Source organism: Secundilactobacillus collinoides DSM 20515 = JCM 1123 (assembly GCF_001435975.1).
Classification (GTDB): domain Bacteria; phylum Bacillota; class Bacilli; order Lactobacillales; family Lactobacillaceae; genus Secundilactobacillus; species Secundilactobacillus collinoides.
The window spans coordinates 1-51,640 of the sequence record NZ_AYYR01000009.1; the positions used below are offsets into that span (position 1 = coordinate 1).

General features: G+C 48.2%; 49 protein-coding genes. 35 read left to right on the forward strand and 14 right to left on the reverse strand.

What is annotated here, in order from left to right; translation table 11 throughout:
* Positions 1-265 precede the first annotated feature (265 nt).
* Positions 266-1,738, reverse strand: coding sequence for a glucose-6-phosphate dehydrogenase (gene zwf, locus FC82_RS00915; protein WP_054759284.1), 1,473 nt, complete (start codon positions 1,736-1,738; stop codon positions 266-268).
* A 487-nt stretch (positions 1,739-2,225) separates the two neighbouring features.
* Between zwf and FC82_RS00920 the strand changes: the two genes are divergently transcribed.
* Positions 2,226-2,447 carry a helix-turn-helix domain-containing protein gene (locus FC82_RS00920; protein ID WP_054759282.1) on the forward strand — a complete coding sequence of 74 codons (222 nt, stop codon included), beginning with the start codon at positions 2,226-2,228 and terminating at the stop codon, positions 2,445-2,447.
* A gap of 633 nt (positions 2,448-3,080) precedes the next feature.
* On the opposite strand, the gene FC82_RS00925 is transcribed toward FC82_RS00920, so the two are convergent.
* The gene (locus tag FC82_RS00925) at positions 3,081-3,584 is read right to left on the reverse strand and encodes a phosphatidylglycerophosphatase A family protein (protein WP_054759293.1); all 504 of its coding nucleotides are present in this window, start codon (positions 3,582-3,584) and stop codon (positions 3,081-3,083) included.
* Between the two features lie 154 nt (positions 3,585-3,738).
* Between FC82_RS00925 and FC82_RS00930 the strand changes: the two genes are divergently transcribed.
* From FC82_RS00930 to FC82_RS00995, 14 genes are all read left to right on the forward strand, one after another.
* Positions 3,739-4,281: a putative periplasmic lipoprotein gene (locus FC82_RS00930; RefSeq protein ID WP_054759280.1), complete on the forward strand. Its 543-nt coding sequence runs from the start codon at positions 3,739-3,741 to the stop codon at positions 4,279-4,281.
* A 78-nt stretch (positions 4,282-4,359) separates the two neighbouring features.
* A complete protein-coding gene (gene folB, locus FC82_RS00935; protein WP_082620115.1) occupies positions 4,360-4,767 on the forward strand; it encodes a dihydroneopterin aldolase in 408 nt (135 codons plus the stop codon).
* Complete coding sequence (folK, locus tag FC82_RS00940; protein ID WP_056995965.1) at positions 4,764-5,267, forward strand: 2-amino-4-hydroxy-6-hydroxymethyldihydropteridine diphosphokinase; 504 nt, start codon at positions 4,764-4,766, stop codon at positions 5,265-5,267. The genes folB and folK overlap by 4 nt, the downstream gene beginning before the upstream one ends.
* A complete protein-coding gene (gene folE, locus FC82_RS00945) occupies positions 5,260-5,829 on the forward strand; it encodes a GTP cyclohydrolase I FolE (protein ID WP_056995966.1) in 570 nt (189 codons plus the stop codon). The genes folK and folE overlap by 8 nt, the downstream gene beginning before the upstream one ends.
* 6 nt (positions 5,830-5,835) lie before the next feature.
* Positions 5,836-7,161 (forward strand): bifunctional folylpolyglutamate synthase/dihydrofolate synthase, encoded by a 1,326-nt coding sequence (locus FC82_RS00950; RefSeq protein ID WP_054759274.1) that lies wholly within the window; start codon positions 5,836-5,838, stop codon positions 7,159-7,161.
* On the forward strand, positions 7,154-7,753 hold the full coding sequence (locus FC82_RS00955) for a non-canonical purine NTP pyrophosphatase (protein WP_054759272.1): 600 nt from the start codon (positions 7,154-7,156) through the stop codon (positions 7,751-7,753). The genes FC82_RS00950 and FC82_RS00955 overlap by 8 nt, the downstream gene beginning before the upstream one ends.
* 149 nt (positions 7,754-7,902) lie before the next feature.
* Positions 7,903-9,042 (forward strand): dihydropteroate synthase, encoded by a 1,140-nt coding sequence (folP, locus tag FC82_RS00960; protein WP_056995967.1) that lies wholly within the window; start codon positions 7,903-7,905, stop codon positions 9,040-9,042.
* A 536-nt stretch (positions 9,043-9,578) separates the two neighbouring features.
* On the forward strand, positions 9,579-11,087 hold the full coding sequence (locus FC82_RS00965) for an MFS transporter (protein WP_065101424.1): 1,509 nt from the start codon (positions 9,579-9,581) through the stop codon (positions 11,085-11,087).
* A gap of 20 nt (positions 11,088-11,107) precedes the next feature.
* Positions 11,108-12,274 (forward strand): chorismate synthase, encoded by a 1,167-nt coding sequence (gene aroC, locus FC82_RS00970; protein WP_056995968.1) that lies wholly within the window; start codon positions 11,108-11,110, stop codon positions 12,272-12,274.
* A 69-nt stretch (positions 12,275-12,343) separates the two neighbouring features.
* Positions 12,344-13,639, forward strand: a complete 1,296-nt coding sequence (gene aroA, locus FC82_RS00975; protein WP_056995969.1) for a 3-phosphoshikimate 1-carboxyvinyltransferase — start codon at positions 12,344-12,346, stop codon at positions 13,637-13,639.
* Positions 13,640-13,643: 4 nt separating this feature from the next.
* Complete coding sequence (locus FC82_RS00980; RefSeq protein ID WP_054759268.1) at positions 13,644-14,510, forward strand: prephenate dehydrogenase; 867 nt, start codon at positions 13,644-13,646, stop codon at positions 14,508-14,510.
* 3 nt (positions 14,511-14,513) lie between these two features.
* A complete protein-coding gene (locus FC82_RS00985) occupies positions 14,514-15,044 on the forward strand; it encodes a shikimate kinase (RefSeq protein WP_054759266.1) in 531 nt (176 codons plus the stop codon).
* A gap of 1 nt (position 15,045) precedes the next feature.
* Positions 15,046-15,300 (forward strand): hypothetical protein, encoded by a 255-nt coding sequence (locus FC82_RS00990; RefSeq protein WP_054759264.1) that lies wholly within the window; start codon positions 15,046-15,048, stop codon positions 15,298-15,300.
* Positions 15,301-15,797: 497 nt separating this feature from the next.
* Positions 15,798-16,592, forward strand: a complete 795-nt coding sequence (locus FC82_RS00995; protein WP_054759262.1) for an Ig-like domain-containing protein — start codon at positions 15,798-15,800, stop codon at positions 16,590-16,592.
* Positions 16,593-16,919: 327 nt separating this feature from the next.
* Here the strand turns inward: FC82_RS00995 and FC82_RS01000 are convergent, their stop codons facing one another.
* Together FC82_RS01000 and FC82_RS01005 are read right to left on the reverse strand one after the other, a co-directional pair.
* Positions 16,920-17,741: an SPFH domain-containing protein gene (locus FC82_RS01000; protein WP_056995970.1), complete on the reverse strand. Its 822-nt coding sequence runs from the start codon at positions 17,739-17,741 to the stop codon at positions 16,920-16,922.
* Positions 17,742-17,753: 12 nt separating this feature from the next.
* Positions 17,754-18,092 (reverse strand): hypothetical protein, encoded by a 339-nt coding sequence (locus tag FC82_RS01005; protein WP_054759260.1) that lies wholly within the window; start codon positions 18,090-18,092, stop codon positions 17,754-17,756.
* Positions 18,093-18,295: 203 nt separating this feature from the next.
* On the opposite strand from FC82_RS01005, the gene FC82_RS01010 reads away from it, so the two are divergent.
* From FC82_RS01010 to FC82_RS01020, 3 genes are all read left to right on the forward strand, one after another.
* Entirely contained in the window at positions 18,296-19,321 is a 1,026-nt protein-coding gene (locus FC82_RS01010) for a zinc-binding alcohol dehydrogenase family protein (RefSeq protein WP_054759291.1), read from the forward strand.
* A gap of 99 nt (positions 19,322-19,420) precedes the next feature.
* Entirely contained in the window at positions 19,421-20,587 is a 1,167-nt protein-coding gene (locus tag FC82_RS01015; RefSeq protein ID WP_056995971.1) for an MDR family MFS transporter, read from the forward strand.
* 4 nt (positions 20,588-20,591) lie between these two features.
* Positions 20,592-20,921 carry a hypothetical protein gene (locus FC82_RS01020; RefSeq protein ID WP_056995972.1) on the forward strand — a complete coding sequence of 110 codons (330 nt, stop codon included), beginning with the start codon at positions 20,592-20,594 and terminating at the stop codon, positions 20,919-20,921.
* Positions 20,922-21,083: 162 nt separating this feature from the next.
* On the opposite strand, the gene FC82_RS01025 is transcribed toward FC82_RS01020, so the two are convergent.
* The 4 genes from FC82_RS01025 to nrdI all read right to left on the reverse strand — a co-directional run bounded on the left by FC82_RS01025 (position 21,084) and on the right by nrdI (position 24,222).
* On the reverse strand, positions 21,084-21,830 hold the full coding sequence (locus tag FC82_RS01025) for an IclR family transcriptional regulator (protein ID WP_054759256.1): 747 nt from the start codon (positions 21,828-21,830) through the stop codon (positions 21,084-21,086).
* 15 nt (positions 21,831-21,845) lie between these two features.
* On the reverse strand, positions 21,846-22,586 hold the full coding sequence (locus tag FC82_RS01030; RefSeq protein WP_054759254.1) for an IclR family transcriptional regulator: 741 nt from the start codon (positions 22,584-22,586) through the stop codon (positions 21,846-21,848).
* Positions 22,587-22,993: 407 nt separating this feature from the next.
* The gene (locus FC82_RS01035) at positions 22,994-23,743 is read right to left on the reverse strand and encodes an NADPH-dependent oxidoreductase (RefSeq protein ID WP_054759252.1); all 750 of its coding nucleotides are present in this window, start codon (positions 23,741-23,743) and stop codon (positions 22,994-22,996) included.
* An 11-nt stretch (positions 23,744-23,754) separates the two neighbouring features.
* Complete coding sequence (gene nrdI / locus FC82_RS01040) at positions 23,755-24,222, reverse strand: class Ib ribonucleoside-diphosphate reductase assembly flavoprotein NrdI (protein ID WP_054759247.1); 468 nt, start codon at positions 24,220-24,222, stop codon at positions 23,755-23,757.
* A 155-nt stretch (positions 24,223-24,377) separates the two neighbouring features.
* Here nrdI and FC82_RS01045 point away from each other — a divergent pair, with 155 nt between their 5' ends.
* Positions 24,378-24,941 (forward strand): TetR/AcrR family transcriptional regulator, encoded by a 564-nt coding sequence (locus FC82_RS01045; RefSeq protein WP_054759245.1) that lies wholly within the window; start codon positions 24,378-24,380, stop codon positions 24,939-24,941.
* A 271-nt stretch (positions 24,942-25,212) separates the two neighbouring features.
* Here FC82_RS01045 and FC82_RS01050 read toward each other — a convergent pair whose 3' ends face one another.
* The gene (locus FC82_RS01050) at positions 25,213-25,833 is read right to left on the reverse strand and encodes a LysE/ArgO family amino acid transporter (protein ID WP_056995973.1); all 621 of its coding nucleotides are present in this window, start codon (positions 25,831-25,833) and stop codon (positions 25,213-25,215) included.
* A 34-nt stretch (positions 25,834-25,867) separates the two neighbouring features.
* Here FC82_RS01050 and FC82_RS01055 point away from each other — a divergent pair, with 34 nt between their 5' ends.
* From FC82_RS01055 to FC82_RS01075, 5 genes are all read left to right on the forward strand, one after another.
* Complete coding sequence (locus FC82_RS01055) at positions 25,868-27,319, forward strand: aminotransferase-like domain-containing protein (protein ID WP_065101425.1); 1,452 nt, start codon at positions 25,868-25,870, stop codon at positions 27,317-27,319.
* 631 nt (positions 27,320-27,950) lie between these two features.
* On the forward strand, positions 27,951-29,363 hold the full coding sequence (locus tag FC82_RS01060) for an MFS transporter (protein ID WP_056995974.1): 1,413 nt from the start codon (positions 27,951-27,953) through the stop codon (positions 29,361-29,363).
* Positions 29,338-29,763: a MarR family winged helix-turn-helix transcriptional regulator gene (locus tag FC82_RS01065; RefSeq protein WP_054759235.1), complete on the forward strand. Its 426-nt coding sequence runs from the start codon at positions 29,338-29,340 to the stop codon at positions 29,761-29,763. The genes FC82_RS01060 and FC82_RS01065 overlap by 26 nt, the downstream gene beginning before the upstream one ends.
* Before the next feature lie 20 nt (positions 29,764-29,783).
* Complete coding sequence (locus FC82_RS01070; RefSeq protein ID WP_054759233.1) at positions 29,784-30,356, forward strand: hypothetical protein; 573 nt, start codon at positions 29,784-29,786, stop codon at positions 30,354-30,356.
* Between the two features lie 17 nt (positions 30,357-30,373).
* Positions 30,374-30,580: a hypothetical protein gene (locus tag FC82_RS01075; RefSeq protein ID WP_054759230.1), complete on the forward strand. Its 207-nt coding sequence runs from the start codon at positions 30,374-30,376 to the stop codon at positions 30,578-30,580.
* Positions 30,581-30,775: 195 nt separating this feature from the next.
* Here the strand turns inward: FC82_RS01075 and FC82_RS01080 are convergent, their stop codons facing one another.
* Positions 30,776-32,164: a hemolysin family protein gene (locus tag FC82_RS01080; RefSeq protein ID WP_056995975.1), complete on the reverse strand. Its 1,389-nt coding sequence runs from the start codon at positions 32,162-32,164 to the stop codon at positions 30,776-30,778.
* 357 nt (positions 32,165-32,521) lie between these two features.
* Here FC82_RS01080 and FC82_RS01085 point away from each other — a divergent pair, with 357 nt between their 5' ends.
* The 4 genes from FC82_RS01085 to FC82_RS01100 all read left to right on the forward strand — a co-directional run bounded on the left by FC82_RS01085 (position 32,522) and on the right by FC82_RS01100 (position 36,523).
* Positions 32,522-32,896 carry a hypothetical protein gene (locus tag FC82_RS01085; RefSeq protein WP_056995976.1) on the forward strand — a complete coding sequence of 125 codons (375 nt, stop codon included), beginning with the start codon at positions 32,522-32,524 and terminating at the stop codon, positions 32,894-32,896.
* Positions 32,897-33,691: 795 nt separating this feature from the next.
* Positions 33,692-34,861: an iron-containing alcohol dehydrogenase gene (locus FC82_RS01090; RefSeq protein WP_056995977.1), complete on the forward strand. Its 1,170-nt coding sequence runs from the start codon at positions 33,692-33,694 to the stop codon at positions 34,859-34,861.
* A 679-nt stretch (positions 34,862-35,540) separates the two neighbouring features.
* Positions 35,541-35,957 (forward strand): Hsp20/alpha crystallin family protein, encoded by a 417-nt coding sequence (locus FC82_RS01095; protein WP_056995978.1) that lies wholly within the window; start codon positions 35,541-35,543, stop codon positions 35,955-35,957.
* Between the two features lie 140 nt (positions 35,958-36,097).
* Positions 36,098-36,523, forward strand: a complete 426-nt coding sequence (locus tag FC82_RS01100; RefSeq protein WP_054759225.1) for an Hsp20/alpha crystallin family protein — start codon at positions 36,098-36,100, stop codon at positions 36,521-36,523.
* Between the two features lie 111 nt (positions 36,524-36,634).
* On the opposite strand, the gene FC82_RS01105 is transcribed toward FC82_RS01100, so the two are convergent.
* On the reverse strand, positions 36,635-37,489 hold the full coding sequence (locus FC82_RS01105; protein ID WP_056995979.1) for an aldo/keto reductase: 855 nt from the start codon (positions 37,487-37,489) through the stop codon (positions 36,635-36,637).
* 149 nt (positions 37,490-37,638) lie between these two features.
* On the opposite strand from FC82_RS01105, the gene FC82_RS01110 reads away from it, so the two are divergent.
* From FC82_RS01110 to FC82_RS01130, 5 genes are all read left to right on the forward strand, one after another.
* Positions 37,639-39,972 (forward strand): cation-translocating P-type ATPase, encoded by a 2,334-nt coding sequence (locus FC82_RS01110; protein WP_054759223.1) that lies wholly within the window; start codon positions 37,639-37,641, stop codon positions 39,970-39,972.
* A 227-nt stretch (positions 39,973-40,199) separates the two neighbouring features.
* Positions 40,200-40,724 carry a DUF1836 domain-containing protein gene (locus tag FC82_RS01115; RefSeq protein ID WP_054759221.1) on the forward strand — a complete coding sequence of 175 codons (525 nt, stop codon included), beginning with the start codon at positions 40,200-40,202 and terminating at the stop codon, positions 40,722-40,724.
* A gap of 315 nt (positions 40,725-41,039) precedes the next feature.
* Complete coding sequence (gene adhE, locus FC82_RS01120; protein ID WP_082620119.1) at positions 41,040-43,670, forward strand: bifunctional acetaldehyde-CoA/alcohol dehydrogenase; 2,631 nt, start codon at positions 41,040-41,042, stop codon at positions 43,668-43,670.
* 592 nt (positions 43,671-44,262) lie between these two features.
* Positions 44,263-44,580, forward strand: a complete 318-nt coding sequence (locus tag FC82_RS01125; RefSeq protein WP_153020948.1) for a hypothetical protein — start codon at positions 44,263-44,265, stop codon at positions 44,578-44,580.
* Between the two features lie 250 nt (positions 44,581-44,830).
* Complete coding sequence (locus FC82_RS01130) at positions 44,831-46,672, forward strand: VIT1/CCC1 transporter family protein (RefSeq protein WP_054759216.1); 1,842 nt, start codon at positions 44,831-44,833, stop codon at positions 46,670-46,672.
* Between the two features lie 194 nt (positions 46,673-46,866).
* On the opposite strand, the gene rbsK is transcribed toward FC82_RS01130, so the two are convergent.
* Entirely contained in the window at positions 46,867-47,799 is a 933-nt protein-coding gene (gene rbsK / locus FC82_RS01135) for a ribokinase (RefSeq protein WP_056995980.1), read from the reverse strand.
* A 313-nt stretch (positions 47,800-48,112) separates the two neighbouring features.
* Positions 48,113-48,898, reverse strand: a complete 786-nt coding sequence (gene aroD / locus FC82_RS01140) for a type I 3-dehydroquinate dehydratase (protein WP_054759214.1) — start codon at positions 48,896-48,898, stop codon at positions 48,113-48,115.
* A gap of 206 nt (positions 48,899-49,104) precedes the next feature.
* On the opposite strand from aroD, the gene FC82_RS01145 reads away from it, so the two are divergent.
* Entirely contained in the window at positions 49,105-49,764 is a 660-nt protein-coding gene (locus FC82_RS01145) for an HD domain-containing protein (RefSeq protein WP_056995981.1), read from the forward strand.
* Positions 49,765-50,161: 397 nt separating this feature from the next.
* Here the strand turns inward: FC82_RS01145 and FC82_RS01150 are convergent, their stop codons facing one another.
* A complete protein-coding gene (locus tag FC82_RS01150) occupies positions 50,162-50,668 on the reverse strand; it encodes an aminoacyl-tRNA deacylase (RefSeq protein ID WP_056995982.1) in 507 nt (168 codons plus the stop codon).
* A 158-nt stretch (positions 50,669-50,826) separates the two neighbouring features.
* Here FC82_RS01150 and FC82_RS01155 point away from each other — a divergent pair, with 158 nt between their 5' ends.
* The gene (locus tag FC82_RS01155; RefSeq protein ID WP_054759212.1) at positions 50,827-51,555 is read left to right on the forward strand and encodes a GntR family transcriptional regulator; all 729 of its coding nucleotides are present in this window, start codon (positions 50,827-50,829) and stop codon (positions 51,553-51,555) included.
* The last annotated feature ends 85 nt before the right edge of the window (positions 51,556-51,640 follow it).

Consider the following 51,640-nt stretch of genomic DNA (forward strand, 5'->3'; position numbering starts at 1 on the left):
AAGCTAGTCTAATTGGTCTAGTTATCAAGTGTTGCACTTCAATTTTAAATCGGGGGTTATTTTTATTTTGTTAACCGAACAGAGAAAACGGTAAGAGAAGAAAAATAATTAAATTGCTCACGCTCTTCACCTCAGATTGATTAATGCACAAGTGTGGTCAAAAGTGGTTCAATAGCCGAGATTTCACAAGTGTTAACAAGGCTTGAAAAATAAAAAACCAGACTTGCGCGATGGCAAATCTGGCTTTAGTTTATAAATCAGTAATTTACTTGTTTAAACGGTAAAACCATTGACGGTGATCGCGTTGGATCAGTTCGTCAGCTGCGGCTGGACCCATTGAACCTGGTGTGTAGTTAGGGAACTCTGGTTGTTGCAAGTCCCAAACTTTTCTGATTTGGTCCACGAAACGCCATGCGTAGGAAACTTCTGACCAACTAGCAAAGTTGGTACCGTCACCCTTCAAGGTGTCATGCAGCAAACGTTCGTATGGTTCTGGCGTATCCTTTGAATCCTTGTCATCAACAAAGTAATCCAAGTTGATTGGCATGGTCTGGAAGCCTTGACCGTTTGTCTTGGCATTCAACCGCAGTGAGAAACCAGCCTTTGGTTCGATGAACATCGTCAAAACGTTGGCTTCCAGTGGGGCGTTGTGGTTTTGTGGGAATGAGAAGATGTCGATCAGCGGCTTCTTGAAGACAACGTCCACACGGGTGAACTTGTCAGCTAACATCTTACCAGTCCGGATGTAGAATGGGGTACCTGACCAACGGTAGTTATCAAACAATAACTTACCAGCAACAAACGTTTCGTTGGTTGAATCGTGAGGGACGTTGTCCTCATCACGGTAAGCCCGTTGTGAATCACCGGCACCATATTGGCCACGGACGAAGTTAGTTGAAGCATCAGCAACATTGTAAACGCGCAGTGAACGCAAAGCCTTCACTTTTTCAGCCCGGATATCAACGTCGGTAAATGACACTGGTTGTTCCATGGCTAACAGGCTGACAATTTGCATGATATGGTTTTGCACCATGTCACGAAGAGCACCTGAGTTGTCGTAGTATGATGCACGTTCTTCGACACCCAGTTTTTCTGAAAGGGTGACTTGGATGTTGTCGATGTAACGGTTGTTCCAAAGGGATTCGACCAAGGTGTTACCAAAGCGGACAGCTTCGATGTTTTGAATCATTTCCTTACCTAAGTAGTGGTCGATCCGGAAGATTTGATTTTCTTCAAAGGACTTGCTTAAGGCGTCGTTTAATTGTTTTGCTGAGTCAAAGTCACGGCCAAATGGCTTTTCAATGATCAGACAATCAGTGCCCTTACTATCAGTCAAACCGGTTTCCTTCAGGTAGCCGGCAACAGTGCCGAAGAATGAAGGGGCAAGTGACAGATAGAAGATCCGGTTGCCTTGTAACTTGAATTGCTTGTCAAGTTCATCAGCACGGTCACGCAGAACAGAATAGTGTTCCTTGTCAGTAACATCGTGGGCTTCATAGAAGAAGTGAGAGATAAACTTCTCTGCTTCCTTATCGCTCTTAGCGGTGCCAAGTGATTTACGGACCTCGTCTTGGAAGCCTTGGTCAGTTAATTTGTTACGAGAAGTCCCAATAACAGCGAAATGTTCGCGAAGGGTTCCCTTCTTGTATAAGTTGAACATTGATGGGTACAGTTTACGGTAAGCTAGGTCGCCAGTACCCCCAAAGAAGATAAATAGTGAAGTGCGTTCAGTAGCCAATAAAATTCACTCCTTAAATGAAATAGATAAAGTAGTAGGTATCAGTGCGCCTAAACGAAAATCGGGCAACCCATTTCGTCTAGACCACTTGTTGTCGAAGTTATTATATAACAAATTTGAAGTAAAAAAAGGGGTTCGACTCAACTTTCTTAACCGTGGGTGACTTCATATCGAAAATGTACGTTAGGAGCCCTTTTGAAAACTGCTTTCACGCAAAACTATCTTTTTGAAAGAAAATGAATTGAAAGTGTTTTCCAAATCTTTTTTAGTAAAATTCAACCGGTTGCAGTAAATATTATTCGTCTTAATGGTATAAACCAATTATACATGATTTCTCTTAATTAGGCTACCCTTAATTCAATGCTGGCGTTGCTGAAAAGATAAAGGTTGAATTTTCTGGAATTTCGAGTAAACTAGCCCTTGTTTAAAAAAACGAAACGCATCATTTTTTTGAAAAAATGCGCTAAACGAAGGGATTGGTTGACTCATGACATTGGCAGAATTAGCAGCTAAATCGGGCGTGACGACCGAAACGATAGCCGGCTATACAAAAGCGGGATTACTGCCCTGTAAGGATGAGAGAACAACGTACACAGATAGGAATCTCTATTGGCTCGATATGATTACCTGTTTCGTGGATAACGGATCGAGTTTGACTGAGATGCGGGCGTTGATGCCTATTTGCGAGAGAGCAGAGGAAGGTGTTTAGCGGGCAGTGACTTGCCTTCTAAAAATCGAGTAATTTCAGGGACAGGAGAACACGCAACGGATTGGTCGCCCTGACTTATTAGACTTCAACGCTCGATTGCAGATACGTTTCATCAATGTTTCGACAGAAATAACAAGCATTAACTGACTTGAAATCGAAGTTTTTAGTAGCAACCGAGGTATCATACGAATGAACCATCACTTTAAACGATAAAGAGGAACTGGGACAGCACGTCCAGTTCCTCTTTTTTTATTTTTGTTATAGGTACTCCCTATTATATAAGTTAAGAAATAAGACTTATCTATCTCTGCACAGGGTTGGTACACTTGGGGGAGTTTAGCCTCTGTCAGCAGTCAGTGTGACGAGGCGCGGCTGGTTTTTGTCGGTATGGCTTTTATGCTGGGGTGGGTATTATTAAACTCGCAGAAGCTTGTTCGCTGTCCTCACATAGCCGAAACGTGCTCTCGCTGCCCTCGCATAGCCGAAACGTGCTCTCACCGCTCTCACATAGCCGAAACGTGCTCCGGGAAGCAAGGGGTTGCTGCGTAAGGGACTTTGACCCAAAAAGTCAGGACCGGACTTTTTGGGTCAAAGTCCCTTACGCTCCGCCCCTTAACCGCTTCCTTCCGCACTCTAGGCATACTTATGCGCTATCTTAGCTCCCGCTGCTGCCGCTACTGCGGCGATAATGTCGTCTAGGAACGTATTGACGCCCTCATCTTTAACGGTGTCTAATTCCTTCAAGATGCCTCGTTTTTCCCGGTCTAGATAACCGAAATTGGTTGAGGCGATTTTGCCGTATATCCCTGAAATGCCACCTTCTGCTAACAGCTCGTCGACGCCGAAGACGCCTGAGTCGTTTTCGACAATGCTTTGGAGGGGTTCTGGCAACTGGTGCGTTGTTGCTAGTTGGTCCAGCGCGATGCCGACCATGGCGTTATTCATGACTTCACGTTTGTGGAGAACGTCGATGACAGCGTCAACGGCTTCTGGCCGAGTCAGTTCCGGTTCGTATTTCAGTTGCATGGCGTAAGTGATGTCGGCGATATCCTCAACATGAATGCTTTTGGATTCAAAATAGGACATCATAAATTTGTATGCAGCGGTGTCTGGGTACTTAAAGTTTTTGTTATTCAAACTCATCATCCCTTCTTTTAACACAGTGTACCAATAAATGAAGAAGAATGGCATGGACTTTTCATAATTTGGTCATGAAAAACCAACGATACCGCCCTAAATCTGGTATCATTAAGGCTAAAGTTGACCATTAAAAAACGTGGGAGCAATGCCGATGAAGAAGGGAAAATGGTTGGTTGCCGTTCTGCTGACAGTGGGGTTGGCCGGGTGCCAGTCGCCGCATACGCCGGGCGCGGCTAATCAGCAAAACGAGGACAGTACAGATGATACAACGGCAGTGACGGCTAACGTGACGCAGACTGAACACCAGACGCGCCACCACGGTGATATTGACGGGGTGAAATTACGAGAATGGGTGCTGCCGAATTTTGAAAATACGATGCAGGCAACGGATCAGATGGTGGCGGATGCCAGTAAACACACGAAAGTACCAGCGAGCCTCATCGATGACCTGGATGACTACCGTCAAAATCGGGAGGCTGTGATTGACTATTTCAGCAATTATCACGGCCACAATATTACCGTTGGGACCTCTGCTATTTATGACTGTGACGAACTGGTGACGGTGGCCCGTAATGTGGTTCAGGCGAGTCGGCAGCACCAGTCCATGAAGACTACCATGCAGCAGTATGATACGGCGCGGCAGTCACTGCTGACGGATGAAGCTACAATTAACCGCCTGTCGAACTATTCGTAGGGCAGTTACTAAACTTAGGTAAGCGGCCATGTTAAAATGGCAATACGACTATGATTAATGAGAGAAGAGAATCAACAATTGGGTGTTATTCGAATTCATAACTTACGCTTTCATACTTTTAACGGGGTCTTGCCGGAAGAGCGGCGCAACGGCCAGCAGCTGGCAATTGATGTTGCGCTGACCTACCCGATCGAGGCCCGCGTTCAGCATGATGCTCTGAACGAGACGATTAGTTACGCGGATGTGCGCGATACGATCGATAAATTTGTGAACACGCACTCGTATAAGCTGATCGAGTCGCTGGCAAACGAGCTGTTAAAGAAGATTTTGGGTGATTACGCCATGACGACACACGTGAATCTGAAGATCCGCAAGTACAGTGTGCCGATGCCGGGCATTTTTGACGATGTCGAGATCGAAGTCGCCGGGGATCAAGTTGTGGAAAATCAGGTGTTAGGCAGTCCGGCCTCCGGTGATGAGAAATGACGGAACAGGTTTACTTGAGTATTGGGTCAAATATGGGCGATCAACTGGCCAATTTAAACGCCGCGGTGCAGCGCTTAACTGACCAAGAGGACGTCATGGTGACCGCAGTGTCGTCTGTCTACGAGACCGAACCATGGGGCAAACGCGATCAGGCCAATTTCTACAACATCGCAGTGGCGCTGACAACTCGTTTGGACCCGGAATCGCTTTTAACGGTACTGCACGACATTGAACAGTCGCTGCATCGACAACGGCTCGTTCACTGGGGCCCGCGGACTGTCGACTTAGACATCATTTATTGGGGCAATCGCGACATACATACCGCCGACCTCACAGTCCCGCATCCTCACGCGGCTGAACGTAATTTTGTGCTGCTGCCGATCCAAGAGATTGCCGGCGACGATAGTGAAACGAAACAACGGGTTGAACAAGCCTTAGCACAACAAGCAGATCAGAGTTGGATACGAAAATTAGAAGGTGTGACGATAGCTTATGATTGATAAGACAAATCAGGAAAAAATTGAAAAGGCGGTACGGATGATCTTAGAAGCCGTTGGTGAAGACCCGGACCGCCCAGGATTAGTAGAAACGCCAGCGCGGGTCGCCCGCAGTTACGGTGAGATCTTCTCATCGTTAAACGCCCCGGCCTTTGATAACTACAAACTATTCCCCGTTGAGGAGACCACGGAAATGGTCCTGATCAAGGACATTCCCTTCTACTCAATGTGTGAACACCACCTGCTGCCATTTTTCGGAACGGTACAGGTGGCATACGTGCCAGATCATAAACGGGTCATGGGTCTCAGCAAGATCCCACGCCTGATCGACTACTGTGCCAAACGGCCAAACGTTCAAGAACGGCTGACCGTGAATATTGCCAAGGAGCTGAATCGCATTCTGGATCCCAATGGGGTTGCCGTTTCGATCTCGGCTCGTCACATGTGCATGGAAATGCGCGGAGTAGAAAAGACCGGCAGTCAAACGGAATCCAGTTACTACACCGGCAACTTTAAAACCGATACAGTCCTTAAACAAGAGTTTCTGCAACGTATTAACGGGTGATCAGCAATGGCGACAGAAGCGGAAATACATGCGTTATACACGAAATTGATCGACCAGTTTAATCAATCACGGCTCGTTGGCGACACTAATCGGGTGCCGCTGCTGAAAAAAATTGTGGCAGCCCTCGGCCATCCCGACCAGACCTACCATGTGATCCACATTGCCGGAACCAACGGCAAGGGGTCCACGGGAGCCATGCTGGGGGCGGTCCTGGAACAGCAGGGGTACCGCGTGGGCCGGTTCAGCAGTCCCGCCATCCTAAACGACCGCGAGCAGATTCAGCTCAACCACAAGTGGATCAGCGAAGCCGCGTTTATTGACAGCTATGAAGAAATTAAACCGGTTGTGACACGACTGGGACTGCCACTGGACGGTGTGTCCATTTTTGAATGGCAGTTTTTAGTGACCCTGATCTGGTTTAAAAATCAGCGGGTAGACTACGCCATTTTAGAAGCTGGTCTGGGCGGACTAACGGACGCGACGAACGCCATCAGCGCACCGCAACTGACGATTTTTACAAAGATCGCCATGGACCATATGGCGATCTTAGGTGATACGATCACAAAGATTGCGACCCAGAAATCGAAAATCATCAAACCCGTAACGACTGCGGTCACACTGGCTGCGCAACCAGCAGATGCCATGCGTGTTTTGCAGGCCGAAGCGGACAGGCAAGGGGTATCGCTTAGCGCCCCGGAAACACGAGTGACGGATGTGACGATTGCCCCGACTTGGATTGAAGCCACACTGCAGAACACGTTATTTTCGTGGGTAGGATTGCGCGTTAACGTTACCGGTACATTTCAACTTCAGAATCTGACCTTGATTCTGACCGCAATCGCTGAACTGCGCCGACAGCACGTCGTTATTACGGATGAGGCTGTTCGCAACGGATTACAGCACGTTCATCTGCCCGGTCGGTTTACGCAACTGAGCGCCTCACCGCTGACCTTTGCGGACGTTGCGCACAATCCGGATGGCATGGCCGCGCTAGTTCAGAGTATCCAAGCAATCGATCCTGAACCGAATGTGACGTGGATCCTCGGTGTATTGGCAGATAAGGCGGTGACGCCCATGCTGACCAGCCTTTTACCCACAGCAAAGGCCGTTTACACGGTGACACCGGATAACCCGGCGCGCGCTTTGCCGGCCCAGCAGCTGGCTGCCGACATTGCGACTCTGAATCCGAACGTGTCAGTGCAAGCGATGCCTGACATGCCAACTGCTTGGCAGACGGTACATCAAACGGCTACTGACGGGCCGATCGTGGTTAGCGGTTCCTTTTACGTGGTCCGCGAACTCGCTGAAATGGGGGTCAAACTAGATGGCTGAATGGCTGATCGCTTCAAATAATCAATACAAAACGGCCGACTTAATTGCCTGCCTCAACCGCGCGGGTATCAGCGCCAAACCGTACACGGATGATTGGCCGCCAATGACCTTTCCCGTTGAAACAACTGACAGCTACGCGGACAATGCCCGGTTAAAGGCGCAGTTCCTGGCTCAAGTCACTGGAGAGCCGGTAATTGCGGATGATAGCGGCCTTGAAGTGCCGTTTATCGGCGATACCCTTGGCGTCACCACTAAACGGTACTTGCATCAGGACCATCAGCACAGTGATAACGAAACGTTGTTACTGGCGTTGAAGGAGGCGCCTGATGATCAGCGTACAGCCACGATGACCTGCACGCTCTGTGCCGTTTCCCAAAACGCGGATCCGGTATTGGCCACAGGTACAGTGACCGGCACCATTGCACAGGCTGAACAGGGCCATTATTCGACCGGCTTTGACAAACTCTTTGTGCTTTCGGCCACTCACCAGACTTTGGCGGAGCTGCCCGACGATACACGTATCCCGCTGACCCACCGCGGCCAGGCTGCTGTTCGGCTCGCCCAATTGTTGAAGTCAGCGAGAAACCAATAATTAATCCGCAGAAAATAGTTTATTTAGCAGAAAATAGCGGCCGTGTTTGACAGACTTGATGAAGCCGATTGTCATGCGGTCCGTTGAAACATGTTCCCACACGAGGCAAAAATCGACTAGCTAGTCACATAAGAGAGAAGAGACCTGATATGCAAATTCATGACACCACCAAGGCATTGGCCGGTCAAAACGATTTCGCCAGCCAAGCGCTGTTTAAACTCACTCAGGATCAAACACTGATCCAGCTGCAATTTACCGATGCGACCTCAGCTCAAGCTGACGCGTTAAGGACCCGCCTGCGCCAATTTGACGGCACCGTGACCCGCAAGGGGACAACGGTCAGCGGACTGTTGGCGTATGAGGCCACCAAACAACTGAGCGACAACTGGCTGACCTGGTTCCCCGGCGAACAGGAAGCGGACAAACAACTGACCAACGTTTTGGCCAGCTATGAACTTGGCTGGCAGGCCAACGATTTCCGGTTTGAACTGCGCGAGAAACCAATGATCTACGCCATTATGAACATCACACCGGATTCCTTTTACGATGGTGGTCGTTACCAGACTAAGGAAGCGGTCAGCGCCCACATTGCCGAGATGGTGGAAGCTGGCGCCGACCTCATCGAAGTCAATGGCCAAACGACCCGTCCCGGTTACACCGAAGTCACACCGGAAGTAGAAATTGAACGCACGATTCCGTACATTAAACAGATCAAACTGCTGTACCCCGACATGGCCGTGGGAATCGATACCTACAAATTGCCCGTCATGAAAGCGGCTATCGATGCCGGGGTTGACGTCATTAACGACGTCAACAGCTTTATGGATGACCCTGAAAAATTACCTTACTTGGCAAAACAACGTGTCGGACTGCTGACCATGCTCAACGGTCGCGGCAACGACTTTACAAATTTATCAGAAGAGATGCACACGTTCTTTGAAGATAATATCAAGGCAATCACGGACGCTGGTGTGGCTTTCGACCGCATCGCCTTAGATCAGGGTATCGGCTACTCCAAACTCCCCGACAGCAAGCAGGATTTTGTTATGATGCGTAACGTCGATCAGTTCAACGACCTCAACCGGCCAATGATGGTCGCCGTGTCACGCAAGGGCTTCTACAAGCAGCTGCTTGGCCTAGAAAAAGACGACCGCTTGCCAATGACACTGATCACTGAAACTGAAATGATGCTGAAGGGCGGGCGAATCATTCGCGTGCACGATGTTGAAGAGACGCGGCAGATGATCACGTTCTTAGATGAGATTGAGAAGGGGTATTGGCTGGCTTAGTTTTGCCTTCTGTGTTCGTTGCATGCAGCGAGTGAACGTAGTGTGGTAATGGCTCGCGAAAATTGTCGAACGCCATTCATTATGACCCGCAGTTGCGTTTTTATTGATGCCAAGTACCACAATCACTTTAAAAATAGTTCACGACGTATTTGCGCACAACGGAACGGAACGACATTTTTAACCAAGACTGATGCGCACTCTCTTAAAATTAAAATTAGATTAAAGGTTGACGCGATAAGGTTAATATGTTTTAATGTAATCAACATTTACTAGAAGGGAACTAATGACGATGACAAAGACTTTAACCAAAGTTAATGCGTATTATTACGGCTACTACTTTAGTTAGCGTCCGCAGCGAGATGCGGACGCCTAACCACGCGTTCGCGTCTAAAGCTAAGCCGTCAATTTGTCGTGCCAGCTAGACGTGAAGTTCTAGCCGGTACTAGTCATTTATTCCGTTTACGGATAAAAAACTAACCAGCTAGGACAGTTGTCTAGCTGGTTTTTTCTTTATCAAAAACAAGGAGTGAGTGGAAATGTCAAAGCCTCAGAAACGAATCTTATCGATATGCCTCTACCTGAACTACTTGGTTCACGGGTTCGGGCTGATTATCCTAACACAAAATATGCAATCCCTCGGGCGCTTTTGGAGCGTACCGATTGCCACCGTGTCATACGTGGTATCAGGGATCGGGATCGGCCGGTTACTTGCCTACTTTGTGTTTGGTTACCTATCAGACCGGTTCGGACGCAAGTTTCTGATTTACGTTGGCGTTTTCTCCTACTTGATCTTCTTCCTGGGCATGCCGTTCGTGAAGAACATTCAGTTGGCTTACCTGTTTGCTATCATGGCTGGGATCGCCAACTCTGCACTGGATTCAGGGACTTACCCGACCTTCGTTGAAATGGGCGGCAAGTCCAGCGCATCAAACGTCTTCATTAAGGCATTCATGTCCGTAGGGGAATTCATCTTGCCGCTGCTGGTTGCAACGCTGGATACCCAAAAGATGTGGTTCGGCTGGTCCTTCATGGTCGCCGCTGTTATCTTAGTGGCTAACTTCTTCTTGTTAAACCGGGTGACGTTCCCGAAGCGCAATCAGGTCGATGAAACGACTGAACTGGCACAGGAACATTTATCCCGGCCGAAGAAATGGATCGCCACCGCAGCCCTGTCTATTTACGGTTACACCAGCATGGCCATCATGATCCTGTTCACTCAGTGGATCACGATGTTTGCCACCAACGAATTGAACTACAGCGCGCTGATTGGGCACGGCTTACTCTCACTCTATAGTATCGGGTCTATCTCAGGGGTCATCGTTACCTTCGCACTGCTTCGTCGGCAAGTTTCTGAAGCCGGACTGCTGGTGGTCAACAACGCCCTATCACTGGTTGCCTTAGTTATTCTTTGTACCACATCGATTCAATGGCTGTCCGCAGCGGTTTGCTTCGTCTTTGGGTTTACCGCGGCTGGTGGGATGATGCAGGTGGCCTTAAACATCTTCCTGCGGCTCTACCCGCAACACAAGGGGCTCGTTACTGGGACGTACTTCACATTCGGCAGTGTCGCCACATTTACCGTTCCAGTGGTCACCGGGTGGCTCTCTAAACAGAGCATCGCCCGCGCCATGGACGCCGACATTATCGTCGGTATCCTCGGCACCATCGTCGTTTTGCTGGTTGCCATGACGGTTGGCCGGCAAGCCTCACTGACAACGGCGCGCAAAGAAATCAATCATCTGGACAAAGATATTGTTAAACTCTTGGCAAAACGCTTCGACGCTGTCACCATGGTCAATGAAGCCAAACGTGCTTCGAATTTACCCGTCATGGATCATGGGCGGGAAGACCAAGTGCTCAAACGGGTCGCTGAAAATGATCCGAACCCGGAAACGCGCGCATACATGCAGGACATTTACACCCACATCATGCGTAATTCCCGCGAATACCAAGCTAAACTCACGACTGAAAACGCGCTGAAGGATAAGGAAACGGTCAAGCACGACAAACCGCTCCCAGCTTCCAGCCAACTCACAAATAAGTAACGGAAAGGAATCACTCACTTATGAACTACTTAACTGCAGGAGAATCACACGGCCCCCAACTCACCGGTATTATTGAGGGACTGCCGGCCGGCCTGACGCTGGATATCGACGCCATTAACGCCCAACTGGCAGCCCGCCAAGGCGGTTATGGCCGCGGCAACCGGCAGAAGATCGAACACGATGAGGTCACCATTGTCGGCGGGGTTCGCCACAAAAAAACTTTAGGGTCACCAATTGCACTGGTCGTAAATAACCGCGACCACGCGCACTGGTCCGAGATTATGGACCCGATTGCTGATGAAACAGCTGCTAATTCAGTTCGTAAGGTTGAACGGCCGCGTCCCGGACACGCTGATTTAGTCGGCGGCATGAAGTACGGTCACCGCGATTTACGAAACGTCCTGGAACGCTCATCAGCCCGTGAAACAGCCATCCGGGTCGCCATCGGCGCAGTATGCAAGCAGTTTCTGGAACAACTTGGCATCAAGCTGGTTGGCTACGTTCAGCAAATCGGTCCCGTTAAGGCGGATGACCAGAACCCGTTAAACGTGGCCGATATCGAAAAAACAATTTTGGCTAACGATTTACGAATCGTACAGCCGGACAAGATTGATGAGATCCACGACCTGATCGACAAGACCAAGAAGGACGGGGACACCCTCGGCGGTATCATTCGCGTGGTGGCCACCAACGTACCGGCTGGTTTAGGCAGTTACATCAGCTGGGACACCAAGTTAGACGCTAAGTTGGCAGCCGCTGTTGTCGGCGTTAACGCCATGAAGGGGGTTGAGATTGGCGACGGCTTCAAGGCCGCGACCAGCTTCGGCAGTGACGTCATGGACGAGATCGACTGGCACGATGGCGAAGGGTTCGACCGCGAAAGCGACCACTTAGGCGGCTTTGAAGGCGGAATGACTAACGGGATGCCAATTATTATCAAGGCAGCCATGAAGCCGATTCCAACCCTCTACAAACCACTGCAGTCCGTTGATGTTGACACTAAGGAAGTTAAGAAGGCCAACGTGGAACGTTCCGATACAACAGCCATCGTGCCCGCTTCGATCGTGATCGAGAGTGTCGTGGCCATTGAACTCGCTAAGGCTATCACCGACACCTTTGATGGCAGCAACATGAGCCGACTCAAGCAACAAATTGCAGACTACCGTAATGAATTGAAAAATTTCTAAGTCATTTATATTTCCAAAAGACAAACGATGCGTTATCTTACCTATTAACTATTTATTGGAGGCCCCAGATTGAAAACACTGAACGGAAAACCAAGCACCGATTTACACGGCACTCTGGTGGTGCCCGGTGATAAGAGTATTTCTCATCGGGGCATCATGCTAGGTGCCATCAGCGAAGGCACCACACACTTATCCCATTTTCTAACCTCTGCTGACTGTCTATCAACGTTAGCCGCCTTTCAGCAATTAGGTGTGCACATTGAACGAGACGGTCAAGATGTGACCATCCACGGGGTGGGCTTACATGGACTGAAGCCGAGTGCCCAACCACTAGATATGGGCAACTCGGGGACGACGACCCGCCTGATATCCGGCCTGTTGGCAGGCCAGTCGTTTACCAGTACTTTGATTGGCGACGCCTCACTCTCAAAACGGCCGATGAAACGGGTCAGCGTGCCGCTTAGCGAAATGGGTGCGAACATTGAAACGACTGACGGCCACTTGCCGATGACCATCACCGGAAGCCCGCTTCACAGCGTGACCTACCAGCTTCAGGTTGCCAGTGCACAGGTCAAAAGCGCGCTGATTCTGGCAGCGTTACAGGCTGACAAGCCCAGCACCTTGGTGGAACAGCTGCCGACCCGGGACCACACCGAACGGATGCTGACCCAGTTCGGCGGTGACATCGCTACGGCAGCTGACGGGGTAACGATCACCGTTCAGCCGCAACCGCACCTCACCGGTCAAACCATGACGGTGCCCGGCGACATGTCCTCCGCGGCGTTCTTCATGGTTGCCGCTAGCCTGGTGCCGAATTCCAAGATCACACTGAAGGATGTGGGGTTGAACAAGACGCGGACCGGTCTGCTGAACATTCTGCAGCGCATGGGCGGTAAGGTCAGCATTGACGCCGCGCCAACTGACGGCGAACCGATTGGTGATTTAACCATTGAAACGGCTGACCTGCACCCCATTAACATCGGCGCGGCAGATATTCCAGCCGTGATCGATGAACTGCCGCTGGTTGCTTTGCTGGCAGCGAAGGCGGATGGCATCAGCCGAATCACTGGTGCCGAAGAACTGCGGGTCAAAGAAACTGACCGAATTGCCGCCATCGTGCAAGAGTTTACGAAGCTTGGTATCAACATCGAAGAACTGCCAGACGGGTTCGTCATTGATGGGCGAATGCCGTGGCACGTAACAGATAACCAGCTGGACGCGCACGATGATCACCGGATCGGGATGGTTCTAGGCGTTGCCGGCTTGCTGGTCGACAAACCGGTGCAACTTGCCGGTGCCGACAGTGTTCGCATTTCTTATCCTGAATTTTTCGACGACCTCAACACACTGTTACCAAAGGAGTGACGCAATGACGACGGTATTTATCAGCGGCCTGGGACTGATCGGCAGTTCCCTGGCCCGAATCATGCAACAGATTGACACTGACACCACGGTGTTAGGCGCCGACCCCAACGACGATACCAGCCAGTTTCTGCTGGCCCAGGGGGTGATCGATGCCCGTACCACGTTTGCTGAAGGCAGCGCGAAGGCGGACGTAATCATTCTAGCTGGACCGGTATCTGTGATTACGAAACAACTTGCTGCGCTGGCCGACCTGCCGCTGAAGCCAAACGTGGTGGTCATCGATGTTGGCAGCACAAAACGTCAGGTAATGGCAGCTGCAAAACCATTACAGAAAAAGGGCATCGCCTTTATGGGCGGCCATCCGATGGCCGGTTCCCACGAAACTGGGGGTCGGGCCGGTCGGGTCAACCTCTTTGACGGCGCGGTGTACTTTCTGGTCGACGGTTCCCAGAGGCTGGAACAGCGCCAACTGTTTCAACGCCTATTGGCGCCCGCACAGTTACGCTGGGTGACCATTGAAGCCGAACAGCACGATCAACTTGTCAGCCAGATCAGTCACGTGCCGCACGTTTTGGCGGCTACCCTGATCAACACAGCAGTGGCAGAGTTAAAGAATGACCCTGTCGGCCTCAAGGCCGCCGCGGGCGGGTTTAAGAGTACCACCCGCATTGCCGCGTCTGACCCCACCATGTGGACGGCCATTATGCTGAGTAATACCGAAGCCATAACATCACAGTTAGATGATTACATTGCCACGTTAACTAAGATCAAAACCGCCATTGCGGCGGGTGATGAACCACAGATCCACGATTTTTTTGAACAGGCGCAACGCACGCGCCAACAACTTGACCGCACCACCGAGGAGGGCTAACTTATGAAAGCAATTTTAGTAGGATTCATGGGCAGTGGCAAAACCACTGTCGGCCAACTTTTGGCAGACGAGCTACATACGGAACACAGTGATTTGGATGATTTGATCGTGCAACATGCCGGCAAATCCATTCCCGAAATTTTTGACCAGGACGGCGAATTTGCTTTCCGACGCATGGAACACGATGTTTTGGCAGATGCAATGAAGAACACCCAAGGCATCTTATCAACTGGCGGCGGGACACCGATTCAAGAATCAAACTTCAACCTCTTAAGAGCCAGTGACGTCCCAGTTATTTTACTGAACGTCAAGCCAGAAACAGTTTTGGCACGCATTGGCGGCGCGGATGGCCGACCAGTTATCAAAAAAGTTGGCATCGACGGTATCGCTGGGCTGAAGGCACAACGGGACCCGCATTACCACAGTGTTAGTGACGTTGAAATCGAAACCGACAACCTGACACCAGAGGAGGTCGTTGCGGCCATTTGTCGATTTCACCAATTTGAATTAGACGATCAAGCTGACATTATTTAATATGGAACACATCACGTTACCACTGGTCCTCGATAAGGCTATTAAACAGCGCTACGCCGACGGTACCAGCCTTTCCTACGTTGTTACCCGCAACCCGTTTGAAACGACCCAGTATGGCGTTCATTTGGATCTGATGGACAAGCGGGGAAAGATCTATCACAAAACTGAAGTGTATTTTGATCCTGGTGAATTAATTTCCCAACCGTTTGAAGTTAATGGCGGTGCGTTTGAACTGGAATTGAAGCCGGATGATTGATTTTAAGACCCGTTGTCGCTGGGTCTTTTTGTCATGTTTCATAGTGTGCAGTTTGATACAACGTCAGCAGCAATACATAGCATTTAGCCAACAAGCATTATTTTTTTTCGAGGTTGCTGTTGCATCATTCGCAATGTGCCGCCTCTCTTTGGACGTTGCTTAATCACGAAGAGGAACGCAAATTGACCTTGGTTGGTATTGAAGATACAAGCATCGTCCCACAGCTGTCTGGCAGGTCGGCAGAGTAAGTAAAAGGGTCATTTTTGTCCAGACTAGTCGCCTGAATCCGGAAAGCTCTGCCAAGCCAATGTTACCAATTCGTAGCGAGAATTTAATTTTTGACACAGAAATCGAACGAGTTCTTAAAATGCGTTAAAAACTTGTAAAAGTTTCAAAATACCCCTTGGTTTTGACATCATAAAACGTTACACTTACAAACGGAAATTAGTTTAGTGGGTCAGACCGCTAAGCATTTAAATTAAAGGAGCGATTAAGTAATGAAAAAAATGGCTGTCGTTACTGCCAGTTTGGTGGCAGCATTTGGATTAATGGGTATCGGGGCACAAAGCTACACGTCTCAAACTACTGCCCAAGCCGCAACTTCAACTAGTCCAACCATCTCTGTCAACACGATCTACAACAACTCTACCAAGGTTACTGGTAAGGCCACTAAGGGTGTTGCCGTTGTTATCCGCAACGCTAAGAACAAGACCATTGCTAAGGGAACGGCTTCTTCTACTACCGGCGCTTACAGTGTTAAGCTGCCAGCTAAGCAAAAGACCGGGACTAAACTCTACGTCTACGCTCACAACAACAAGACCGGCCGCTACTTCTACCGGATCATGACTGTTAAGGCTGCTTCTACCAAGTCAAGCACGACCTCAACAACCTCATCTACTACGAGCAAGACCACTAGCTCAACTTCATCAAGTTCAACGAAGTCAAGTACCGCAAGTTTTAAGATTTCAACACCTACTGGTACTTGGAAGAGCGCAACATACAAGGGCTGGGCAATTCAATACACCTTCAGCCAAAAGACCGGTTTAACTGAAAAGGTTACTTACGGCAAGAAGACTGCTTACCCAGTGAAGTTGGCTACTTACAGCGTTACTACTAAGACCCCAACCTTCTGGAAGATCAACGTTACCCCTAAGACGGGCAAAAAGACTTCGTTCTACATGCGTTTCACTGCTAAGAACAAGTTCGTCATCGTTAACAGCAAGAACCAAAAGATCAAGGCTTCAGTTGGTAAGGCCCCAGCAGCTTACTACACTTACACCTTACAAAAGTAATTCGGCTTTAATGCCGCTCAAAAACGTCCAAACCAGAAATGGCTTGGACGTTTTTATTGTTGTCTGATTTTGATTGGCCGCGGTTATTTCCCCTTGCAGTCCGCAATTTGGGGGGTCCGTACTTAGCTATATTGGGTTAAGTGCTGATTAGCAGGTTCGTCAGCGTTCGTTGTTTCCATAAGCTGACAAGCAATAAAATTTTTTTGCTGAAAAGGCTGCAACCTAGAAGCTGACGAATAGATTAATTTACCAGTATCTCTAAAGGGTACCTAACGTTGGGATGCCGGCAGTTAGGCGCAAATGACGACCCACATTTATCGTTAAACGCTACTTTTCAGCACCCTTACCCAGTAAATTACCGACGACTGGCAGCTTGCCATAATCGGCGGCACTGTCAGAAGGCACAACAACGAGGTTGGCTGGGGATGAGGCGAGTTCGGAGTAAGCGTTGATAGATTGGTTTTGGAAGTATTTGTCATCGGCGTTGGACAGGCCGGCTTGGACGGTGTCGATCCGGTAACGCTCTGCATCGGCGCGGGTCTTGGTGGCGTCGGCTTCCGCTTTGGCGGTGGCCATCAGGGCGTCGTTTTTAGCCTTTGTGGTCAGCTCGATGGACTTGGCTTCCCCTTCAGCTTTTGCGATGGCTGCAATCCGTTCCCGGTCGGCGGTCAGTTGTTTATCCATGGCTTCTTGAATGGCCTGTGACGGGGTCAGTTCATCGATGTTTATCCGGTCAACGTTGACGCCGTACGTATTGGTCAGGTCACCAATGGCTAAGGTCAATTCCTGGTTGATCTTGGCGGTCGAACCCAGCGCTTCGTTCAGGTCCATTCGGCCGATGATATCCCGCAAGTGCCCACGGACCAGTTGCGCCATGGATTCGATGGAGTCGGTGTTTTCGTACTGGTACTTCACGGCGTCAGTGACGTGAAAGTTCAGCGTCAGACTGGCTGACACATCGGCGTTATCCTTTGTGATGATCGAATAATTCGGCAGGGCGAGCGGTTCCATTGCTAAACTCACCCGGCGAATTTTTTGAATCATGGGAATGTAAAAATGCAGACCCGAGTTGACACTGTGACTGTATTTTCCCAGCGTTTCAACAAGTCCTTGGTTATTTTGCGGGACGATTTTAAATCCTAATGGCATGTGGTTTTCCCCCTATAATTGGCGCAGCGTCAAACTATTGCCGTTGGCGGCGATGACAACGTACTTGGCGGTTGGGTCAACTGGCTGCTGGTCGGTCAGCTGGTATCGGTAATAGATACCGGCCACGGACACAAGATCGTCAGCAGCCAGCGCACGGCCGGTAACGATTTGGCCGATCACCTGGCGCTTCTCGAAGGTTTCCGAAACCTTGACCTGTTCCAAAACGCTGACGATATAGGCTTCCAGTGGCAGCCCCTTGGCCGCCGCAATGGCCGCCAGGCGGCTGTACAGCTGCGCATCTAAATGCAGGTTCAGCTCATTATCGTTTTCCAATGTTCCTTTGGTTGTCATAGTCACCACTCCTATGCGTGTTGCGCTGCAATATACCTTGATTATCCGTGAGTCGCGCTGCGCCGTCAAGCACCGGCACTATCAAGATTTAAGCTGGCCTGCCCAAGGTTTGAAAATCCGTTTGCGTCAACGGTGGCATCATGGGCGTTATCTAGGTTACAATGGGGCTAACGAAAAAAACGGAGGCAATCGATATGGCAAAAATGAAAGCAATCGGCGCGTTAAAGGCGCTCGAGACAAGTGATGAACAGTTTTTAACAGATCTCACACTGGACAAGCCAACGCCGACCGGCCGTCAGGTTTTAGTTGCAGTCAGCGCCGTATCGGTCAATCCGGTCGACACGAAAATGCGGCTGACAGTCACAGATGAAACGGCACCCAAGATTCTCGGCTACGACGCCGTGGGAAAGGTGGCAGCTGTCGGCCCCGACGTGGAAAAATTCAAGGTGGGTGACCGGTTGTACTACGCTGGCAGCTCTCAGGTAGACGGGTCCGATGAAGAATACCAATTAGTTGATGAGCGACTGGCCTGCAGCGCACCCAAAGCGTTATCGGATGCGGAAGCTGCTGCTATGCCGCTGACGACACTGACCGCCTATGAACTCTTGTTTGAAAAAATGCACTTCGTTCCAAAAGGCAACCAAAATCAAAATAAAACACTGTTGATCGTGAACGGCAGCGGCGGTGTCGGTTCCATCCTGAGCCAACTCGCACACTGGGCGGGGTTGACGGTTCTGGCCACCAGCAGCCCCAAAAATTTCGACTGGTTGAAACGCCACGGTGTTGATTATCCGCTGGACTACCATGAAGACCTGCTGAGCCAGATTCACGATCTCGGCTATCAGCAGTTGGACGCCATCGCTATTTTATACGCACCGGAGGCCTACTTTAAGGTGGCCAGTGAACTGGTCAAACCATTCGGCCATATTGGCTCGATCGTGGGCAGCACCGTCGATCTGCCGCTATATTTGATCAAAAACAAGGCCGCCAGTTTTGACTGGGAGTACATGTTTGCCAAGTCGGATGCGAACTACCGCGTCCACACCCAAGGAAAAATTCTGCAGCTGGCTTGCCGACTGCTGGATCAGGGCGTTTTAGAATCAACGCTGACGACCAACATCGAAACGGGCATCAACGCTGCTAATTTACGAAAAGCACACCAGCTAGTTGAAGCTGGCCACACGCTTGGTAAGTTAGTCGTGAGCGGACCGTTTAACGGTAAGGCCTAGTCAATCACGCATGTTCCAGTGAACCAATCAGGTTGGGTGCCTAGTAGCTCAGCCCTTTTGGTATGCCCTGAGCACGACATGCGATAAGGGGAGAACACAATGTCATCACTATTTGCCAAAAAGAAACAAATCAGCCTCACAGCCGTTTTCTGGGCGACATTACTGCTGAATACCGGGGCAGCTTTTATGTGGCCGCTGACCACGATCTACATGAATAAAATGCTGCATAAGTCGCTGACCACAGCCGGGACAACGCTGCTGGTCATGTCACTGATGATGATGGTCGGCAACTATGTCGGCGGGATCCTGTTTGATTGCTGGTCGCCGTACCTGGCCGGCCTTGTGGGGGCAGGCATGTCACTGATTGCCATGATTCTGCTGATCTTCTTTCACAGCTGGCCCATTTTCGGGATTCTGCTGGTGGTTGTCGGCTTCGGTGACGGTATCAGTCTGACCATCGATAATTCGTTTGCCGCGACCATTACCCACCATAAAACGCGGCAGGTGTTTAACGTCCTCTACATCGCGTTAAACGTTGGTGTCGTCATCGGCACCCTCTTGGTCGGCTACTTGCTGGCACTGGGTATCACGGTCATTTTCACGGTCACAACAGTGTGCTACATCGTGCTCTTCATCATCATGGCCACGGCTTTTCGGGTGGACGTCGATGCAATGAAGCCTGCAAAAAAAGAGGCCAATCACGTGGCGCCTCATCGCATGCAGCTGATTTTACTGATGTGCCTGATGGTGTTTGCTATCTACGCGAGTTACGCGCTGTGGGAGAGTGTTATTTCAGTTCACATGACCAACCTCGGGATTCCGTTTAGAAACTACAGCCTGTTATGGACGTTAAACGGGTTTATGATCGTCATCGGACAACCGTTTGTGAATCGACTGTTCGTTAACTTAAAGTTGCCAGTTCAAATTGGTATCGGTGTGTTCATTTTTGCAACCTCGTTTTTCCTGCTCGTTTTTACCAGCCAGTACTACATGTTTATCATTGTGATGGTCGTGCTGACGATTGGCGAAATGATTGGGTTTCCGGGCATGCCGGCGTGGATCGACGCCCTGGCTGTCAACGGGCGCAAGGGCAAGTATCAGGGCATGTACAACGTTGCCATTTCCATGGGGCGGGCTGTTGGACCGCTATTTGGCGGCATCATGATTGATGAATTCAGTTATCAAGCGCTGTTCTTAACGGCGACGATTGCCATCGTGGTCGCCCTGTTCTTATTGATGGGACGGTATTTGCAAGTCGGGAGATGAGAGAATGACCCCTGAACAACGGGCGTTAGCAATGAATAACCTGATTGACGAAGTGTGGAATCATCGGTTTCAGTTTCATGGCGACTGGGGTGATGCCCTAGGCAAACGACAGCTGAAACTGCGCTTTTTACAGGAGCTGAAACGGGTTCTTGGCCGCGCTTACGATTTCACGCCCTACCAGGCCGAATTCGTCATCAACGAAGCCATGAACGGTGTCCTGTTGAAAAGCAACGAGGACATGTTTGTCAGTCGCGACCCCCGCAAGGCTGCGAAGCTGGTGCGGGCGAGTTTCAATCGTGCCGGGCACTATTACCGGTTTTTGTACGGTGGATAACCGTTTTTGCCAGTTGTGTGGTACTGCCGTTGCTGCCCACACAACTGGGTGGCCGTAGTCTTGCGATGAAGCACATTCTACACCGTTCAATTGGCACTTCAGGGTTTAGGTTACCTTAATTTGAAAACACAAAAAAACTTCCCCGTAGTTTGGGAAGTTTTTTTAGACTAATCGTGTTTCTAATGCTGTTGAAATTGTCTGCATGCGCGCTGCCAAGGCGTGCAATTTGTCGGTTGGATCGGTTTCATCGATCAGAACTACCGCCATGCTGGCAAGTACCTCGTGGCGGTAGTTGCGGATACCCACTGAGACACAGTTGACGTTTGGTGCCTGTTCGCCTAAGTCGTACGCTAAATTAGCTTGGCGAATCTTTATCAATTCGCGATTCAATTTACGTACTTCAGTTTCGGTGAGTTTGCCGGTTTGTTCCAACTGGTCAAGGTAGACTGTTAACTCCGCTGGTAAAAACGTACTGAGCAGCGTTTTGCCTGCTGCGGTGTTGTACAGGAAGCTGTCACTGGTGGTATTTGTGACCTCCCCCATTTTTGGAGGCAGATCCGCATCAACCTTTGCGATATAGTGGACACGCTGATCCTGCAGCACTGTCAAAAAAATGGCTTCGTGAAATTCATTGGCCACGACCTGTAAATAAGGGTGTACCAGCCGTGTCAGCTGGTCGTTTGACAGTGGTTGACCATACGTGATCAGTTTTGGACCAATGGAATAACCGCTAGAAATGGGATTTTTGTATGCAAAACCTTGTTGGCACAGCGTTTCAGCAATGCCAAACAAGGTTGTTTTTGAAATATTAAGGTGGGCGCTGAGCTCACTGAGTTTTGCCTCGGGGCGGTCGGCCAGATAGTCGAGAATTGAACTTGCCCGTGCGACGGATCGAATTGGTTTTGCCATACGTGTTTTGCTCCTCTAAATCAGTCGCTGTTCCAGTTCAGCGGAAATGGCCTGCATGCGTTCTGCAATAGCTGCCATCCGTTCTGAAACATCCTCGTTGCGCTGCATCAACACAGCCATGCTGGCAAGAATCTCGTGGCGCGAGTTACGAATGCCAACGGCCACACAGTTGATATCAGGCGACTGGCCGCCTAGGTCGTAGGATAAATTGTCTTGGCGCACCTTGGTTAAGTCCCGGTTTAAATCTCGGACTTGCGGTTCAGTGAGTTTGCCTGACTCGTGTAACTGATCAAGGTAAACGGTGAGTTCTGCGGGCAGGAAACTGCTCAACATCATTTTTCCGGCAGCGGTGTTATAGAGGAAGTCGTCCGTGGTCGTCGGCACTTTCTTATGCTGCGGCAGGTCGGCTTCAATCGTTGCAATGTAGTGGACGTGCTGGTCTTGAATGATTGCTAAATAAATATCTTCGCCAAACTCGTTGCAGACCACCTGCAGGTATGGTGTCAGCAGGCGAATCAGCTGGTCGTTATTTAAAGGTTTCGCATAGCGAATAAATTTGGAACCAATGGAATAGCCGCTAGAGAGGGGATTCTTATACAAGACGCCATCCTGACAAAGCGTTTCAGCAATGCCAAACAGCGTGGTTTTAGAGATCCCCAAGCGCGTGCTTAGTTCACTGATCTTGGTCTCGGGGCGTTCCGCCAGGTAATCAATGATCCTGGTGGCCCGTTCGACGGATTGAATAGGTTTTGTCATTTGTTTACTCCTCCAGAGAAGTGGAACAAGCCGGTTGGAGGGCGGCATATAAGCGGGTTTTGGCTTGAAATGCCGGTTTGGCTTTCAGACCAGAAGTTGCTTACACAGGAGCCTGCTGGCTTGTGTAACGCGGTTAGGCAATGGATCCCAGCCACTAGACTAAGTATAAGTTTGCGAACTTAGCCTATCTATCGCAAGGCGCTTAGTAGTATCCCTCGTGTCTTGCGGACGCGATTTGGCAACGCAATCCAGAAAGTGGGCATAAAATCTCAAGGGATTTTATGCCGGCAGTCATATTTAAAGGACAAGCGTGTCCAAGCGGGATTATTAAGCAATATACCAGAAAAACACAACATATTACAACTGTTTTTGATGCAAAACGTAAACTCAATCAGGCTACTCCCAGTCTAATCCAGTTTGAATCCCTGTTGTTTCACCAAAGCAGCTAAATCGGCTCGAACGTTCAGGTCCCGTGATAACTCGCGCACCAAATGGTGGCTGAAGTTTTCCTGTTTGGTATTACTGTCACGCTGCTGATAGTAGGCGGTCAATTCGTCATCATAGTCAGCTAATTGCGCCTTAAAATCGGCCGGCAGCTGATAGGTGTCGGCAAAGTGCATCATCGTTTGCGGCATTCGCGGTTTCAGATCAGGCTGGTATGCCGGATGGCCGACCGCTATGCCAAGCAGCGGAAAAGTCAGTTCTGGCAGGCTAAGCAGGTTAATTACCTGACCCGCATGGTTTAAAATACTGCCCATAATTGTGCTGCCGAGCCCCATACTCTCAGCGGCAATCACGATGTTTTCCGTGGCGATGGCGGTGTCGAACACACTGGCAAGAAACTTGTCGGTCGAATGCAGCAGGGTGGTATCCCGGTTAGCTGATTCAGTAATCTGCAGGTTGCGGTACTGATCTGCGACCATGACAAAGTAGTGGCCGCTGGACTTCAGCCAAGCGTGCCCGGTTATGGTCGCGAGCGCTTGAAGTGTGGCCGGGTCGGTGATGCTGATAATGGAATATTGCTGGGAAAACGTGCTGGTCGGCGCGTGTTGCGCAGCGTTGACCAGCGTTTCGATTTCGGTTTCAGTGAGGGCAACGTCCGTGAATTGGCGGATGCTGCGGTGATTGTTGAGTTGGTCTAAGATTGGGTTGGTCAAGATGATGCCCCTTACTGTTCAAGCAGTTGCACGCGGGCAACCAGCTTGTTGTAGATGCGGCTTTCGTCAGCTGGAAGGCCGCGCAGTTCGTAGTCGGCAATGAATGGTGCATCGAATTGTTCGCAGTAGCGCCGAGCGGTTAAACAATATTGTTCATTGAAGTTTCGGTTACCGCTGCCGACAACGCCGATCAACTGGTCAGCGTTATCGTGGTAGGCAAGGTATTCGCCCATCACGTTGGTCATTAATTCTTTCACGCCGGTGTCGATGCCATTCCCGCCATCCAAGTAGGTGGGTACGAAGCAAAAGTAGGGTGTTGTTTCATCAGTAAAATCAGTTTGTTCTGAAATTTCGGTGGATTCGATAGTCGGCAGGGCCTTGTTTTTCAGGTTCTGCGCCATAGCATACCGGGTCAGGTGTTCGACAAAGTTCCGGGTATTGCCTTCGATTGAGATGTATAAGATACGAATTGGGTCCATCTTGATTAGCCTCCAGTAGTGCTATAAATTGTGGGTTGAATTGTTATCTTTACTATATAAGATACCATATTTAGTGTTACAATTTTTATTGTACTCTAAAACCATTAAAGGTGTTAGCGGAACTTAAAGACAACCAGAAGCCGGGGTGAGCCAGAGTGACAGAAAAACAAGATTTGCGGGTCCGTCGCACAAACGAACAGATTGAACGGGCATTTTTTCTCTTATTAAAGAAGCGGGAATTCAAAACAATTACCGTCCAAGACATATCTAAAACAGCAAAAATAGGGCGTTCAACGTTTTATAGCCACTATTATGACAAATATGATCTTCTTGAGCAGCTCGTGAACTATTATACAAGTGTATTTGAAGACATCGTCAATCAACGGTTTAGTATACATACACCGGAAATCGGATCCAACACAGTGAAAGTTTTGATCTTGGCGTTAACTCAGTACCGCGATATTTTGTTGCAGCTTTTTGATATCCACACGGAATCCGCCGACCTTGAGCGTAATTTTCAGGAAATATTACGCAAAACGGCCAGGGCGTACTTCGACCACATCGATTTGGCTGGCAAAACCGGCTTGCCGCTGGGGTATTTGAGCGATCTATATTCAAGTAACGTGATGTTGTTTTTGCTGTGGCAGCTGCGTAACGGTAAGAACGACGCCGTCATCGAATTCGGTGACCGGCTGCAGGAATTTGTTTTGAATCCTTAGTATTATTTTTGGTGTTGCCCACACTGACATGGGGCGTTCACTGCAACCTAAGTGCTGCGTGGGCAACGCAGCGCGACTGCATATTATTTCGACAGTCAGTCTTTTAAGACAGTAAACACGGCTATTATGTGTTGACCATAAGTGACTGGTAAGACAAAATAGGCTCATCAATACGTGATTAAGCAAAACGTATTGGTGAGCCATTTTAGTGATTTTGAATGACAGCCTGCCGCGTCATCGTTAAAGGACTTGACTGTCAGCTACGGTAAAATTAATGCAGCAAACTTGCCACAAACGCCCACAGCAGACGCACCCCGTAGCCCATCATGATGACGCCGCAGACCCGGTTGATCAGTACCAGTATTCTGAGATTGATTTTTGCCTTCAACAGGCTGAAAATGGTGGTTAATGAATTGAACCAGATAAATGAAGAGGCCATGACACCGACGAGGAAAATGTCGCCGGCGGTTCCAGGCAGCGATGCCCGAAACGCCCCGAGCAGCAGGGTGCCGTCTAAAATTGCCTGTGGGTTCAGCCAGGCGATTGTAAAGGCAGCAGTGACCGCCTTCCTATAGCTGAACGTTTCAGGTTCAGTCATTGTTTGGTCGTCACTGCCCTTGTCGGTGAGCAGCGAAAATCCCATGTAGGCGACTAACCCGCCACCGATGAGCCATAAGCCCTGCTTAATGAGCGGGATAGCTTTCAACAGCTGACCGACTCCTAAGAAACAGGCCAGGGAAAGCGAGATGTCGAAGAAAATCACGATGATCGTCGTGATAAAAGCTTTGTGTCGCGGTTGCTTTAATGCGGTATTAATGACGTAAAGATTTTGCATACCGATTGGGGCAACGTATGCGAGGCCGAATAATAGGCCCTTAATTAAATTGATCATAATTACTCCTTATAACACGAAAGAGGATGACAGTATGGGACAACGCATTGAAATGACTTGGCAGCCAGACCAGCAGTCAGCCACACCGAAGTATCAACAGATCATCAGCTATTTTCTAACGAGAATTCAGGCGGGTGATTGGCCCATTGGCGACCAATTGCCGACCCAACGTCAGCTAGCACAGCAATTTGGTGTGAATCGGAGCACCGTTTCGCAGGCAATGACGATCCTGCTGGCGGATGGCGTGCTGACCACTGCCCATGGCGGCGGGACACGAATTGCCAGCAACAGTTGGTCAGTTATGATGGCCCATGACCCCATGAATTGGCAGGATTACATTTCGTCTGGTGAATTTGTGGCGAACCAACCCGCCATTCAGCGCATCAATGACTTAGAGGGCCGGGGTGATCTGATTCGGATGAGTACTGGTGAGCTGGGGCCTGATCTGTATCCGAAAACGTTTATTCAACGCGCTATGCGGCAGGCAACCGGCCAGTTGACGAACCTCAATTACCTGCCGCCGCTTGGCTTAAAGGAACTTCGGGAAGCACTCGTTCAGCGGCTTCGCAAGTGGGGCATCGACACGACGCCCGATAACGTGCTGATCACATCGGGGTCGTTGCAGTCGCTGCAGTTGATCGCGGTGTCGCTGCTTGAAAAGGGCGCAACGGTCTACACGACGCCAGCCAGTTACTTGAAATCGTTGCGGGTCCTTCAGTCGGTCAACGCCAACTTTGCGGAACTGCCGGTAGATGATAACGGTCCGCAATACTGGCACATTAAACCCACCGACCGTCAGCGGCTGCTCTACACGATCCCCACGTTTGATAATCCCGGTGGTACCGTGATGGGCGCGCAACGCCGGGCAGATTTGCTGAGCTTTGCTAAGAGCCACCAGTTACCGATTATCGAAGATACTGCTTACCAGGACATTTGGTTGGATGAACAACCGCCAAAGCCCTTGAAGGCAAACGATATTGCCGGAAACGTCCTCTATCTGGGGTCAATCTCAAAATCGCTGGCCCCCGGCATGCGGCTGGGGTGGCTGGTGGGATCCGCAGCCATCATTAAACGCCTTGCGGATGTGAAAATGCAGACAGATTATGGTGCAAGTTCACTGTCACAGCAGGTGTTGACAGCCATCTTTGCCGATCCCGGTTATGACGATTACTTGACGGGGATGCGGGCGGCGATTCGGACACGTCGCGACAACGCGCAACGTGAATTGGAACGTCAGCTAGGTGATGTTGCCACGTGGAACCGGCCAAGCGGCGGCTTCTATATCTGGGTCACTTTGGCCCCAGAAATTTCGGTCGCAAAACTTTTTGATGCGGCTGTGACTGCTGGTGTCTTGCTGAATCCAGGTGTGGTTTACGATAGCCAGGCTACCCAACAGATTCGACTTTCATACGGGTACGAGACGCCGGAACGTTTTACTGAAGGACTGACCATCATTGCGTCTTTAATTCATCAACAATTGCGATGACCCAACCAAATCATGGCAATCATGCTTTGTTTTATTGGGTATGGTGGGTAGGATAACAGTAATTTGGTGTATCGAACCCAACCAAGATAATTATTTTGACCCAACCAAGAAAATTTTGGGTGGGTAGTCAGATAGTAAATCTGAAAGAACACGACCCTGTGAGCAATCCGTTTGAGATTTCTCACAGGGTCGTGTTTATTTGCGATATAAATCAGAAATAATTAGGCGAGTGTGTGCTTTTATTGAGCCTTTGCGTAGTTTGAGAAGGCAGCTGCTGATAGTTTCTCAGTGAATGTTGCAGTTTTCGGGAAATGAGCATTAACGCTACTTTGTGTTTAGTTTGCAGATATGGGCGCTCACTTTGAGGGGCGCTGCGTTATACAATGGTATTGTTTGCGACGAGTAAAGGCGCGGAAAAAACGGTTTTACTCATAGAGTTAAAGGCGGGGCTTAGTTATTTGTTGACTGTTAAAGTGAGATAAACTGAACATGCTGAAGCTATTATTTTAGCCTGTATTAGAGATAATAAGGACTTTTGTTTGATAATTTCAATCCGTGAAAAACGCAAAACTAATTGCTTGCGCAAACAAATTAAATCGGTTAAACTCTCGTCAGAAAGGTGGGGGTCGCCATGGGTGCAATACAGCGATGGACTATTTTGATGACGCTGGGGCTGTTTTTTTTCATGGTGATCGTTGATGGGACAATCGTGAGTATTGCGATTCCAACCATCGCCCAAACGGTCCACGTGGCGACAGCTCAAGCAACCCTATTAGTTAGTCTCTATCTGGTTGTCATCAGTGCTCTGCTTTTGTTTTTTGGACAGCTTGGTGATGCAGTCGGACGCTTTCGGCTCTTTTTCTGGGGCACTGTCGTGTTTGTTATCAGTTCGTTGATTGCGGGCATCAGCAGTGACTTTACCATCGTGATGGCGGCGCGATTTTTTCAGGCAGTTGGCGCGGCCATCACCATGGCAACGAGTTTTGCGCTTGTAACCGAGATTTTTCCCTCTGATCAACTGGGGTTTGCGTTGGGCATTGAGAGTATCTTTATTTCCCTTGGTGCGCTGGCAGGCCCTGGCTTGGGCGGAATCATTCTTGCATCGTTTTCGTGGCACGTCATTTTCCTGGTCAACGTTCCAGTTGGTGTGCTGTGTATTCTGGTTGAGTTAGTGGTGCTGCCAAAAAGTGGGACAAGAATTGCCTCGATTCATCTGGACTGGCTTGGGCTCGCATGGATGATGGCGTTGGCTATGACAGCTTATCTGTTAAGTGCTCAGGTCGGCGCAAACCCACTCGTTATTTTGGGGCTTTTAGGTTTACTGCTAGTTTTGCTGGCGGGTTTTTGGCATCACGAACGACGCACAAAATATCCGCTCATGGTACCTGAAATTTGGCAAAATCTCGTTTTTCGCCGTAACGTGACCGCCACGTTCATTAATTTTTTGGTCGCATACAGTTTTACGTTGTTGGCACCGTTGTATTTACAGTTGGGGCTGGGGTACACAAGCCAAACGACAGGATTACTACTCATGATTCCACCGCTCGTTGCGCTCGTGGTGAACCCGCTTGCTGGAATTCTCGTTGACCGGGTAAATCAGGCCTCGGTGGCAGCTGTTGGTGCGGGCTTATTACTTGCGGCTGAGGTGGGGTTGGTCTGGGATCAGCAGCAGAATGAACCCTTTACGTTTGCCGCAATCAGTGTTGTGATGGCAATCGGGACCGGGTTATTCAGCACCGCGAATAACACCATGATTATGCAGAGCGTCTCGCGGGACCAGCGGGGAAGTGCAGGTGCAGTTAACTCGTTGACCCGGGAATTCGGCATGATGATGGGTGCAACTGGATCGACAATTTTGTATTATGCGGTCATCAGCCACCAACTCGGTCAGCGGACTGTCACCGCCATAGACGTCCCTAACACAGCAAGACTGGCAGCCCAATCGATTGTTTATCTGGTCGGCGCTGGTTTGTTGATTAGTATCTGGTGGCTGATGATGTCACTGAGGAGGCACATAAATGATAGAAAAGAAAGCAGAAATTGATCGCACGATATCGTTTTTAAACATTGCGTCCAGGAACGCACAGGTATTGTTAGATCAAGCATTGAAACCGTTAAACCTGAACACCAGCAACTACTACTTTATTCTAAAAATAGCTGGTCATGCTGACCTCACGCAGAATCAGTTGTTTAATTTGATCCACCTTGATCACAGCAACGTGACGCGTCGATTGGATCAGTTGATGCAGCTCGGAATGGTCACAAAAATTCGGTCAACAAAAGACGGCCGTCAATGGCGGTTGTCATTGACTGACAGCGGTCTGGCCTTAGTACCGCAGATTGAACAGGCCGTCACTGCAGTTAACGCGAAGTTCTTTCATCGGTTGACACCTGTTCAGGTTCAGACTTTGACTGTACTTTTGACGCATTTGCAAGAGGAATGACACTCGAGGGGGAATTAAAAATGAAATTAGCAATCAACGGCCAGCCGACTGGGCTGACTATTCCCGATGACTATGTAGAAGTGGCACATGATCGCCGAATTCGTAACGGAGAACCGGTTCGGGTCGAACGCCTGCAGTCGCAATCGAAAATTACACCGGAAAACGAGCATTTGACACTGGTCTGGGGGTCCGATGAGCGGCTGATCAGTTACAATTTATCCGCAGGTGATGCTGCTGGTGTGCTGCCTAGTGGCACCGAGGCCCGCCGAATTGCCCAAAACATTTTTGCGCAAATCGACCCTGAATACGAGCTGGGACTAGACTTTATGCGGGTGGATCGCCAAGTGCGGTCGTACCGAAAAAACAATCAAACGATTCAGATACCGATCCAGTGGGTGAAATTCGGTCACCGCAATGGGACCTATAACTGGGTATCAGTGGGGCCTGATGGTCGTATCATCGAGCTGGAACGTGAATCAGAATGGGACTATCTTGGCGGGCGGCGTGCGACTGAAATGTGGAATTATGATGACTGGGTGCTTGCACGTGAAGGTCAGGGACCGCAAATTGCAGCGCCCAATGCTTTAGCCTAGCGCTGGGGGGTGAGCGGATGAACAGTTATGAAGAGGATCAACTGATTGATCAGTTAGGTGCATTGCGTGACCGAGAACGCCGGCTTGAAGAAAACGACTACATGACAGCTTACTATAAGGGTTATAGCGCAGACGGCGCAACGCTGCAGGAGATTCAAGACCAATTGGAAGCGTTGCGGGATGAAATTGCGAGATTGGAAGCTGTTTTAGATGGTTTTACCTAAAAAAGCGCTCCTAGCTGGAAATCCCGAACGGTTTTCTTGCTAGGAGCGCTTTTATGGATGGCCGGCGACGGCCGTTTGTCGCACGTTTAGGTGAGATAACTAGGACGCGCTGGAATGATAATTTTATTGCCTTTAAGGTGTTTTATAAAGCTCATTGATGGTGTGTAGATTGTCTAAGCATGTTTAAGCGGTTCATTAGTCACCTTCATCGTCATCATCTTCATCGTCGTCCACAAAATCTTTCGGATCGTGAACGGTGACTTCAAACCAATTGATAAACGAGTTTTCATAATCGAGGACTTTAAAGTCGAAGTTAGCGACTTTGATGATATCGCCCTGTTTCAAATCAGGGTGATTATCGATCATTGAACCAGCAATGGTCACAATATCGTTTGTTTCAAATTCTTTCAGATCAGTATCAAAGTAGCGCTCAAAATCGTAAGTTGTCATTTTCCCACTAACTTGATACTTGCCGTTTGGTTGTTTAAAAATATCTTCGGTCGAAGAATCATCAATTTCGTCGCGGACAGTGCCGAAGAGTTCTTCGTAAATATCTTTGTCGGTGATGATTCCAGAAGTCCCACCATATTCATCCACAACGACCACGATTGGGGTCCGTTTGCGAATCATTTGCTGGAGAACTTCGGTAATCGGCGTCGATTCCGGGGTGGTTGAGATATTTCGCAGCAACTTATCAATGTGAATACCAGAGTTGACTTGTTGCTGGCGAATCAAGTCATAGTTGTAGACGTACCCGAGGATCTTATCTTTGTCGTTATCAGCAACCACTGGCAGGCGGCTAAACTTCTCTTGGAGATAAACGTTGATGGCCGTTTTTACCGAGGTCGTGATATCAATCACCACCAGAGCTGTCCGGTCGATCATGATATCCTTAGCCACCTTGTCGTTTAACTCAAACGCCCGCTGCATGTATACGTAATCGTTCTTTTCCAATTCCCCGCCCTCAACGGCGTTACGGGACAGGCTCAAAATTTCCGCCTGTGAAAAGACCTCATCATTTTCATTTGCGACGGGGAAGCCCAGCAGTCTGACGACACCGTTTGCGGAAACGTTCAGTAACCAGACGAACGGGTAAAACAGGATGTGGAAATAGTGCAGCGGCGTTGTTACCCAGCGCAGCACCTGCATCGGCATGTCGATCGAGATGTTTTTCGGCACGATTTCCGTGAAGACCACTTCCAGGTAAGTTAATACGAGAACCCCCACGACGGCGCCAATCGCATGAGCGGTGGCGCCACCTGGATTCGTGTGGGTAATATCTAGCAGATCAATTAATATGGCAGAAAGTGTGGACTCACCCAGCCAGCCTAAGATAATGCCGGCAACTGAGACCCCAACTTGTGTCGTCGATAGGTATTCGTTAAGGTTCGTTACCATCTTCAGCGAGCGCTTCAGACGGGCCTTTGAGCCTTCTCCGTTGTCCAAGGCCTCTTCAAGGGCGCTTGGTCTGGTTTGCACCAGTGCAAATTCGCAGGCCACGAAAAACGCGGCAAAACAGAAAGTGATTAAAATAACAATTAAATTGATAATTATCTGACCACTATCCAAAGATACATTCCTCATTTCGTTAAAGCGTGTATTGTAAAACTACCACTCATTATACCGCGTTGTTACCCGTTTTTTAAGTAGCGTTTCAATTAATTATTTAAGGCAGATGCCTGTTAGCCGACGGATGTTTATGGATTGTCGCAATTTATTGAAAATTTGATAATCGAGGCATTGTTTTTCAGGATTAAACGCTTCGCCCATTTTGAAGGTGGTCTGTTTACTAATAAGCAAAAAGTTCCTTATTGTTCCAATACCAGTAACTACGCAATGATTAATAAAAACACGCTATTATTTCCGATAGTTTTTATTTGCGCTGGTATGCGCTTTCAGTGATAGAATTAAGATGTCTATTAAAACAAAGGAGATCTTATTATGGCAGACAAAAAAGCAGATGGCGCAACGGCTACTGAGCCGACTTACGACTTTTCCGACGAGGTGGTCGAAAAAGCTGCTGACCTGATTGCCAAGCAAGGCTACGTGACACGCAACGACATTCCAGAGATGAAGGATTTGCTATGGGCAGACGCCTTTGGCAAGAAGATGGACGAATACTTCCTGGCAAAACAGGCAGACCGGTTCATCTACTACGAAAACTTTGACTATGTAGGCGGCGAAATTGACGCGATCATCTTCGATATGAATCAAGTGAAGACTCGTGACGACGCCCTCCACGTACTGGGCAAGGCACTCGGCCTGAGAATCGTTGATGGTAGTTTGGATGAGATTGAGAAAAATATTACGAACTAGAGAGTGTGAGGCGAGCCGGTTAGGCCGCGGAGCATAAGAGAAGAGCACCAATAACCCCTGAACTTGGGATTATTGGTGCTCTTCTCTTATGTAGCAGCGGTCTGGCTCACCAAACACGTTTAAGCTGCAAAGAAGGAAATCCGCAATGAAGCTGGGGCCTTTAGTAAAAATAAGAGAACAAGGTACAGAAAATAAAATAGAAAATCGGTACAAAGGAATCTCGAAACGTAGAATTTACTGTTGCTCTTCTCTTGTGCAGGCGCGGTCTGGCTCGCCAAACACAAATAGGCTGCCCAGAAGAAAATCCAAAAAAATTGGCACCACTGATAAAATAAGATTAATTTGCCATTCTTCACAAAAAGGGGTGAGCCAGCCTCTCACCTAACCCGATCAACCATCATCAGGTTTATAAAATATTGAGCTGCATTTGCACTGAGCAACAATCCCTCACATCCCAAACTTAGACAATAATCACAATAAAAAGGCTTGATAAGTAAAGTAACCGGCCAGTCAAAACTATCGTTCACAATAGGTATAACTCGTTTTTATTGAACATATTGCCGTCATTTGCTTGTGAAATAGAACCAGAGTTTACGGCCAGTATACTTAGTGATTTCTAATGAACATTTTTGTGAAATAAGTATAATAAATAACTAAGAACGCCGTTAGAATACGGTTCAGTGGGTTAACCAAAATGCACGATACCAACATATTAAACGTTTACAATTCACAAACACGGTGGTATTATTTCAGTGTGAACTTAATAACAAAGATTTTATGAGGAGCGTTTATACCATGAAAGAAAATTTTGATTTCTTAATGCCAAGTGTTAACTTTTTTGGTAAGGGTGTCATTGAAAAGATTGGCGATCGTGCCAAGATGTTGAACATGAAGAAACCTTTGATCGTTACGGATTCATTCTTGCGCGGCATGGACAATGGGCCAGTTGCTCAAACCTTAGCTTCACTGGACGCTGCCGGCGTTGACTACGCTATTTACGATGGTGTAGAACCAAACCCTAAAGTTCGCAACATTAAAGCTGCTAAGCAAGTTTATTTAGATGAAAAATGTGACAGTATTATCACCGTTGGTGGTGGCTCGTCTCATGACTGTGGGAAAGGTACTGGGATCATCTTGACGAACGGTGATGATATCACCAAGTTAGCCGGGATCGAAACTTTGGACAACCCACTGCCACCACTGATGGCCGTTAACACCACTGCCGGGACCGCTTCAGAATTGACCCGTCACTGTGTTATCACTAACGAAGAAACCAAGCTGAAGTTCGTTGTCGTTTCATGGCGTAACATCCCGTTGGTATCATTCAACGACCCAATGTTAATGTTGGATGTACCAGCTGGGTTAACTGCTTCAACTGGGATGGACACTTTCGTTCAATTGATCGAACCATACGTCTCAACCAACCGTAACGAAATCACTGACGGTCAATGTATCCAAGGCATCAAGCTTTGTGAGGAAGCCCTTCGTGACGCCGTAGCCAACGGCCACAACATCGAAGCCCGGACCAAGATGGTTGAAGCTGAAATGCTTGGTGGGATGGCTTTCAATAACGCTGACTTAGGTTACGTTCACGCTATGGCACATCAATTGGGCGGTCAATACGATGCCCCTCATGGTGTCTGCTGTGCCATCCTGTTACCAATCGTTGAAAAGTATAACATCGTTGCTTGCCCAGACCGGTTCGCACAATTAGCTAAGTTCATGGGTGAAAATACCGATGGCTTATCAACTCGCGACGCCGCTGATTTGGCAATCAAGGGCATGCGTCAAATGGCCGACGATGTAAACATCCCACGCAGCATCAAGGCAATCGGTGCAAAGCCAGAAGACTTTGAATTGATGGCTGAAAATGCTTTGAAGGACGGCAACGCCTTCTCTAACCCTCGTAAGGGGACTAAAGAAGAAATCGTGAAGTTGTTCCAGGAAGCTTATGATGCAGAGTAGAGCGTAAAAAAGGGCGGTTAGCCCCCAGAGTATAAGCAAAATAACGATAAGTCCCTGAACTTGGGACTTATCGTTATTTTGCTTATACGGCCGGGGGCTGCCCTTTTTTACGCGTTTCGGCTATATAGAAGAGAACCACGCAAAATTAAAACTAGGTCCCCGAATTTGGGATCTGGTTTTTATTTTGCTTATACGGCCGGGGGCTGCCCTTTTTTGCGCGTTTCGGCTATGTAAAAGAGAACCACGCAAAATAACGATAAGTCCCCGAACTTGGGACCTAGTTATTATTTTGCTTATACGGCCGAGGGCTGCCCTTATTTGCGCGTTTCACCTGTACCAGCAGGCCAAATTAATGCCTCAAATTAAAATTAACCAAGATGCAAAAACAATATACACATATTCATATCACTGTGTATATAAAATTTGACCTTTAAAACTAAAACAAAGCAAATCCCATCACTTTAAACATTTTTAATAACTTTTTTAACATCGTAAGTCCCTGTCATATCAATGATTAAAGGCACATTTAACAAAAACAGTTTTAGCACTCTCGATAAAAGAGTGCTAAATACTTGAAACTTTGACCAATACTGACTATTATATATCTTGCAAGGTTAGATAAGGGTCATCACCAACATCTAACCGAACCTAGATGAAGATTCTGAAAGGGGTTTTTAACATGATGCGTTATTTACCAAATGAGAACACTGTATTTGATCCAATGGACGTTTTTGACGGCTTCGACCAGGACTTCTTTGGGGGCAGTACCACAATGAAGACTGACATTAAGGAAACTGACAATGATTATCAAGTGAAGGCTGAACTGCCAGGATTTAAGAAGGACGGCATTCACGTTGATTACAACAACGACACATTGCGGGTCAACGCAAACCACGATTTGACCAAGGAACACAAGGATGAAAAGGGTCGGGTCCTTCGTCAGGAACGCAGCTCATCCAATATCAGCCGTAGTTTCTATCTGCCAGGCGCTGATGCAAGCAAAATTTCAGCAACATACGATGGCGGAATTCTCAAACTGACGTTGCCAAAGCAGGCACCGGAAGCAGAAGACAGTCACCACATTGATATTAACTAAGGACTAACGCTAACTGACAAACAGGCCCTCATTTAGTATGGGGCTTGGTTAAACTTTGACTTGTATTAGCACTCTAAATGTTAGAATGCTAAAAAATAAACTAACTACAAAATAAACTAACTACAAAAGGGGTTTTAATTATGGCACGTTATTTAATCAACAGAAACAATGATTTTGATCCAATGAACATCTTTAACGAAATGGGCAACTTTGGTCGCAACTTCTTCAACGGCAATACCACGATGAAGACTGACATTAACGAAACTGATAAGGACTACGAAGTTAAGGCTGAACTTCCTGGTTTCAAGAAGGAAGGCATTCACCTTGACTACCGTGATGATACGTTAAGAATCAACGCCTCCCATGATGTTGCCAAGGAAGACAAGGATGAGGATGGCCGTGTCTTACGTCAAGAACGCAGCTCCAGTAACATCACCCGCAGTTTCTATCTGCCAGGTGTTGACCAAGATAACGTCAAGGCAACGTACGATGGCGGTATCTTAACCTTGACTTTACCAAAGGTGACTGAAGATAAGGCCGACACCCACCACATTGAGATTGACTAATCACTATCCGCTAATCAACAAGTAACACACTCATCTAACCTAAACTAAGACACACAAAAGCGCCCGACGATTTCGCCGGGCGCTTTTTGTCGACACTTTATTCGTCGTGTCCTAATGCTTTCGCAACTTATACTGTTTTCCAAGTTCATAAACGAGTTCCGGTTCCCGGCCAGTTCGCTGGTTGCGGTTCATGATGTTGATCATGTCGACCTCGTCTTCCGTCAAATCAAAGTCTAACTGGTAGTTTTCTTTGATTCGTTCAGGGTTAGCTGACTTCGGCACCACTGCCAGACCATTCATGGTGTGCCAGCGTAAAACCAGCTGTGCCACCGACACGTTATGGTGGGCCGCCATCTTTTTAAGCATTGGATCATCCAATACAGCGCCGTGACCCAGTGGACTCCAAGCCTGCGTCACGATGTCGTTTTCCTTGTCGAATTGAACGAGCGGTTTCTGGCTCATGTAGGGGTGGCATTCGACTTGGTTGACTACGGGCATCTCTTCAGCTTGCGTTTTTAACAATTCGAGGTGCGACATTTCAAAGTTGGCGACCCCAATCGACCGCACTTTACCATCTTTTTTAAGTTGTTCAAGCGCCTTCCAGGTCTCAAAAAAGTGCTCGTGGACCGGCCAGTGCACCAGAACGAGGTCCAGGTAGGGGGTCTTTAGCCGGGTCAATGAATCATCGATGCTGGCAATCGCGTTATCGTATCCTTGACTGATTTCAGCGACCTTTGAAGTGATAAAAATCTGGTCGCGGGCAATTCCCAACTTAGTTAACGTATCACCAAGCAGGTCTTCGTTGCGGTAGAGTTGTGCCGTATCAAAGAGTCGGTAGCCGGCCTCGTATGCGGCTTTAATGCTGGTATCCATCAGTTCCGGGGTATTGATCAAGTAAGTGCCTAAACCGACAGTGGGCATTTTTGTCCCGTCGGCGAGTTTAATTGTGTCTAATTCTGCTGTCATAAGGTCATCCTCCATTTGGTTCTTCCTACCCATTATAGCAAACCGCTTTCATTTCTTGGCTTTTATTTAAGACGACAGCATATTTCCGCCAGATTGTGGGAAATTTAGTTACAATATAAGTAGCGAATAATGGACGAGGAGGCGCTGGGATGACACCCACGAATTTAGAAACGGGTTTAACGAACACAGATGTACAGCAACGAATCGCTGCTGGTCAGCAAAATGACCCGGCGCCCTCGTTGACCCGGTCAGTGAAACGCATCTTCAGTGATAATCTGCTGACCTGGTTTAACTTAATTAATGTTTTACTGGCGGCCTTAGTGTTCTTTACGGGCAGCTATAAGAATATGCTGTTCTTAGGGGTGGCGTTTTTCAACACTGCCATCGGTATCTTTCAGGAAATTCGTTCCAAACGGCAAATCGATAAAATGAGTTTTTTGTCGGAAGCCACGTATCAATTAAAACGCGAGGGTAAGCTCATTCGGGTCCACCAAGACGCCATTGTCAAGGATGACCTGATTATGCTTTCTCGTGGTGATCAGCTGCCGGTGGACGCCCATATTGTTTCCACTCAGGGGCTTGAAGTTGATGAGTCACAGATCACGGGTGAGTCCACACCGATTGCCAAGCAGGTGGGCGACCCGCTGACGTCGGGAAGCTTTCTGGTCAGCGGCCAAGCCGTCGCTCAGGTGACCGGGGTCGGCCGCACCAGTTTCATTCGTGAACTATCTAGTGAAGTCAAAACAGAGCACGCCAGCCACAGCCAACTTCTTGATACAATTAATCGCATTATTAAAATTCTAACCATCGTCATCGTTCCTCTTGGTGCAGCGCTGTTCATTTCCAAGATGGTCAACGGCAATTCACTGAATGCCGCTATTTTAGGGACAGTTGCCGGAATGGTGGGGATGATTCCTGAAGGACTTGTCTTGCTGACCTCTGTGTCCCTTGCTGTTTCCGCCATGAATCTCGCCCGGCGTCATGTCCTAGTGCGCGAACTGCCCGCAATCGAAGGCTTGGCCCGTGTGGACGTTCTTTGCTTGGATAAAACGGGGACTATTACCAGCGGCAAACTAAAGTTTGATCAGGTGGTCCCACTTGGCAACACTACTTCGGATGACTTACAAACGGTCACCAGCGGTCTGATTCACGCCATTGGTGACGAAAATGAAACCGCAACGGCGTTGAAAGATGCCTGGCCGAACCCCAATTGGACGGCCAGCAAAGTGATGCCGTTCTCCTCAGCACGAAAGTGGAGCGGAGCGGAGTTTGACACTGGCGCGTACGTACTGGGGGCACCGGAATTTATTTTGCCGGAACCGGATCCGGAACTGCAAAAACGGGTGCACAAATACGCATCAGAAGGGTATCGGGTATTGTTCGTTGCTCGGGTTAGTCAACTAACGGCGGATGATCTCGGTACTGTGACACCAATGGGCTTGGTACTCATCACGGATGAATTGCGTGAGAATGCCACGAACACGTTTGCTTACTTTGCCAATCAGGATGTCGCTTTAAAGGTCATTTCCGGTGATAATCCCACCACGGTGGCCAGCATTGCCAGTCGCGCCGGTATCGCTGGTTGTGAACACCTCGTCGACATGAGCACGCTGGAAGCGCCCATCGACTACGATCATTTAGCCGCAACTTACACTGTTTTCGGCCGCGTGACGCCCACTCAGAAACGGGAACTCGTCAAGGCTTGGCAGCGGGCTGACCACACGGTTGCCATGACCGGCGATGGTGTCAACGACATCTTAGCGTTGCGCCAAGCAGACTGTGGTATTGCCATGGCCAGCGGAAGCGAAGCAACTAAGAGTATCGCGGACTTTGTGCTGATTGATTCCAACTTTGACGCCATGCTCAACGTTTTGAACGAGGGCCGGCGAGTCGTCAACAACATTGAACGGGTCGCCGCGTTGTACCTGATCAAAACGATGTATTCGGTGGCACTGAGCCTCATTTTTGTCTTCATGGCCAGCAGCTATCCGTTTCAACCGATTCAACTGACACCGATTTCCATGTTTACGGTGGGCATTCCGTCGTTCTTCCTAGCGCTGGAACCCAATCATGAACGGTTAAGTGGTCAGTTTATGAAACAGGTCATGGTCATTGCAGCCCCAGCAGCCATCTGTATTGTTTCTTACATCATGTTTGTGTTTCTGGTCGGCGGCGTGCAACTGCAGATGCCGTACGTGCAAACGTCAACGCTGAGTGTCATGATGACTGGGGCGGTTGGCTTCATGGCCCTGCTGATGTGCGCACGGCCGCTTAACCGGATGAAGATCGGACTTGTGGTCATCATGCTGACGTGCTTCATCCTGGTCTTTGTCTTCTTGGGTCACCTGTTCTCACTGTCCTCCATCTTTAACTTCCGTCTGGCAATGTTTTACTTACCGTTGCTGGTGTCAGTCTACCCGTTCTTTTATGTGGTTCAGGAACTGCTTGGGAAACGGCTATTTAGCCGAATCCGGTGGCGGTGACTGAGCATTTGCCGTTTGGGGTTGAACATGAAGCCTTTCGTTAGCCAATCCCAACTACCATAAGGTGACTATGCAGATCATATAGGATCAGCAAAGTCGCCTGTCGCACTCTTAGTATTGAATTCTAACGAAATAGTCACTACTTTGTATTATCTAGTTTCAAAAACTAGATTGTCGTGTTATCATTAAGACAACGAAACAAAAGGGATGCAGGAAGGGTGACAGACATGGCAGAGTTTGATCAGTATCATCGTTGGGAAAATCAGATTCGCGGGCTGCGGCTACCGCACTGGAGCGAATTGCCGAAATTTGATTTGTACATGGATCAGGTGATTGCTTTTATTAATGATGCGTTGGGGCCGCTTGGCATTGACCCGATGACACCAGCGATGATCAACAATTACGTCAAACACCAGGTGATTTTGTCCCCGGTGAAGAAAAAGTATCAGACAATGCACCTGGCTGATTTGCTGTTGATCGGTCTGCTGAAGCCGCTCTTTAGCACGGATACAATTCGAAACGGCATCGATCAGGTCACGGCGGGGGATTTTCCCAAACAGGCTTATGACAACTTTGTCGATGCCTTAAACGATGCGCTGGCACATATCGGTGAGCAGCACGACGTCAAAACGGCAACCACGCTGAACGAAAAACTCATGCAGGTAGCCATTGACGCCGTGATCAGCCGGATTCAATCTGAGAAGTTGCTGACCATGATTCAAAAACCGGTTCGACGCGTAAAGAAAATCTAAGTAAATCAGGTTAAAGTAAGACCCAACTAATTCCACAGTTAGATGGGTCTTTTTATATGTTGAAAATGAAAATAAAAATCGGCATTTATGAAAATATTTTTTGACTTCGTATTTAGGTTCACAATAAGAAAATAAAAGCGCTTTCATTGCCTGTTTTTCTATGAAAGTGATGTAACTGCTGATATAGCAGTATTGAACATCGATGAGCAAATGACAAAAAAAGTTTTATCAAAACTGTTTACATTAAAAAAATAGGTGTTATAGTAATACATGTGAAAGAGATAACAAACAAGTTTTCATGACGGAGGTCGGAAAATGTTAAAAGAAATGAACCAAGACAAAAACCAAAAAACTACTACTAAGACTACTAAAGAAGAGACCGTAGATCAGATGATCGACCGGTTGACCGCCAACGCACACGATGCACTTTGTGCCATGGATGATTTTTCTCAAGAAAAAGTGGACCACATTGTCCACCAAATGGCAATTGCCGGTCTGGACAACCACATGAAACTCGCCAAGTTAGCTTTTGAAGAAACTGGCCGTGGGGTTACCGAAGACAAAGCCATTAAGAACATGTTCGCTACCGAAGAAATTTGGAACAGCATCAAGAATGACAAAACGGTCGGTATTATCAACGATGACCGCGAACGTCAAATGATTACAGTTGCTGAACCACTGGGCATCTTAGCCGGGGTCACCCCAGTTACCAACCCAACTTCTACTACTTTATTCAAATCATTAATTGCCGTTAAGACGCGGAACCCAATTATCTTTGGTTTCCACCCGCAAGCTCAAAAATCGTCCGTTGAAGCAGCCCGGATCGTTCGCGATGCCGCCGTTGCTGCCGGCGCCCCAGAAGGCGTTATTCAGTGGATCGACAAACCAAGTTTGGAAGCTACCAGCGCTCTGATGAACCATCCAATGGTTGCCTCAGTATTGGCAACTGGTGGTCCCGGCATGGTCAAAGCGGCTTACTCAACTGGGAAACCGGCTTTGGGTGTTGGCCCTGGTAACGGTCCAGCTTACATCGAAAAGACCGCTAACATCAAGCGTGCTGTTAACGATATCGTCCTTTCAAAGACGTTTGACAACGGGATGGTTTGTGCCTCAGAAAACAGCGCCGTTATCGATGCTGATATCTATGACGACGTCAAAAAAGAAATGCAGGACCGCAAAGTCTTCTTCATTAAGAAGAACCAGCAAAAAGCCCTCGCCGAAGCAATGTTTGACGAAAAACGCGGCGGTGTTAAAGGACCGATTCCTGGGATGTCAGCCGTAGCTATTGCTAAGATGGCCGGTATCGACGTACCAGAAGACACCAAAGTTTTGGCCGCTGAAATCAATGTGGTTGGCCCTAAGAATTGGTTGTCAGCTGAAAAACTTTGCCCAGTGATCTCAATCTTCAAGTCAGCTGATCACAAAGAAGGCTTCAGCATCTGTAATGACCTGCTCCACTTCGGCGGTCTTGGTCACACCGCAGCCATCCACACCATGGACGACGATTTAGCTACTGAGTTTGGCATTAAAATGAAGGCCAGCCGGGTCTTGGTCAACACACCATCAGCTATCGGCGGGATCGGTAACATTTACAACGAAATGATTCCTTCACTGACCCTTGGGACTGGTTCATGGGGCAAGAACTCTATTTCCCACAACGTCTCATCATTTGACCTGTTAAACATCAAAACAATCGCAAAGCGGCGGAACAATATGCAATGGATTAAATTACCTCGAGTATACTTTGAAAAGACTTCAGTACGTTACCTCAACTCAATGCCTGGTGTTCAACGCGTGTTCATCGTGGCTTCACCTGCCATGATTTCCCACGGTTACGTTGACAAGGTGCTTGGTGAATTGAAGCGGCGTTCAAACGAAATCCAGTACCAGTTATTCTCAGTAACTGAATCGGACCCAACGACTGACACGGTCGAAAAAGGGACTGAACAGATGAATAACTTCAACCCAGACACGATCATCGCACTGGGTGGCGGTTCTCCAATGGATGCTGCCAAGGGAATGTGGTTATTCTACGAGCATCCAGATGCAAGTTTCTTCGGCGCAAAGCAGAAGTTCTTGGATATCCGGAAACGGACTTACCAGTTAGAAAAGCCAGCTAAGGCGCAATTCGTTGCTATCCCAACCACTTCAGGGACTGGTTCAGAAGTAACACCATTCGCCGTTATCACTGACTCAGCAACGCACGTGAAGTATCCACTGGCCGATTACGCATTGACTCCAGACGTTGCCATCGTTGACTCTCAATTCGTTGAAACGGTGCCAAAGAAGACCGTTGCCTACTCTGGCTTGGACACCTTAACTCACGCCATCGAATCATTCGTTTCAAACATGGCGTCCGACTACACCCGGCCATTGTCACTGCAAGCAATCAAGCTGGTATTTGAAAACTTGACCGCATCTTACAACGGCGATATTGACGCCCGTGAAAAGATGCACAATGCGGCTACTTTAGCTGGGATGGCCTTTGCCAATGCCTTCTTGGGTGTTGACCACTCCATCGCGCACAAACTGGGTGGCGAATTCGGCTTACCTCATGGTTTAGCCATTGCCATCACCCTTCCACATGTTATCCGTTACAACTTTAAGGAACCTCGCAAACTCACAATGTGGCCTAAGTACGAATACTTCCGTGCTGACGAAGACTACGCTGAGATTGCCCGTTACATCGGTTTGACTGGCAAAAACAAGGAAGAACTCAAAGAAGCCTTGGTCAACAAGATTATTGACCTTGCGCACTCCGTTGACACGACCTTGAGCTTAAAGGCTAACGGCGTTGACAAGAAGCACTTTGATGCCTCAGTCGACAAACTTGCCGAACTTGCTTACGAAGACCAATGCACGACTGCCAACCCTAAAGAACCATTGATCGGTGAACTGCGTCAGATCATGATTGATGAATACGACGGTAAAGGCGTTGAAAAATAAATAGTTTTTTAGAAACCACTCCTGCGCAAATGACGGGGTGGTTTTTTTGTGTGTTGGGGCGTGTGCGGGATGTCGTATCGCGGGACAGCATGCCACCCAACTCAATGTTGATAGGCTAATCGTGGTACGATACCGAAATTGGGTGACGAAGCGTCATTCAAGCCAGCCATAATTGCCACTTTGTCTCAAAAAGTCACACTTAATTCACAGAACAGTTACACATTTTTCACTATTTGATGAGAAAATTAATTTAGAAATAAATAATGATTTTGTTTAGGCAAAATTTATGCAATAACGTGGAGATTGTCGTTATTGGTGTTAGTGAATCGGTTTTACAGTTTCTCTAATTTGGCTAAAAGTAACATTCTTCCTAAGAGATGGTGGTATTTAGTGACAAGACGGTGTGAGATACGGTATACTATTACCGTGGTTTTTAGGATAACCGCTTCGATTGACAGGTGTCGTGTGAGGAAGCAACGGTTTGTTAATCTTTTTACAAAGTATGGGCAAATTGGTTGAACAGCTGTCGAAGTGTGTTAAAATAAAGAAAGATTAGAGAACGATTAAAATATATTGAGAGTGGTGGTTAATTGTGGCTGATGCAATTTACTTATTAACCCCGGAAGATAAAAATTTTATATCCCACGTGTGCCGTAATTTAGAGACGTACGCAATGTGGGTCAACGCGTCCGATCATCCAGAAGCCTATCCAGTCATGGAAGATCGAAAGGAGACCGCTGAGTATTTAGTGGATCACTTTTTAAAGGAATATCATTTTGAAGTGACAGATAAGCAACAGATGATTCGAGTTCTGGTAAACGGGGTATTATCAGACTCACCAGTCGATGTCGTGGCGGTCATAAAGGAGATTGCAACGCTGTTGGATACCTACGCAGCAAGCGTTCAATGATTAAAGAGCAAAAGGTTCCAAGTGCAAATTTCTGAATTTGCGCTTGGAACTTTTTGTTTGCGGCAGCGGCGGTTGCTTCAAGCCACCAAAGGGTCTCTCAGCACTGGTGACAGGTAAAACCGCGCGGGGGTTATTCCAGACTAATGATTAATATGCGTGTAAATACTGGAAAGCCCGGATATGTATGGTAAACTTTTCACTATAGAGAAACCGGATTCAAATTGGTTGAACTGTAGAAAGAGAGGGCACCATGCTTAGTTATTTTGCCTTGATCACGCTGGTTAAACTGTCAGGACTCCTGATTCCGTTTATCTGGTATTTGGTGGTCAGTACCAGACGCTGGCGACTATGGGGAATCGTTGCCGTCGTTGTGTTATTTATTGTGAGTTACATCAATACCTACTTCAATTTGCCGGATTTGGCTTACCCATCACTGATCGATGGTTGGTTGATGTGGTTGATTGGTGGATTGATTTTCGTTGCCGTTTTGCGCCGGTTTGTGTTTACCCACGGTGTTGTTAACGAGGGGGCGCCGTCTAGCAAGGATAGCTGGCTGACCAAATTATTACGGCAGTTCGGTATCACCGCCGGCTGGTTGACGAAAATGATTGGGGCTGCCGTGGCAGCGCTGGTCATCTTCTTCATCGTTGGCAGTATTTCACAAGTGATTACGCAAATGAATCCGAAACCATCAGTTGCATCCATTAAAACCGATATCAACAACTCGACGGACACCGCGCCGATGCCGGTTATTAAAGACAACGCTGAGAAGCCTGTGGTTAATGCACCGCAGACCGTTTCAACGGATATGAACAACTCGCTGAACAGTTTTAAGAATTCGAACGTCTACGATTTAAATTCAATGCGGGTTCAAATGTACAAGGGCAAGATGGTCTACGTTGCGCCCGTTGCGTTTACCGGTGGGTTCTGGCGTTACCTGCACTACCAAAAGGTGCCTGGTTACTTCATGACGAACGCGACCGATAAAAAAGCCGACCCGAAGTTTGTCAGCAAACCAATGCGGTACACGCCCAGCGCCTACTTTAACCGCGACGCCGACCGCCGGATCAGCGCGCACAGCTTAGGGTACACGATGGTCGGCAACACGTCGCAATTGGAAGTTGACAACAACGGGACACCATACTATGTACGGACCCTGGCCAAACCACTGTCGTACTTTAACCGGAACTATGACTATCGGCATTATAAAGTTGCTGTTTTGAATACGGTGACCGGGAAGGTGAAGGTCTATTCGCCAAACAACGTGCCGAAGTTTGTGGACGTTGCGGTGAGTCCAGACTTGGTTGCTAAAGAAATCACGATGTTCGGCAAGTACCGGCACGGGTTCTGGAACGCCACTAGTTTTGGTGGCCACAGCGATGTCATGAAGCCCACGGAAGCCGGGACTGAAGGCGGTAAAAAGCTGACGCCGTACGCTTACAAAGGGCGAATCTATTACTTCTCTGGGATGACGAGTATCAATAACCACCAAAGCTCTGTTTTGGGGTACACCTTCGTTGACGCGCGCACCAACGTGATGCACTACTACAAGGAGCACGGCAACGTCATGACCCCGGAACGGGCGATTTCCTACGCTCAGCAAGACATTAATCCTCAAGACTACAGGGGGACGCTGCCGTTGCTGTACCGGATCTCCGGCAAACCAACCTGGGTCGTTTCCATGCTCGACCGCGATAATAACTCGTTTATGAAATTCGTTTACCTGCAGGCCGATGGCAACAACCAGAGCGGCACGTACGCTGTGGGTGACGATGCAACGAGTACGCTGGCCCTGTTTGAACAACGGACCGGTATTAAATCCACAGCCGCCACGCCAAAGGTGACGGGGAAGACGATTTCGGGCACTGTTGAACGGGTGGTCAAGCCGGATGACAAGCAGATCTTGTTCATTTTGAAAGGCGATAGCCACGTCTACCGGATGGATACCACATCAAAGAGCTTCAAGCCAATTTACCAGTTCGTGCAAGCGGGCGACAAGGTCAGCTTTAAGGCTACGGCCACGACAAAGACCCAGCTGGCAACGGCTAACGTTGGTCTGGATACGTTTAAGAATAGTAGTTTGAGTAACTAAAACGGTTACGCTATTTGACAGGCTGGCAATGAAACAGGGCTAGTTTCGCGGACGGTTTCATTGTGGTGCCTTATCTTGACGGGCATCATGTGCAATTTTAGATGACAGGCCAAGACCGATGAACGCCACATCAATCGTAAAAAAAGGTACCAGGCACTCGCTTTGAGTGACTGGTACCTTTTTGTGTACATAAATTATTTAGCAGCCGCATCAGCAGCTTCGATTTCAGCAAGCGTTGGAATTGAAGGATGTGCCCCCATGCGTTGAACGGTGATGGATGAAGCACGGTTTGCGAACCGAATAGCTTCGGGCAGGTTGCTCATATCTTTCTTGAGTTGGGAGCTTAATGCCCCAATAAAGGTGTCGCCAGCAGCGGTTGTATCTACGGCTTTGACCTTGAACGCGTCCACGAAACCGGTGTTGCCATCGGCCGTGTGGTAGAAAGCCCCCTTACTGCCAACGGTGATGATGACACACTTGGCACCCATGGCGTGCATCTTGTCGGCAGCCTTGACCATCGAGGCCTCATCGGTAATTTCAACGCCGGTTAAGGTTTGACTTTCGGTCTCGTTTGGTACGACCAGGTCGCTTACAGCGAGCAGGCTGGCAGGAATCGCTTGGCGGGCGGGAGCCGGGTTTAGGATGGTGACCACGTCGTTGGCTTTTGCAGTCTTAAAGGCGGCTTCTGCAACGTCCAATGGGGTTTCAAACTGGGTGATGATAAAGTCGCTGTCGGCAATCGTGTTTTCCGCGTTCTTAACATCGTCAACGGCAAGTTTTTGGTTCGCACCCCCGTAAACGAGAATCGAGTTTTGACCCTTATCATCCAATAAAATGAAAGCTTGACCGGTTTTAGCGTCCTTGGTGATGGTGACCTGATCAACGTTGATGCCGGATTCTTTCATGGAGTTGATCATGAATTTACCGTTGGTATCGTCGCCAATTTTGCCGATGAAATAGGTATCAGCACCGGCGCGACCCGCTGCGATGCCCTGGTTTGAACCTTTGCCGCCGCCGGCAAAGGACTGGTTATGCATGGCCAGGGTTTCACCAGGCTTTGGTAAACGTGGGATTTCCAGGATCGTATCAACATTTAAGCTTCCAATAACAGTTACGCGGTTGGTCATAGTAGTTAGCCTCTCATTTCATGTTTGTTCAGTAATTGATTAAGGTAAGTAAAACGTTTTACGTATTTCGCACTCCATAATATAACAGATAATGTAAGCCATTTCAACCTTAAACCGATTATTCACAATTAATTATACTGACTCAACCGAAGAAACGCCAGTCGAATGCGATGAGAGTGGGGTAAAAGATGATAATGTGTGCAAAAAAACGACCGCGGTTAAAATTCCGATGGGAATCCATCTGCGTTCGCTTATGTGGCCGAAAAGAGGCTGTTGAAACGGATTATCTATTTTGATGCAAAAAAATCTTCTACTATGTTAACGGGCTGGTTTCCAGTCCCTCAATATTTGGCGCAAGGGTGGTCAAGATTTGACGTGTCTGTTCCACACTGAGTTGGCCCGGGGCCGATTGACTATGGACCGAAGCAAAGGTCAAACAACTGTTGAACGTTTGGCCGGCAATGCGGGTCACGGCACCCAGTGCACCCATGGCCATGGTGATTAACGGCTGGTCAATGGCAGCACTCACTTGGTGCGTGGCGTTCATCAGCGCCAGAACATCGTCGCTGGTTTTTGGCATTACCGCTAATTTCACCACGCTGCCGTGCGTCCGCGCCATGGCGGTCAGCTGATTGACCATGTCGGTCTCAGCCGGTGTGTGGTTGAATTCGTGGTGACTGATGACGGTCCGAACGTGGTTAGAGTCGGCCAACGCAATCAAATTTTTAATTGTATCGGGGTCACGCTGCCATTCAAGATCGATGGCCGTGATTTTAGTTTTGGTTAAAAGCTGTGTATAAATATCGCGATAGTCTGTATCTGCAATCTGGCGTTTGCCGCCTTCAGTTCGGTCACGTAACGTGGCAATGAGTGGTAATTCGCCAAGAATCTCAGTTAATCGGTTGGCCGTTTTCACGAGTTGGTCCAAATCTTCGAGGTTGTTAAGGTAATCCAAGCGCCATTCCACTAAATCGGTGGATGACGACACGACTTCGCCAGCTTGGCCAATGACTTTGGTGACATCAGTGCCAGTGATGGGCACGCAGATCTTAGGCAGGCCGTTACCCAACGTTAAATGTTTAAAAGTTACGGGGGTCATAACTACTGAACTCCTCCTCATCTAATCTAATTATCATTAACGACGATAGCATTTTACCTCCTAAAGTACAAGTGGGCTTGTTTTCAGAAAAATCGACTGAGATGAAATTTGCCAAACAGCATGGTGGTATAATACAATTTAATCCGGTTTTAACATCAAATCGGAAAACTATCGCAACATAATATTTAAGAATTAGGTGACATACATTGGAAGCAACCGAGCAATTAACGACAATTGAACAGTACGCAACCCAACAGCTGGCTGCTGACAAATCAGGCCACGGGTTGGACCATATTAACCGGGTCGTGACGAACGCAAAGATGCTGTTGGCGGAAGAACCTTCAGCTGACTATGTCCTGACCCTTGCCGCGGCATACCTGCACGATGTGATTGACGATAAATTGGTTGACGATGTTCCTGACGCTGAGCAGCACGTTATCGATCTATTAAAGTCGGTTGAAATGCCGGAAGCAAAGATCGAGACGATCATGCTTATCATCAAAAACATGTCCTTCAGCAAAACACTGACGGATGACCAGCAACCATTACCGCTGGAAGGCCAGATTGTTCAGGATTCTGACCGGCTGGATGCTATTGGCGCAATTGGCATCACCCGAGCTATCTACTACGGCGGGCATCACAGCGAGAAAATCTACGACCCGCAAATTGCACCCCGCAAGCACATGACTAAGGAAGAATACCGCAACCTTAACAACGAAACCATCATCAACCATTTTTACGAGAAGTTGTTAAAGTTAGCAGAACAAATGAACACCCCAGTGGCCCAACGGATTGCAAAGAAGCGCCAGCAAACGATGCTGGACTTTCTTGACGCGTTTAAGGGCGAGTGGAATGGGATGAGGTAGAGAGTGTGGAGAAAGGCGGTTAAGGAGTGGAGCATAAGCTGACTCTGGCATAAATTCCCGAACTTGGAATTTGTGCCAGAGTCGGCTTATGTGCAACTCCTTGCCTTTCGGAACACGTTTAGACGCCAAATTAGCAACGTGCAAGAGTTGACCGGGTCTTTAGGCTATATAATTGTGTCGAAGAGAGTGTGCCAGAGTTGCTTATGTGCAACTCCTTGCCTTTCGGAGCACGTTTAGACGCCAAGTTAGCAACGCGCAAGAGTTGACCGGGTCTTTAACCGATATCAGTGCAGAAAACGACGCTAAAGACGCCTAGCCCAACACAACGCGGTTCAAAATAAAGTCTCAAAGAAACTAAAAAAGCCGGGAATTATAAATTCCCGGCTTTTAATATTCCTTATTCTTCCAACAAATCCACAAATTCACCATGAACCAATTTGCACAGTGTTTCGGCGTTCACTTTCACCGACCGGCCGATTTGACCAGAAGAGACAATCAGTTCTCCTTGTTCCTTGGCGGTGTTATCCAAGTAGATCGGATACTTCAACTTTTCCCAGATGCCGATGGGGGTGTTGGCGCCGTGTTCGTAACCGGTTGTTTTAACCAGTTCTTTTAACGGCACCATGCTGACCTTTTTGTTACCGGAAGCTTTGGCGAACTTTTTTAGGTCCAAATGGGTGTCAATAGGGAGGACACCGACTACGGGACCCGTTTCTTTACCGGATGCGACCAATGTCTTGTAGATTGTATGCTGATCCAGCGTGCTTTCGTCAATATCCATTTGCGCAACATCGCCTTCTTCGTGAGTCGCGAAGGATAATTGTTCATACGCAATCTTATTTTTGTCGAGAATTTGTTCGACCAATGTTTTATGTAACCGTGACTTTTTGTTCTTTTTTGACATGGTATCAATTCCTTATCCTATAGTTTTGGTGCAGTCCAAATATATTATTGAATAGAACCAATTTTATTAATAGTGCGTTTCAATGTAGGCGAAACGGTTAAAATCTGTTATACTCGGTGTAACTACAGAATCAAGTTAGTTGGTTGCAAGGAGAAGTCATGAAAGATTTAGTTTATCGAAAAGTGCTGCATGATTTAAAAGCGCGCATCCACGACAATCAGTTTCCTAACAAACGACTACCAGATGAGCGAAGCCTAAGTGAAGCATACAACGTAAGCCGTAGTACAATCAAGCGGGCACTTAGCGTTTTAGCCAATCAAGGCATTATTTTTAAGAAACGCGGGTCTGGCACCTTCATTAATCCGCTGTACATGCGAAACCAGACCATTTTTCACTACGAAGGCACAAATCTGGGGATTACCGACAGCTTTAAAAGCGATGGTCAGACCCAGGGTATTAAGTTACTCTCATTTAAAGTGGTGCCCGCAAGCGAAGACCTGCAACAGGACTTGTTCCTGTCTCAGGGCGATTTCGTTTACGAGATCAAACGGTTGCGGCTGTTTGATGATAAACCGTTCATGATCGAACAGGGGTACATCCCAATTAAGATCGTGCCGGAATTGTCAGAAAAAGTCGTTTCAGGCTCGATTTTTAATTACTTGGAAGACGAGCAGAGCAAAGTCGTTACCAAGTCGTTTATGACAATCAGGGCAGAACCGTCCACGGCGGACGACCAGAAATTGTTGGGCCTGAAGCCAACGGAACCGACCTCCATTATGGAAGGTATTTTCTTCTTGGATGATGGCACCCCGTTTGAAGTGTCGAATATGCGGATGCGTTATGATTACTTTAATTATAATACGTTTGTGACGTTGGACGAGGAGTAGAGTGTGGAGCAAGGCGTTTAAGGGGCGGGGCAGAAGCGACTCTGGGCAGAAAAGTCCGGGTCTGACTTTTGTGCCCAGAGTCGCT

Excerpts from the sequence above, each read along its gene's own strand:
- FC82_RS00920 (WP_054759282.1), top strand. The coding sequence starts at position 2,226 with ATGACATTGGCAGAATTAGCAGCTAAATCGGGCGTGACGACCGAAACG.
- FC82_RS00930 (WP_054759280.1), top strand. The coding sequence starts at position 3,739 with ATGAAGAAGGGAAAATGGTTGGTTGCCGTTCTGCTGACAGTGGGGTTG.
- folK (WP_056995965.1), top strand. The coding sequence starts at position 4,764 with ATGACGGAACAGGTTTACTTGAGTATTGGGTCAAATATGGGCGATCAA.
- folE (WP_056995966.1), top strand. The coding sequence starts at position 5,260 with ATGATTGATAAGACAAATCAGGAAAAAATTGAAAAGGCGGTACGGATG.
- FC82_RS00950 (WP_054759274.1), top strand. The coding sequence starts at position 5,836 with ATGGCGACAGAAGCGGAAATACATGCGTTATACACGAAATTGATCGAC.
- FC82_RS00955 (WP_054759272.1), top strand. The coding sequence starts at position 7,154 with ATGGCTGAATGGCTGATCGCTTCAAATAATCAATACAAAACGGCCGAC.
- folP (WP_056995967.1), top strand. The coding sequence starts at position 7,903 with ATGCAAATTCATGACACCACCAAGGCATTGGCCGGTCAAAACGATTTC.
- FC82_RS00965 (WP_065101424.1), top strand. The coding sequence starts at position 9,579 with ATGTCAAAGCCTCAGAAACGAATCTTATCGATATGCCTCTACCTGAAC.
- aroC (WP_056995968.1), top strand. The coding sequence starts at position 11,108 with ATGAACTACTTAACTGCAGGAGAATCACACGGCCCCCAACTCACCGGT.
- FC82_RS00980 (WP_054759268.1), top strand. The coding sequence starts at position 13,644 with ATGACGACGGTATTTATCAGCGGCCTGGGACTGATCGGCAGTTCCCTG.
- FC82_RS00985 (WP_054759266.1), top strand. The coding sequence starts at position 14,514 with ATGAAAGCAATTTTAGTAGGATTCATGGGCAGTGGCAAAACCACTGTC.
- FC82_RS00990 (WP_054759264.1), top strand. The coding sequence starts at position 15,046 with ATGGAACACATCACGTTACCACTGGTCCTCGATAAGGCTATTAAACAG.
- FC82_RS00995 (WP_054759262.1), top strand. The coding sequence starts at position 15,798 with ATGAAAAAAATGGCTGTCGTTACTGCCAGTTTGGTGGCAGCATTTGGA.
- FC82_RS01000 (WP_056995970.1), bottom strand. The coding sequence starts at position 17,741 with ATGCCATTAGGATTTAAAATCGTCCCGCAAAATAACCAAGGACTTGTT.
- FC82_RS01005 (WP_054759260.1), bottom strand. The coding sequence starts at position 18,092 with ATGACAACCAAAGGAACATTGGAAAACGATAATGAGCTGAACCTGCAT.
- FC82_RS01010 (WP_054759291.1), top strand. The coding sequence starts at position 18,296 with ATGAAAGCAATCGGCGCGTTAAAGGCGCTCGAGACAAGTGATGAACAG.
- FC82_RS01015 (WP_056995971.1), top strand. The coding sequence starts at position 19,421 with ATGTCATCACTATTTGCCAAAAAGAAACAAATCAGCCTCACAGCCGTT.
- FC82_RS01020 (WP_056995972.1), top strand. The coding sequence starts at position 20,592 with ATGACCCCTGAACAACGGGCGTTAGCAATGAATAACCTGATTGACGAA.
- FC82_RS01025 (WP_054759256.1), bottom strand. The coding sequence starts at position 21,830 with ATGGCAAAACCAATTCGATCCGTCGCACGGGCAAGTTCAATTCTCGAC.
- FC82_RS01030 (WP_054759254.1), bottom strand. The coding sequence starts at position 22,586 with ATGACAAAACCTATTCAATCCGTCGAACGGGCCACCAGGATCATTGAT.
- nrdI (WP_054759247.1), bottom strand. The coding sequence starts at position 24,222 with ATGGACCCAATTCGTATCTTATACATCTCAATCGAAGGCAATACCCGG.
- FC82_RS01050 (WP_056995973.1), bottom strand. The coding sequence starts at position 25,833 with ATGATCAATTTAATTAAGGGCCTATTATTCGGCCTCGCATACGTTGCC.
- FC82_RS01055 (WP_065101425.1), top strand. The coding sequence starts at position 25,868 with ATGGGACAACGCATTGAAATGACTTGGCAGCCAGACCAGCAGTCAGCC.
- FC82_RS01060 (WP_056995974.1), top strand. The coding sequence starts at position 27,951 with ATGGGTGCAATACAGCGATGGACTATTTTGATGACGCTGGGGCTGTTT.
- FC82_RS01065 (WP_054759235.1), top strand. The coding sequence starts at position 29,338 with ATGATAGAAAAGAAAGCAGAAATTGATCGCACGATATCGTTTTTAAAC.
- FC82_RS01070 (WP_054759233.1), top strand. The coding sequence starts at position 29,784 with ATGAAATTAGCAATCAACGGCCAGCCGACTGGGCTGACTATTCCCGAT.
- FC82_RS01075 (WP_054759230.1), top strand. The coding sequence starts at position 30,374 with ATGAACAGTTATGAAGAGGATCAACTGATTGATCAGTTAGGTGCATTG.
- FC82_RS01080 (WP_056995975.1), bottom strand. The coding sequence starts at position 32,164 with ATGAGGAATGTATCTTTGGATAGTGGTCAGATAATTATCAATTTAATT.
- FC82_RS01085 (WP_056995976.1), top strand. The coding sequence starts at position 32,522 with ATGGCAGACAAAAAAGCAGATGGCGCAACGGCTACTGAGCCGACTTAC.
- FC82_RS01090 (WP_056995977.1), top strand. The coding sequence starts at position 33,692 with ATGAAAGAAAATTTTGATTTCTTAATGCCAAGTGTTAACTTTTTTGGT.
- FC82_RS01095 (WP_056995978.1), top strand. The coding sequence starts at position 35,541 with ATGATGCGTTATTTACCAAATGAGAACACTGTATTTGATCCAATGGAC.
- FC82_RS01100 (WP_054759225.1), top strand. The coding sequence starts at position 36,098 with ATGGCACGTTATTTAATCAACAGAAACAATGATTTTGATCCAATGAAC.
- FC82_RS01105 (WP_056995979.1), bottom strand. The coding sequence starts at position 37,489 with ATGACAGCAGAATTAGACACAATTAAACTCGCCGACGGGACAAAAATG.
- FC82_RS01110 (WP_054759223.1), top strand. The coding sequence starts at position 37,639 with ATGACACCCACGAATTTAGAAACGGGTTTAACGAACACAGATGTACAG.
- FC82_RS01115 (WP_054759221.1), top strand. The coding sequence starts at position 40,200 with ATGGCAGAGTTTGATCAGTATCATCGTTGGGAAAATCAGATTCGCGGG.
- adhE (WP_082620119.1), top strand. The coding sequence starts at position 41,040 with ATGTTAAAAGAAATGAACCAAGACAAAAACCAAAAAACTACTACTAAG.
- FC82_RS01130 (WP_054759216.1), top strand. The coding sequence starts at position 44,831 with ATGCTTAGTTATTTTGCCTTGATCACGCTGGTTAAACTGTCAGGACTC.
- rbsK (WP_056995980.1), bottom strand. The coding sequence starts at position 47,799 with ATGACCAACCGCGTAACTGTTATTGGAAGCTTAAATGTTGATACGATC.
- aroD (WP_054759214.1), bottom strand. The coding sequence starts at position 48,898 with ATGACCCCCGTAACTTTTAAACATTTAACGTTGGGTAACGGCCTGCCT.
- FC82_RS01150 (WP_056995982.1), bottom strand. The coding sequence starts at position 50,668 with ATGTCAAAAAAGAACAAAAAGTCACGGTTACATAAAACATTGGTCGAA.
- FC82_RS01155 (WP_054759212.1), top strand. The coding sequence starts at position 50,827 with ATGAAAGATTTAGTTTATCGAAAAGTGCTGCATGATTTAAAAGCGCGC.